Annotated in this window: 46 protein-coding genes and 3 tRNA genes (1 of these 49 only partly in view); 18 read left to right on the top strand and 31 right to left on the bottom strand. The window is 34.5% G+C overall.

What is annotated here, in order from left to right:
* Positions 1-186: 186 nt before the first annotated feature.
* From tpiA to ACM55K_RS16960, 4 genes are all read right to left on the bottom strand, one after another.
* Positions 187-939, bottom strand: a complete 753-nt coding sequence (tpiA, locus tag ACM55K_RS16975) for a triose-phosphate isomerase (protein WP_416851493.1) — start codon at positions 937-939, stop codon at positions 187-189.
* A 51-nt stretch (positions 940-990) separates the two neighbouring features.
* On the bottom strand, positions 991-1,485 hold the full coding sequence (locus tag ACM55K_RS16970; protein WP_416851491.1) for a TlpA family protein disulfide reductase: 495 nt from the start codon (positions 1,483-1,485) through the stop codon (positions 991-993).
* Between the two features lie 302 nt (positions 1,486-1,787).
* Entirely contained in the window at positions 1,788-2,888 is a 1,101-nt protein-coding gene (locus tag ACM55K_RS16965; protein ID WP_416851489.1) for a BT_3928 family protein, read from the bottom strand.
* A 9-nt stretch (positions 2,889-2,897) separates the two neighbouring features.
* Entirely contained in the window at positions 2,898-3,446 is a 549-nt protein-coding gene (locus ACM55K_RS16960; protein WP_416851487.1) for a DUF1599 domain-containing protein, read from the bottom strand.
* Between the two features lie 87 nt (positions 3,447-3,533).
* On the opposite strand from ACM55K_RS16960, the gene folP reads away from it, so the two are divergent.
* Entirely contained in the window at positions 3,534-4,358 is an 825-nt protein-coding gene (gene folP, locus ACM55K_RS16955; protein ID WP_416851486.1) for a dihydropteroate synthase, read from the top strand.
* A 1-nt stretch (position 4,359) separates the two neighbouring features.
* A complete protein-coding gene (locus tag ACM55K_RS16950; protein WP_416851484.1) occupies positions 4,360-4,998 on the top strand; it encodes a hypothetical protein in 639 nt (212 codons plus the stop codon).
* Between the two features lie 151 nt (positions 4,999-5,149).
* On the opposite strand, the gene ACM55K_RS16945 is transcribed toward ACM55K_RS16950, so the two are convergent.
* The 8 genes from ACM55K_RS16945 to ACM55K_RS16910 form a co-directional block, all read right to left on the bottom strand.
* Positions 5,150-5,656, bottom strand: a complete 507-nt coding sequence (locus tag ACM55K_RS16945) for a CHRD domain-containing protein (RefSeq protein WP_416851482.1) — start codon at positions 5,654-5,656, stop codon at positions 5,150-5,152.
* 443 nt (positions 5,657-6,099) lie between these two features.
* Positions 6,100-6,588 (bottom strand): CHRD domain-containing protein, encoded by a 489-nt coding sequence (locus ACM55K_RS16940; RefSeq protein ID WP_416851480.1) that lies wholly within the window; start codon positions 6,586-6,588, stop codon positions 6,100-6,102.
* A 322-nt stretch (positions 6,589-6,910) separates the two neighbouring features.
* Complete coding sequence (rlmH, locus tag ACM55K_RS16935; RefSeq protein WP_416851478.1) at positions 6,911-7,384, bottom strand: 23S rRNA (pseudouridine(1915)-N(3))-methyltransferase RlmH; 474 nt, start codon at positions 7,382-7,384, stop codon at positions 6,911-6,913.
* A 102-nt stretch (positions 7,385-7,486) separates the two neighbouring features.
* On the bottom strand, positions 7,487-7,915 hold the full coding sequence (locus ACM55K_RS16930; RefSeq protein ID WP_416851477.1) for an SRPBCC family protein: 429 nt from the start codon (positions 7,913-7,915) through the stop codon (positions 7,487-7,489).
* Positions 7,916-7,923: 8 nt separating this feature from the next.
* Positions 7,924-8,367 (bottom strand): VOC family protein, encoded by a 444-nt coding sequence (locus ACM55K_RS16925; RefSeq protein WP_416851475.1) that lies wholly within the window; start codon positions 8,365-8,367, stop codon positions 7,924-7,926.
* A gap of 68 nt (positions 8,368-8,435) precedes the next feature.
* Complete coding sequence (locus tag ACM55K_RS16920; protein ID WP_416851474.1) at positions 8,436-8,927, bottom strand: VOC family protein; 492 nt, start codon at positions 8,925-8,927, stop codon at positions 8,436-8,438.
* A 306-nt stretch (positions 8,928-9,233) separates the two neighbouring features.
* Positions 9,234-9,704, bottom strand: coding sequence for an SRPBCC family protein (locus ACM55K_RS16915; protein WP_416851473.1), 471 nt, complete (start codon positions 9,702-9,704; stop codon positions 9,234-9,236).
* Between the two features lie 28 nt (positions 9,705-9,732).
* Positions 9,733-10,215 carry a hypothetical protein gene (locus ACM55K_RS16910; protein ID WP_416851472.1) on the bottom strand — a complete coding sequence of 161 codons (483 nt, stop codon included), beginning with the start codon at positions 10,213-10,215 and terminating at the stop codon, positions 9,733-9,735.
* A gap of 274 nt (positions 10,216-10,489) precedes the next feature.
* On the opposite strand from ACM55K_RS16910, the gene nadC reads away from it, so the two are divergent.
* The 5 genes from nadC (at position 10,490) to ACM55K_RS16885 (ending at position 14,561) form a co-directional block, all read left to right on the top strand.
* A complete protein-coding gene (gene nadC / locus ACM55K_RS16905; RefSeq protein ID WP_416851471.1) occupies positions 10,490-11,347 on the top strand; it encodes a carboxylating nicotinate-nucleotide diphosphorylase in 858 nt (285 codons plus the stop codon).
* Positions 11,344-12,255 (top strand): YihY/virulence factor BrkB family protein, encoded by a 912-nt coding sequence (locus ACM55K_RS16900; RefSeq protein ID WP_416851470.1) that lies wholly within the window; start codon positions 11,344-11,346, stop codon positions 12,253-12,255. The genes nadC and ACM55K_RS16900 overlap by 4 nt, the downstream gene beginning before the upstream one ends.
* A 219-nt stretch (positions 12,256-12,474) precedes the next feature.
* Positions 12,475-13,332, top strand: a complete 858-nt coding sequence (locus tag ACM55K_RS16895) for an NAD(P)H-hydrate dehydratase (protein WP_416851469.1) — start codon at positions 12,475-12,477, stop codon at positions 13,330-13,332.
* 73 nt (positions 13,333-13,405) lie between these two features.
* A complete protein-coding gene (locus ACM55K_RS16890; RefSeq protein WP_416851468.1) occupies positions 13,406-14,200 on the top strand; it encodes a HipA family kinase in 795 nt (264 codons plus the stop codon).
* Complete coding sequence (locus ACM55K_RS16885) at positions 14,178-14,561, top strand: DUF3037 domain-containing protein (protein WP_416851467.1); 384 nt, start codon at positions 14,178-14,180, stop codon at positions 14,559-14,561. Before ACM55K_RS16890 ends, ACM55K_RS16885 begins: the two co-directional genes overlap by 23 nt.
* Before the next feature lie 62 nt (positions 14,562-14,623).
* Here the strand turns inward: ACM55K_RS16885 and ACM55K_RS16880 are convergent, their stop codons facing one another.
* Positions 14,624-15,814: a BaiN/RdsA family NAD(P)/FAD-dependent oxidoreductase gene (locus ACM55K_RS16880; RefSeq protein WP_416851466.1), complete on the bottom strand. Its 1,191-nt coding sequence runs from the start codon at positions 15,812-15,814 to the stop codon at positions 14,624-14,626.
* Between the two features lie 347 nt (positions 15,815-16,161).
* Entirely contained in the window at positions 16,162-16,671 is a 510-nt protein-coding gene (locus ACM55K_RS16875; protein WP_416851464.1) for a GNAT family N-acetyltransferase, read from the bottom strand.
* Between the two features lie 256 nt (positions 16,672-16,927).
* On the opposite strand from ACM55K_RS16875, the gene ACM55K_RS16870 reads away from it, so the two are divergent.
* Positions 16,928-17,467, top strand: coding sequence for a lipid-binding SYLF domain-containing protein (locus ACM55K_RS16870; protein WP_416851463.1), 540 nt, complete (start codon positions 16,928-16,930; stop codon positions 17,465-17,467).
* A 69-nt stretch (positions 17,468-17,536) separates the two neighbouring features.
* Here ACM55K_RS16870 and ACM55K_RS16865 read toward each other — a convergent pair whose 3' ends face one another.
* The 5 genes from ACM55K_RS16865 to thrA form a co-directional block, all read right to left on the bottom strand.
* Positions 17,537-18,022 (bottom strand): hypothetical protein, encoded by a 486-nt coding sequence (locus tag ACM55K_RS16865; RefSeq protein WP_416851462.1) that lies wholly within the window; start codon positions 18,020-18,022, stop codon positions 17,537-17,539.
* A 229-nt stretch (positions 18,023-18,251) separates the two neighbouring features.
* Positions 18,252-19,676 carry a P-loop NTPase family protein gene (locus ACM55K_RS16860; protein WP_416851461.1) on the bottom strand — a complete coding sequence of 475 codons (1,425 nt, stop codon included), beginning with the start codon at positions 19,674-19,676 and terminating at the stop codon, positions 18,252-18,254.
* Positions 19,677-19,793: 117 nt separating this feature from the next.
* A complete protein-coding gene (thrC, locus tag ACM55K_RS16855; protein WP_416851460.1) occupies positions 19,794-21,083 on the bottom strand; it encodes a threonine synthase in 1,290 nt (429 codons plus the stop codon).
* A gap of 122 nt (positions 21,084-21,205) precedes the next feature.
* Entirely contained in the window at positions 21,206-22,132 is a 927-nt protein-coding gene (locus ACM55K_RS16850; protein WP_416851498.1) for a homoserine kinase, read from the bottom strand.
* Positions 22,133-22,226: 94 nt separating this feature from the next.
* Positions 22,227-24,674, bottom strand: a complete 2,448-nt coding sequence (gene thrA, locus ACM55K_RS16845) for a bifunctional aspartate kinase/homoserine dehydrogenase I (protein ID WP_416851459.1) — start codon at positions 24,672-24,674, stop codon at positions 22,227-22,229.
* 652 nt (positions 24,675-25,326) lie between these two features.
* Here thrA and hutH point away from each other — a divergent pair.
* Genes hutH through ACM55K_RS16830 form a run of 3 tightly spaced genes read left to right on the top strand, consistent with a single transcriptional unit; the run spans position 25,327 to position 28,904 of the window.
* Entirely contained in the window at positions 25,327-26,841 is a 1,515-nt protein-coding gene (gene hutH, locus ACM55K_RS16840) for a histidine ammonia-lyase (protein WP_416851458.1), read from the top strand.
* A gap of 49 nt (positions 26,842-26,890) precedes the next feature.
* The gene (locus ACM55K_RS16835) at positions 26,891-27,535 is read left to right on the top strand and encodes a DUF47 domain-containing protein (protein ID WP_416851456.1); all 645 of its coding nucleotides are present in this window, start codon (positions 26,891-26,893) and stop codon (positions 27,533-27,535) included.
* A 28-nt stretch (positions 27,536-27,563) separates the two neighbouring features.
* A complete protein-coding gene (locus ACM55K_RS16830) occupies positions 27,564-28,904 on the top strand; it encodes an inorganic phosphate transporter (protein ID WP_416851455.1) in 1,341 nt (446 codons plus the stop codon).
* A gap of 71 nt (positions 28,905-28,975) precedes the next feature.
* Here ACM55K_RS16830 and ACM55K_RS16825 read toward each other — a convergent pair whose 3' ends face one another.
* The 9 genes from ACM55K_RS16825 to ACM55K_RS16785 form a co-directional block, all read right to left on the bottom strand.
* The gene (locus ACM55K_RS16825; RefSeq protein ID WP_416851454.1) at positions 28,976-29,257 is read right to left on the bottom strand and encodes a GNAT family N-acetyltransferase; all 282 of its coding nucleotides are present in this window, start codon (positions 29,255-29,257) and stop codon (positions 28,976-28,978) included.
* 5 nt (positions 29,258-29,262) lie between these two features.
* A complete protein-coding gene (locus ACM55K_RS16820) occupies positions 29,263-29,655 on the bottom strand; it encodes an OsmC family protein (RefSeq protein ID WP_416851452.1) in 393 nt (130 codons plus the stop codon).
* 5 nt (positions 29,656-29,660) lie between these two features.
* Positions 29,661-30,542: a pirin family protein gene (locus tag ACM55K_RS16815; RefSeq protein WP_416851451.1), complete on the bottom strand. Its 882-nt coding sequence runs from the start codon at positions 30,540-30,542 to the stop codon at positions 29,661-29,663.
* A 32-nt stretch (positions 30,543-30,574) separates the two neighbouring features.
* Complete coding sequence (locus ACM55K_RS16810) at positions 30,575-31,453, bottom strand: pirin family protein (protein WP_416851449.1); 879 nt, start codon at positions 31,451-31,453, stop codon at positions 30,575-30,577.
* A gap of 106 nt (positions 31,454-31,559) precedes the next feature.
* Positions 31,560-32,156: a Crp/Fnr family transcriptional regulator gene (locus ACM55K_RS16805; RefSeq protein ID WP_416851497.1), complete on the bottom strand. Its 597-nt coding sequence runs from the start codon at positions 32,154-32,156 to the stop codon at positions 31,560-31,562.
* A 162-nt stretch (positions 32,157-32,318) separates the two neighbouring features.
* The gene (locus tag ACM55K_RS16800; protein WP_416851448.1) at positions 32,319-32,714 is read right to left on the bottom strand and encodes a DUF2251 domain-containing protein; all 396 of its coding nucleotides are present in this window, start codon (positions 32,712-32,714) and stop codon (positions 32,319-32,321) included.
* A 100-nt stretch (positions 32,715-32,814) separates the two neighbouring features.
* Positions 32,815-33,330, bottom strand: a complete 516-nt coding sequence (locus tag ACM55K_RS16795; RefSeq protein ID WP_416851447.1) for a DUF421 domain-containing protein — start codon at positions 33,328-33,330, stop codon at positions 32,815-32,817.
* A gap of 83 nt (positions 33,331-33,413) precedes the next feature.
* A complete protein-coding gene (rimK, locus tag ACM55K_RS16790; protein ID WP_416851445.1) occupies positions 33,414-34,784 on the bottom strand; it encodes a 30S ribosomal protein S6--L-glutamate ligase in 1,371 nt (456 codons plus the stop codon).
* A 137-nt stretch (positions 34,785-34,921) separates the two neighbouring features.
* Entirely contained in the window at positions 34,922-37,468 is a 2,547-nt protein-coding gene (locus ACM55K_RS16785) for an ATP-dependent Clp protease ATP-binding subunit (protein ID WP_416851443.1), read from the bottom strand.
* Positions 37,469-37,724: 256 nt separating this feature from the next.
* Here ACM55K_RS16785 and gyrA point away from each other — a divergent pair, with 256 nt between their 5' ends.
* Both gyrA and ACM55K_RS16775 read left to right on the top strand, forming a co-directional pair.
* On the top strand, positions 37,725-40,349 hold the full coding sequence (gyrA, locus tag ACM55K_RS16780; RefSeq protein ID WP_416851442.1) for a DNA gyrase subunit A: 2,625 nt from the start codon (positions 37,725-37,727) through the stop codon (positions 40,347-40,349).
* A 47-nt stretch (positions 40,350-40,396) separates the two neighbouring features.
* Complete coding sequence (locus ACM55K_RS16775; protein WP_416851440.1) at positions 40,397-41,665, top strand: tetratricopeptide repeat protein; 1,269 nt, start codon at positions 40,397-40,399, stop codon at positions 41,663-41,665.
* Between the two features lie 61 nt (positions 41,666-41,726).
* On the opposite strand, the gene ACM55K_RS16770 is transcribed toward ACM55K_RS16775, so the two are convergent.
* Together ACM55K_RS16770 and ACM55K_RS16765 are read right to left on the bottom strand one after the other, a co-directional pair.
* On the bottom strand, positions 41,727-42,488 hold the full coding sequence (locus ACM55K_RS16770) for a C40 family peptidase (protein WP_416851438.1): 762 nt from the start codon (positions 42,486-42,488) through the stop codon (positions 41,727-41,729).
* Between the two features lie 72 nt (positions 42,489-42,560).
* Positions 42,561-43,739 carry an acetyl-CoA C-acyltransferase gene (locus tag ACM55K_RS16765; RefSeq protein WP_416851437.1) on the bottom strand — a complete coding sequence of 393 codons (1,179 nt, stop codon included), beginning with the start codon at positions 43,737-43,739 and terminating at the stop codon, positions 42,561-42,563.
* 229 nt (positions 43,740-43,968) lie between these two features.
* On the opposite strand from ACM55K_RS16765, the gene ACM55K_RS16760 reads away from it, so the two are divergent.
* From ACM55K_RS16760 to ACM55K_RS16750, 3 genes are all read left to right on the top strand, one after another.
* Positions 43,969-44,052 (top strand) — tRNA-Ser (locus ACM55K_RS16760).
* Between the two features lie 18 nt (positions 44,053-44,070).
* Positions 44,071-44,145, top strand: a tRNA-Pro gene (locus ACM55K_RS16755).
* Between the two features lie 22 nt (positions 44,146-44,167).
* Positions 44,168-44,241 (top strand) — tRNA-Arg (locus ACM55K_RS16750).
* Positions 44,242-44,391: 150 nt separating this feature from the next.
* On the opposite strand, the gene ACM55K_RS16745 is transcribed toward ACM55K_RS16750, so the two are convergent.
* Positions 44,392-45,303 carry a helix-turn-helix domain-containing protein gene (locus ACM55K_RS16745; RefSeq protein WP_416851436.1) on the bottom strand — a complete coding sequence of 304 codons (912 nt, stop codon included), beginning with the start codon at positions 45,301-45,303 and terminating at the stop codon, positions 44,392-44,394.
* Positions 45,304-45,500: 197 nt separating this feature from the next.
* Between ACM55K_RS16745 and ACM55K_RS16740 the strand changes: the two genes are divergently transcribed.
* Both ACM55K_RS16740 and ACM55K_RS16735 read left to right on the top strand, forming a co-directional pair.
* Positions 45,501-46,352 (top strand): aldo/keto reductase, encoded by an 852-nt coding sequence (locus tag ACM55K_RS16740; RefSeq protein ID WP_416851435.1) that lies wholly within the window; start codon positions 45,501-45,503, stop codon positions 46,350-46,352.
* Between the two features lie 28 nt (positions 46,353-46,380).
* On the top strand, positions 46,381-47,339 hold the 5' portion of the coding sequence (locus ACM55K_RS16735; protein ID WP_416851434.1) for an aldo/keto reductase. Its footprint extends 193 nt past the window's final position; 959 of the gene's 1,152 nt are visible here — the first part of the coding sequence; its start codon is at positions 46,381-46,383; its stop codon lies beyond the right edge, outside the window.

Raw genomic sequence — 47,339 nt, 5'->3', positions numbered from 1 at the left:
AACAAATTAAAATGAGAACCTATAAAATAAAAAACAGTAGTAAACTGTTGCTTACTACTGTTTAAAAATTGTATTTTTATTTTTATTAATCCTGTATCACTATTTCAGGACTAGACAATTGGATAAAAAGAATCCCCAACTACATTTGTAATTGAGGATTCTATTTGTAAAGTGTAATATGAGTTATTAAATAGCGTTTACAATTGCTACAAAATCATCTGCTTTTAGGGCAGCTCCACCAATAAGACCACCGTCTACGTCAGGTTTAGAGAAAATTTCTTTTGCATTTTCTGGTTTTACACTTCCTCCGTAAAGAATTGAAACATCATCAGCGATGTCGCTTCCAAAAGCTTTACGTACAGTTTCTCTGATGAATTCGTGCATTTCCTGTGCTTGTTCAGGAGAAGCTGTTTCTCCAGTTCCAATTGCCCAAACTGGCTCGTATGCTAAAACAACATTTGCCCAGTCTTTTGCTTCAATCTGAAACAAACCATCACGCAATTGATTTTCAACAATATTGAAATGGTTTTTAGATTGACGGTCTTTCAATTCTTCACCAAAACAGAAAATAACAGTCATGTCATGTTCTAAAGCTGTATTTACTTTACTTGCAATTAAAGCATCAGTCTCATTAAAAATTGCTCTACGCTCTGAATGTCCAAGAATTACGATATTTACACCAACACTTTTAAGCATATCAGCAGAAATTTCGCCTGTAAAAGCACCACTTTCAGCTTGATGTACATTTTGAGCAGCCACATCAATATTTGTAAACTCTAAATGATCAACTGCAGAAGCCAAGTTTACGAAAGTTGGAGCTACAATTACTTGTGCTTTAGTTTCTGTTGGGATTTTTGCAATTAATTCATTCAATAAATCTTCAGTCTGTTCTGCGTTTTTATGCATTTTCCAGTTTCCTGCTACAATCTTCTTTCTCATTTTGTTGTTTTTTATTTTAGTTAGGTAGTTTTTTTGAAATGAATACGGCTATTATTTCAGTTTTTTTAAAGTTTCATTTATTAAGTCAAAATCAGTTTCTATCGCACGATATAAAACTATTTTTCCTGTTTTGTCAATGATAATGTATCTTGGAATCCAATCCAAATCAATTGCTTTTCCAAAAACACCTTTCATTTGGTCATTTGCCATGAAATGGTTTCCTTTTAATTCGTGTTTTTCAATCCCAACTTTCCATTTATCGGCAGCTTTGTCCATAGAAATAAAGACATAGGCCACATCAGGATTAGTAGCCTGTAATTCTTTAATTTTCGGCATTGCTTTTACACAATCTCCGCACCATGAAGCCCAAACTTCAATTACCAAAGTTTTGCCTTTGTATTTTTTTAAAATATTCTTAAAAGCAACTTGGCTTCCATCAGTTGACAATAATGTTTCTGATAACGCTTCTTTTGAAAATGCTGTTTTTTGAGCTTGCGTACAAGAAAATGTAACGAAAGCGATGAATAAAACGAATATTTTTTTCATTTTTAATAATTTGGAACAAAGTTAAACAAACAATTTGATTGGGGAATAGAGATTGACGAATTTTGAATAGTTAACGGTTATGTCACAAAAAATGATTTTTTTATAATGTTAAAAGTAGTGAAATCGTAATAGTTCGCTGTTAAATAGAGTGTTTGTTGAAATAAATTAAAAGTAGGAAATTCAAAACGAACCAATTTATTAGTTTTGAGACCAGATTTATATGGATATTTAAAATAGTTAAAGGTTTAAAATTACCTTTTTCAGTAACTTTAAACCTTTAAAATAAAATATTAAACTTTTATTTAGAGCTTCAAATTTGCAATATCATTATAATGTACTTTTTGTAAAATGGTTCCTTTTTCAAGGATTACAATGCTAGGATTAGCTCTTTCGATCGTTTTTAAAGCTGTAGCATCGCAGAAATAAAAATCGAATGTCATTCCGAATTCCTTTTTTGATTTGGCAATTTCTTCCGGTGAAGAAGCTGTCATTCCTATTACTTTATATCCTTTTGCTTTAGCTTCCTGATTCAATTTTTCCAATTTAATTAAACCTGCTTTATCTGCATGAACTAAATCATAAGCAACAATCATGACTAATTTTGGCTCATTTAAGAACTCCTCTTTATAATCAGATCCTTCTTTTTCCATAGCAAAATCATGAATAGGAGGGACGTAACCTTCTGTAATTACTTTGTCTTTTCTGTCTACAAAAGTGGCTCCTTCAGGTAGCGCCATTAAATCTTTTTCACTAAATTCTTTGTCGACACCATTTACTTTATAAATGAAAACCATTTCGACTACACTTTTTGGTGCATTATCAGGAATTCTCATTCCTTTTTGGATATTGGTTCCTACTTTATACGGACGAAAATCGATTATAGGTAAATGATTGATAACCCAATAGCCCATAAAAGCACATAGAGCGATACTTGCAAAAGCCAATATATTTTGAACTGTATTTCCAAATAAAGGTTTCACCAATTTTCTATTGAAAAACAGAATCAGAATAAAAAATAATAAAACGACATCTTTAGTAAAGGATTGCCACGGAGTAATATGCAAGGCATCGCCAAAACAACCACAGTCTCTGACAACATCAAAATAGGCAGAATAAAAGGTAAGGAAAGTGAAAAACACAATCAATAACAACAAACTGTTAATCGTAAATTTTGATTTGTAGCCAATGAGCAACATAACACCCAGAACAACTTCAAGAATAACCAAAAACAAAGCAATCGCTAATGCAAATGGCACTAAAAAAGGCATGTTGAAAACGGGCTCGCCAAAATACTCCGCCAGTTTATAAGAAAAACCAATTGGGTCGTTCAGCTTTATTAATCCCGAAATGATAAATAATATTCCAACGAAAATTCGGGAGAATTGAGTAATTATATTTTTCATAGTTATATTTTAATTTTTATTTCCAAAACCCATTAAAATCAATGCAAAAATCGAATAATTAATCATATCCTGATAATTGGCATCAATGCCTTCAGAAACCAATGTTTTTCCTTTATTGTCTTCTATCTGCTTGACACGAAGCAGTTTTTGCAAAATCAAGTCCGTTAGTGAACTCACACGCATGTCGCGCCAAGCTTCCCCGTAATCATGATTTTTAGCTTCCATTAAATCTTTGGTCAGTTTAACTTTGGCATCGTATAATTCGGTTGCTCTTGAAACCTCTAAATCGGGTTGCTCAACAACGCCTAATTCCAATTGGATTAGTGCCATGATGGAATAATTGATAATCCCGATGAATTCACCCGTTTCATCTTCGTCAATTTTACGAACTTCATTTTCTTGTAAACTTCTTATTCTTTGGGCTTTAATGTAGATTTGGTCAGTCAATGATGGCAATCTTAAAATACGCCATGCACATCCATAATCTTTCATTTTGTTGATAAACAGCGAACGACAAAGCGCAATCACAGTATCATATTCCTTTGAAGTATTCTTCATTATTGGTGTATATTTGTCTAAAATTTTTTCAAAAATAGCATATTTTTTTTGAATGTAGAATTTTGAAGTCTTTAAAACTGTAAACAAATGACTATTAACTGCAAAGGGCAACTCATCGACTTATCAACTCCCAAAGTAATGGGTATTTTGAATGTTACACCCAACTCTTTTTTTGATGGTGGAAAGTACAAAAATGATAACGAAATACTTTCTCGGGTTGAAAAAATGCTTATTGACGGAGCTACTTTCATTGATTTAGGCGCTTATTCCAGTAAGCCCAGTGCCGAATTTGTTTCGGAACAAGAAGAAATTTCAAGAATTGTCCCTGCCATTAATTTGATTCTAAAAAGTTTTCCGGAAACGTTTATTTCGATTGACACTTTTAGAAGCGAAGTGGCAAAGGTTTCCATCGAAAGCGGCGCAGCCATCATCAACGATATTGCTGCAGGAAATCTGGATAAAAAAATGTTTGAGATAATTGCAAAATACAATGTTCCTTATATTATGATGCACATGCGAGGAAATCCTCAGACGATGCAAACACTCACAATTTATGACGATATTGTAAAAGAAATGGTATTCTATTTTTCGGAACGAATTGCCAAAGCAAGAAGTTTTGGAATCAATGATTTAATTATTGATCCTGGTTTTGGCTTTGCCAAAACACTGGAACAAAATTACGAAGTCTTTCAAAAAATGGAATTATTTAGCCTATTAGAATTACCGATGCTGATAGGAATTTCCAGAAAGTCAATGATTTATAAAACGCTGAACTCTAATGCAGAACAGGCTTTAAACGGAACCACGGTTTTAAATACTTTAGCATTGACTAAAGGAGCAAAAATCCTTCGTGTTCATGATGTAAAAGAAGCGATGGAATGTGTTTCCCTATTTAATAAAATCAATCTGTAACATGAAATATTTTAGTCTGATTATCCTTTGTTTCTTTTTTTCTTGCGGGAATAAAGAAGATATTTTATTGCCAAAAGCCAATGTAACTATTGTGAAAAATGTAGAAGATCATTCGCCAATCTATATTTTTTTTAGAATAAAAGGAAAAGATACTTTGGCAGAGGTAAATAGAAAAAACAGTATAATTTCTACCAATTGGATTTTCAATATTGACAAGCGTTTGCCTTTGCGATTGGTAATTCCTGGAGTAATGAAACTGCAGCAAAAAAAGCGTGAAGAAAAGGCTCATAAAAATGAATTAGCACAAAATTATTATTCGTATGCCGATACTATTGGTAAAAACTTAGCCTTTGTTCCTTTTACAAATGTGTATTACAAATTAGAAAAACCGAAGTCAGGAATTGTTGTCTTTTTTACCAAAAACAATGAGATTTTAGTTGATAATGTAGCTGTAAAAAGAGAAGAATTAGAAGAGTATTTAAATAAATTACCAAGCCATAAACCTAATAAATATGTATTTTGTTTTGGCAAAGACTTAAATTTTGGAAATTACCTACAACATAAAATTTTCATTCAAAGTTTAAAACTTATAAAATCAAAACTGGAATTAGTTATGGTTAATACGGAGTTTATTTACTAGAAGAAAACAATATTATTTGGTCCTTAAAAAAGGCTAAAAGAACAACAAAAGCTCATTTTACTGATTTTATTGTTGGTTGAATATTTTAAAAACTAAAGGCTTTCTTTTGCAAAAAGAAAGCCTTTAGTTTTATAAGTTAAAAAATTACGGTTTAATAATCCCAACATCCTTCGCATGCAAGATTGTCAAATTGGCCTCTTATCTCTCCACCGGGAAATGCCGTAGTATGTAAGTTTACATAATAACGACCTTCTTTAAGATCTGCTTCCTGTGCCGTAGTTAATGGAGGACTTGTGTAAGTTATTGGTGAGGTTAAACCAGTAAGAGCAAAGACAATCGGTCCAGCAACTCCTGTAGTCCCTACATGAATATGTCCTTCAGTGGGAGTCAGACCATTGTATGTTACTGTTAATGAAAATATTTTTGTAGTTGTATTAAACGCAAGCACTGCACTGCCAGTGGCTGTAGAAGTATTAGAAGGTACTTCGCTTGCACCATTTAAAGTAGCATTAAAGATTGCTGTAAATGGAACAGGAACAGGATCAAGAACTTTGACAGGATCAAGAACAAGTAGAGGAGCAGGAGTATCAACATTATCGCATGAAACTAAACCTGATAAAATGATGAAAATAGCTAAAAATCGAATAGAACGTTTCATGATAAAATATTTAAAAGGTTAAAAAATTGAAACACATACTATTAAAAAAGCTATGTAATTTCGTAACGTTTTTATATTTAATTAGGTTTAGAAGAAAACCTTGCGATTAGAAACTATAAAATTAAATTTTTAAAACCAAAAACTCATCAATTATAAGTTAAAAACTTGATTTTCAATATTTTATTTGTTAAAAAAAAAATAATTAGGTAAAAAGTATTTAAATAAATTACCAACTTCAAAAATCAGAACTGGAACTAGTTATGGTTAATTCAGATTTTGTCCACTGGCAGAAAACAATTTTATCTGATACTTAAAAAAGATTAAAAGAATCATTAAAAGCATAATTCTACTGATTTTATTGTTGATACTATGATTTTAAAAATGAAGAAGGCTTTCTTTTTACGAAAGAAAGCCTTTAGTTTTATAAGGTGAGAAATTGTTATTTAATAACCGCCTCCACCGCCACCTCCGCCACCGGTACCTGCTGGATTAGTTGTGATAAGTTGTCCTCTTATTTCTCCAGTAGGAAATGCAGTAGTATGTAAGTTTACATAATAAAGATTGGCAATAAGATCCGCTTCTTGAGTTGTATTCAAAACTGGACTTGTGTAAGTTATTGGAGAGACTAAACTAGTAAGAGGAAAGATTATATTATTGGCTGGAGCTGCTCCTACTGCACCTCTATGAATATGTCCAGCAGTGGGAGTTAAACCGCTATATGTCACTGTTAATGTGAATATTTTTGTAGTTTTATTAAATTTAAGCACGGCAGCTCCAGTAGCTGTAGAAGCATTAGGAGGTACTTCGCTTGTACCATTTAAAGTCGCATTAAAAGTTACTATAACTGGTGATGGAGTAGAATCATTATCATCGCAAGAAAATAAACCTGATAAAATGATAATAGTGACTAAAAATCTAATGGAACGTTTCATAGTAAAATTTTTTAAAGATTAGTAAAATAAAATAATGCATTTAAAAAAAATATGTAATTCTAGTAAAGTTTCTATTTAATAGGCTTTTAGTGTAGCACACTGTAATGCAATTATAAAATTAACCTTTTAAGATTAAAACGCAAATAAATATATGTTAAAATATTTATTTACAATTGTTTATGTTTATTTACAAAAAAAAATAGATTAATATTTTATCTTTAATTTTTTTAGATAGGATGATATATTTACCTGTTTTTGGAAAAGGTAAATACAAAAAATGTTGTTTTTAAATTGAAAACGGCGATTGAAAACATAAAGCTTTTTACTGATGATGATAGGGTTCATTCCTCAAAATTGTAAAACCGCGATACAATTGCTCTATAAAAAATAACCGAACCATTTGGTGTGAAAAAGTCATTAGCGAAAGCGAAATTTTCCCTTGTGCTTTTTCATACACCGTTTCCGAAAATCCATAAGGACCACCAATTACAAAAACCAAAGTCTTAACGCCTGAGTTCATTTTTTTTTGTAGTTCTTCTGAAAAACCAACACTGGAAAAGTTTTTTCCATTTTCGTCCAATAAAATGAGTTGGTCAGTTGGTGTTATTTTTGCCAAAATCAATTCGCCTTCTTTCTCTTTCTGCTGACTTTCGGACAGGTTTTTTACGTTTTTGATATCAGGGATAATATCCAGATCAAATTTGATATAAAAAGACAAACGCTTGGTGTAATCGTCTATCAAAGATTGTAAAGCTTTGTTATCAGTTTTGCCAATAGCAATAAGTTTAATGTTCATTTTGTGGAATTTCAGAGGCGCAAAGATAGAAAATTGATATTGCATTTGATGAACAAAAAAAGCCCATGTAAATGGACTTTCTAGCGCTAGTTCTTGATTTTTTTACAATTTTGATTCGGTGTATTCTTTGAAATTATTCAATATAGATTGCCAACCCGATTCTTGCATGGCTATTGGGTTTTCATTTTCGGCTTCAAAGACTTCAATAATTTTGGTCTTATCATCAGCATCAGAAAAACTAATTTTTACTTTTCTATTGTCATCAGCGGTATATTCAATCAGTTCATTTCGTTTTATAGTGTCATAAGTTCCACTGAAGTCAAACCCCATACTGCCGTCTTTAGCTTCCATTCTTGAAACAAATTTACCTCCAACTTTCAAATCATTTTCAGCTCTGGTTGTGTGCCAGTCATCAGAAGCATTGTTCCATTTTACAATATCTTCAGGATTTGTCCACTTATCCCAAACGGTTTCTATTGGTGCATTAACTACAGTTTCTACTGTTATCAATGTTTTATCATTATTTTCCATTTCTTAAATTATTCTGTTTTTTCAACACAGTTAAACATCCATTGAACACCAAATTTATCGGTGCAGCTTCCGTAATAGGCACCCCAGAACATGATTTGAAGTTCCATAGTTATTGTTCCTTCAGCGGCTAATGCAACAAATAATCTTTTCGTTTCAGCTTTTGTGTCTGGTTCCAAATTGATATAAAAGTTATTTCCGAAATTTACTTTAAATCCCATTGATTCAGGAGCGTCAGTTGCCATCAAAATATGTCCGCCAACAATTGGCAATTCGATGTGCATGATTAGATTTTTATCATTTTCATCAATTGGAGGCATTCCTTCTGTTGGTGGAATGTCTTTGAATCGCGCTATTCCGCCACCGCTAAATTCTCCTCCAAATACAGATTTATAAAAATTAAACGCTTCCTCCGTGTTGCGAGGGAAATTGAGATACGTGCTTACTCGTGCCATTTTATTTGTTTTTAAATTATATGATAATTTCTTTGTTTTACTTTTTATTAAGGTTTCATTCTAATGTTCTAGCCATTATAGGCTGTTTCTAGCTTTTCAATATCAATTTTTACCATTTGCATGATCGCCTGCATCACTCGGTTTGATTTTTCATTATCATCGCTTTGCATCATTTCGGCTAATGCAACAGGCACGATTTGCCAAGAAACTCCAAATTTATCTTTTAGCCAACCACATTGTTGAATTTGTCCGCCTTCAGAAAGTTTTTCCCAAAACGTATCAATCTCTGGTTGGTTTTCACAATTAACAATGAATGAAATGGCTTCTGAAAAAGTAAATAACGGTCCGCCATTCAAAGCGAGGAAATCTTCTCCGTCTAATTGAAAGGGAATCGTTAAAACAGTTCCTTCTGGCAAGGGTGCATTTTTCCCGTAATGTGTTGCTTTTCCAATTGTTGAATTTTTAAAAATGGAAGCATAAAAAGTTACTGCTTCATCTGCATTATCATTAAACCATAAACAGGGTGTAATTTTTTGGGTAATTATTTTTTTATTTTCCATAAAATAGTTTTTATTTATATTGGACTTAAAATTACAAAATAGGAAAAAAAATGAGATTAAATCATTTGAAATTAAGCAAATATTTTGGGATATTAAAAGTACAAAATTAGTTGAAAATAAAAAGTTAATCTAAAAGTGATTTGTGTTAATTAATTGTAAATCAGTTGTTTTGTGATTGTATGTTAATAAAAAAAAGCTACTCGACATCCGTTTATCAGAATGTTTGAGGAGCTTTTTTTAAGATTTTCTTCGTGTTTTGTTAGAAGATAGCGGTAGTTATTCTTTGTGCTATGCACCATTTATTATTTATTCATTAAGTTCCTTTGGGAATCGGTCTGAAATTAAATTTAGCTCAATATTGTGTTCCAAATAGGCTTTTAATCCCGCTAAAACTAATGTAAATCCTTCTGTTGAATCGCGTAGTTGTGCAATGATTTTTTCTGTATCACCCTGAAATCCTGTATTGACAATGCTTACAAAAGTTCCCGCTTCGCCTAGATTTTTAAATATCCATTCCACAGTAGTGATTTTATCATAGTTTCCCCATTCCATTACTATTTTTTTATTCAGTTCTATCGTTTTGGTCCTAACCGAAATAGAGTGGTTGTACATTTCCCAAGTCCACTGTGTTTCTTTTCCTTCTTCAAGTTTTCCTGAACTTTTAGTAAACCAAAATTTAGTCGTAATTTCTGGATTTATAAATGCCTGAAAAACGTCTTCGATGGGTTTTCTAATTAGCATTTCTGCTTTTGCATAGTACTTAGTTTTTTCAGTCATCTTTCATGTTTTTTGGCCTTATTTTAAATTATGATTTTGGCAACGGTGCTCCAACAGCAATATCACATCTGTGGTTTGTTTGACCGTGTGGTGGGTTCATTCCCTCAGGAGTAGGCGTTGTTACTGTTGGTGTTGTAGCAGCTGGACTAGTAGAAACCGACTGATTTTGTGGGGAAGTTATTTGCTGTGTTTCGGGAGTATTTTTAGCTGAAGCTACAGGAGAATTTAATGGAGCTCCAACAGGAATATCGCAACGATGACCAGGTTGACCGTGTGCTGGATTTATTCCTTTGGCAACAGGAATAGGAGTTGTCGAAGCTTGATTTTGATCGACCGCATTAGTATTTTGCTGTTCTTGAGAAGGTATTGAAGCTTGACTACGCATTTGTTTACCAACTTCAGTAAAGGGAACTATGTTTGCTGGACTAGTACTATTTTGAAGTTCGATTTCTTTTTTGCAAGAAATCAATAGTATTGAGGATACAAAAAGAAGGCTTAAAAAAGATTTCATAGTCAGTTTTTTTTTGTTACTAAACTCAAATATAGGATTTTAATACTATAAACCAAAATAAAATATCTGATTTAAATGGTTTCAATCTCTTGATAGTTAAATGTTAATGTTCAGAATTTCTAGCTCAACATTCTATTACAGTCTCAGTCTTTCAGACTACACAATACTTTATTGAAAACAGATTAATTTGTTTCTTTTCTTAAGAACAAAGCGCACATATTTTTAAATCCACAAAATAAATCTTACTTTAGCATTCCAATAAATTTCCTATAAAATGATTAGCGAAGCACAGTTCAAAAACGAGTTACAAATACTGATAAAAAACGCCATTCGGGAAGATATTGGCCCTGGTGATTACAGCTCTTTGGCTTGTATTCCTACAACGGCAACCGGAAAAGCGAAGTTGCTTGTAAAAGAAGATGGTATTATTGCCGGTGTAGCTTTCGCCAAAATGGTTTTCGAGTATGTAGATTTTAATTTGCAAATAGATACATTTATTCAGGACGGAACTCCAGTAAAAAAGGGGGATGTTGTTTTTCATGTTTCGGGAAGTTCACAATCCATCTTAAAATCGGAACGGGTAGTTTTAAATTCGATGCAAAGAATGTCTGCAATTGCTACTAAAACCAAAGAATATGTTCAGCTTCTGGAAGGAACGGGAACTAAAATCCTTGACACGCGTAAAACAACACCCGGTTTCAGAGCTTGTGAGAAATGGGCAGTGAAAATTGGCGGAGGCGAAAACCACCGTTTTGCTTTGTATGACATGATTATGCTCAAGGACAATCACAATGATTTTGCAGGCGGAATTACTTTGGCCATAGCCAAAACTAAAACCTATCTCAAAGAAAATAATCTGGATCTAAAAATCATTGTCGAAGCTAGGAACTTGGATGAAATCAAAGAAATATTAGAAAGCGAAGGCGTTTATAGAATTTTGATAGACAACTTCAATTATGAAGATACCCGAAAAGCAGTCGCTTTGATAGGAGATAAATGCCAAACCGAATCTTCAGGGAATATCAATGAAGAAACAATTGGTCTTTATGCGGAATGTGGTGTAGATTATATTTCGTCCGGAGCCTTAACGCATTCTGTCTATAATATGGATTTGAGCTTAAAAGCAATATGAGTAAAGAAATAGAACAGAGACTAGAAAAAATTCCCGTAATACGGAATCTTGCCCGTGGGTTAAAAAAGATAAAACTCCCATGGTTACAGGGATTATCGTTGTATGATCTTTTGGAATTGTACGGATTAGGAATTGTCGAAAGCGCCTTGACTTATCATGCAAGTGCGATTGCATTTAGTTTCTTTATGGCATTATTTCCCTTTGCGCTGTTCATATTAAATCTTATTCCATACATTCCAATTTTAGGTTTTCAAGATGATTTTCTTCAATTTGTGAGGGAAGGAGTACCTCCAAATACCTATGAAGCTATTTATAAAATCATCAATGATATTCTCAATAACAGTCATTCCGGATTATTGTCTTCGGGTTTTATATTGTCTATTTTCTTGATGGCAAATGGACTGAATGGAATTTTGGGCGGCTTTGAATCCTCGCGTCATGTCCTCATCAAAAGAGGATTTGTGCACCAATACATTGTCGCTTTAGGCATGTCATTATTACTGTCATTACTTTTGATAGTAACCGTAGCAATAATAGTAATTTTTGAGGTATTTATTCAAAAAACCGTATTTAACGATCAGGTTCAATTGATCATTTTAGGAAGATATGTATTTATAATTTTAATGCTTTTGATGACAACCTCGATACTTTTCAAGTTTGGCACAAAACACGACAAAAACAGGGCTTTTATCTCGATAGGCTCCGTATTTACTACAATATTGATTCTTTTGGATTCGTATGTTTTTGGTATTTGGGTAGTACGATTCTCAAAATACAATGAATTATATGGCTCTATTGGAACCTTATTAATACTGATGTTTTACATTTGGATCAACTGTATGATATTACTGCTGGGTTTTGAATTGAATGCTTCAGTAAATAAATTAAAAATAAAAAAAGAAGCCTAGTTTTCAGGAGCTATTTACTTAGTCAGTTCGCTTCGCTCGTGTCCTAACTTTAATCTTTTATCAGCCGAAAAGGCGTGTAAAAGGATTTCCGTTGCAAACCAAGTTCACTGAACTCCAATTAAAATAAAAGAAAAGTGAAGTAATCAGGGCTAGGGAATTTGGGTTACAATTAACGAATCTGTTTCATTTTAAATATGTATTTTTAGACAAACAAATTCCATGATGAATCCAATTTACATCCACCAAAAAGAAATTCTAAAACGGTATAAACAACCTGATCAGTACACCCACAAAGGAATTCAGGGGCATGCGATTATAATTGGTGGAAGTTATGGAAAAATGGGAGCCGTTTGTCTTTCCTCCAAAGCTTGCTTGAAAACCGGCTGTGGATTAGTCACGGTTTTTATACCAAAATGTGGCTACGATATTCTTCAAATCGCCATTCCAGAAGTCATGGTTATAACAGACAATCAGGAAAAATTCATCTCCAATATCATTTTTGATATCACACCACAAGCCATAGGAATAGGACCGGGTTTAGGTCTGGAAATCGAAACGCAACAAGCTGTTTATAAATTGCTACAAACGAATAAAATCCCTTTGGTAATCGATGCAGATGCGTTGAATATTTTATCCAAAAACAAAGAATGGCTTCCTTTATTACAACCCAAAACCATCATCTCGCCACATCCCAAAGAATTGGAACGCTTAATAGGAAAATGGAATTCCGATGCTGAAAAACTCGAAAAATCAATCACTTTTTCGAAAGAGTATAACCTGATTATTGTGATGAAAGGCGCACCAACCCGAATCATCGATGGAGATACAATCTACGGAAACACTACAGGAAATGCAGCTTTGGCTACTGCAGGAACCGGAGATGTTTTGACGGGAATGATTACCAGTTTATTGGCACAATCCTATGAACCAATAAACGCTGCAATACTTGGCGTTTATCTGCACGGACTAACTGCTGATATTGCGCTACCCGAAACCGGTTATCAATCCTTTATTGCTTCTGATGTTATTACAAATATTGGAAAAGCCTTTTTGAGTCTGGAAAATTTGAGTAAATAGTGCTTATAAATGAATTTTATCCCACTTATTTGTAAGTTTGTACCTAAGCAAAATAGCTTTATCCAATTTGATTATGGAAAAAATACCCCATCTTAGAACCGTAAATGTTACGCGATACATCACTCCGTTGCGGGAAGGCGGTTCTTTACCTGCGCTTGCTGAAGCCGATGATGATTTTAAATATGTATTGAAATTCAAAGGTGCCGGTCATGGCGTAAAAGCCTTAATTGCCGAATTAATAGGCGGAGAAATAGCCCGTGTTTTAAATCTAAAAATGCCGGAACTCGTTTATGCAAATCTCGACGAAGCTTTTGGTCGCTCAGAAGGCGATGAAGAAATTCAGGATTTGCTTCAAGGAAGTCAGGGACTTAATTTGGCTTTGCATTATTTATCGGGAGCTATAAATTTTGATCCTGTTGTGACGGTGGTTGATGCAAAATTAGCTTCCCAAATTGTTTGGCTGGATGCTTTTATTACCAATGTAGACCGAACCTTCAGAAACACCAACATGTTGATTTGGCACAAAGAATTATGGCTGATTGATCACGGTGCAAGTCTTTATTTTCACCATTCGTGGACCAATTGGAAAACGTATGTACAAAGTCCTTTTGCACTAATAAAAGACCATGTATTGTTGCCGCAAGCTTCTCTGTTGAAAGAAACAGACGTGATATTCAAAAAAATACTAAGTAACGAAGTGCTGCAATCCATTGTCAATCTTATTCCAACGGAGTGGCTGCAATGGGAAGATTCGGATGAAACTCCCGAAGCGATTCGGGAAGTCTATTTCCAGTTTTTATCCATACGCTTAAACCATTCTGAAATTTTTATAAATGAAGCCCAAAATGCACGAGAAACACTTATATGAGTATGCCGTAATCCGGGTTGTACCAAGGGTAGAACGCGAAGAATTCCTCAATGTGGGTATTATTCTATTTTGTAAAAAAGCCAAGTTTATAAAAGTACTCTGTTCGTTTAACGAAGTGAAGCTTCAATTGTTTTCAGCCGATTTAGATTTAGAACAATTGCATTTAAACTTACAGGCATTCGAGAAAGTGGGACATGGGGAAAAATCGGGTGGACCAATAGCACAATTCGACATTCCATCCCGTTTTCGTTGGTTGACAGCTCTTCGGAGTTCGGCGATTCAGACTTCAAGACCGCATCCGGGATTGTGTGATGATTTGGAACAAACCGCCCAACGCTTGTTTGAGGAAATGGTATTGTAGTGAATTTATTGTGCTTTGATAAAAATATTTTTTTGAATTCAGCTAATTAAGTTTCAAAAAAATTAAGGAATACTATTCAGATGGCGCGCAAGATGCATGCCCATGCTAAAGCAAGCTTGAAGGAGATAGCCACCTGTGGGTGCGTCCCAGTCCAACATTTCACCAATGCAATAGTGATGTTTCATCTCTTTCAATTGGAAGTTTTTATCCACGGCATTCAATTGAATACCTCCAGTTGTGGATATTGCATCGTTCAATAAGGAAGAACCTGTAATTTCGATATGCAGTTTTTTGATGTTTTGTGCCAATAGTTCTGGATTCAGGTAGGTTTCTTTTGACAGGTATTTTTTCAAAAGCCCAATCTGCGCAGGACTCAATTTAACCTCTTTTTGTAATTTTTCGCTCGTCTTTTTTAAGGTTGATTTATTGATCTTTTGATGCAAATCCTCATAACTTAATGCTGGTTTTAGGTCCAGAAAAATAATGGCCTTTTGTTGGCTTTCAAGCTGCTCCCGAATTTGTGGACTGAGCGCATAAATAGCATTGCCTTCTAAACCGAAACGCGTGATTACCGCTTCGCCTTTTTGAGTTTTATTCAAGCAGCTAATGGCTATATTTTTAAGCGGACTGCCTTCATGTTCCATAATAAAATCTTCCGGCCAGGGAATACGATACGCACAATTAGAAGATTGAAATGGAACGACAGCTATACCTTGTGTTTTGAATAAATCAAGCCAAGTACCATCAGAACCGGTTACTTTCCAACTGCCTCCGCCGAGTGCAAAAATGGTATAATCAGATTGTATTTCTGTATCAGTATTGAAAACAAGAGTATCGTTGTTAGTCCAACCCGTCCAGTTGTGTTCGTATTGTATGCCAACCCCTTGTTTATCGAGAACTTTTAGGATTGCGTTGAGTACTGTTATAGGTTTAATGCCGCTTTCAGGATAGACGCGTTTGCTACTGCCTATGTATGTTGGAATGCCAATGCTATCAATCCAATTTCGGAAATCGTGATTGTCAAAATCAAGGAGTGCTTTTTCTAGAAAATGGGATGGCGTATACCGCGCTATGAGTTCATCAACAGGTTCCGAATGGGTGAGGTTAAATCCTCCTTTTCCGGCCACCAGAAATTTTCTCCCCAGCGTTTTGTTTTTCTCGTAGATGGTAACGGTAAATTTCTTGCAATCGAGTAATGCAGCGAGCAAAAGTGCTGCAGGTCCTCCTCCAATAATTGAAACTGATTTCTTCACGCTACAAAAATACGGTTTGTTTTACCGATTAACCCTGATATGGATTTTTATATTAGCTATTGTTTGGGCGTAACCCCAAAGCAGAAAATCCCGGTTTCAATTTACATACCTGCAGCTTTGGGGTCGGGCTTTTGGCTCTATCTTTATTTTTTTAAAGAAAAAAAATAAAGGATGCCGCCGCAATCCCTTACGCGGGCAATTCTTGAATCGAGAGAGCTTATCAGTTTACTTCATTGATAACAGTCGTTTTGTTTTTAAACATCATCGTAATATTAAAGATTTTCAGAAATCTGCAATCAATCCCGACGCTTCGGGACGTTACTCTTCATTCAAAAATCATTTCAAGCTTATCCAATCTTTTTCTCCATTACAATGAACTCCAAAGGTTGATTAGCAATTGGAATATGAACGTCACTTGCCGGAAAAGGTTCTTTTGCTCCCGTTTCTGCATAACCATTGCGTTTGTACCAAGCTATCAATTCTTCCCGAACTGAAATCACGGTCATTACAATTTTGGGCAAACCCAATTCCGAAGCATGAATTTCAGCCTTTTGCAGTAATTTTTTTCCAACACCACTATTTTGTAAATCAGGCGAAACCGTCAGCATTCCTAAATACAATTGCTGTTCTTTTTCAACTAGCAATACGCAACCTATAATCTGTTCATTCTCTGTAAATTTTAGAATGGTATTTTTAGTGTTCTGAATGGTTTCAGTCAGTTCCTCTTCAGTGGTTCGGAGTCCTTCTAACAGGTTGGCTTCCGTGGTCCATCCTTTTTTAGAGGATTCCCCACGATAGGCTGAATTGATTAATGTATTTAATGCAGAAACGTCTGCTACAGTTGCTTTTGTAATCATACGTAATATTTATTCTGGGGTTATGGATTTGTGTTTTTCAAAGGTAGAAAAAAGGATTGCATTATAGAATTTCATCACCAGGTCTTGTTACTGTTTTAATGTGGTGAAGAACCAAAAATCATTTACTTTTCAAAAGTCCGCTAAATAGAGATGAATTGAATTTATTTTACTGGCAATCAGTATTTTATATTTAATATGGGGATTTTTTTTTACCTTTGAATAAAGAAAGTTTACAACAATTTTAATAGCTATAATTATGAAAAATTTAAATATTATTTGGGTAATAGTGATGGCTTGTGTATTAAACATAACTCCTATATTGGGACAATCGACCGCTAGAAAAAATAAAATTATTGCCGACAGTAAAACAGCAAAAACAGAGTTCATTAAAAGTGATCCTCTTATGAAAGGACTTTTTGATAAAGCGTCTGGCTATGTCATTTTTCCCAATGTAGGCAAAGCAGGACTCGGTATAGGAGGAGCGGCTGGTAACGGAGTTGTCTATGAACATAGCAAGATGGTAGGCATGGCTAAGTTATCGCAATTGAGCATAGGATTTCAGGCAGGCGGACAAGCGTATCGAGAGGTAATATTTTTTGAGACAAAAAAGGAATTGGAACGCTTTAAACAGAGCCGATTCGAGTTTTCCGCACAAGCTTCAGCAGTAGCTGTAACAGAAGGTGCCTCAGCAAATGTAAAATATACTAACGGCGTTATGGTGTTCACCATGCAGAAAGGCGGACTCATGTACGAGGCTTCGATTGGCGGTCAGAAGTTTAAGTTTAATAAATTGTGATAAAAACAAAACGGCTGAGAAATTTTCTCAGCCGTTTTGTTTTTTACTAGGTATATTGAAATGCTATAATCATTTCTTTTTTGTCTCGAATAAAATGTATTTTTTGAATACATATTTCCAAGGCATGAAAAGTATTGGTATGATAATTCCAGAGAACATATAGGCCATTTCCTCGGCAGGTGAACCTTTGAGCGTACCCGCTGACCACAAAGGATAAGCGACAACAATAAGCCAAAGTCCTTTATAGAAAATCATAAAAAGCATAATAGGTAACATTCTGAGCGTATGGAATACACCTAAAAGCGCCAGTGTTGAGTAAGCAGCCCAAGTGCACCAAGCAACAGCTCTTGTAGGATCCCAAGCACCTTCATGAGTAAGAATAACGGTCCAGGAATCTGTGGCAACAAAAACAAACATTAAAGCGAAGAACAACCGCATCACATAAATATTAATTCTGCGTACCCCTTCGTAGTTTTCGTAGTCAGGAACAAAAATGTTTTTGATACTGAACTTGGATTGCTTCTGTTGTTGTGACGCTTGCTCTGTTGTGTTCATCGTTTTTCTGTTTGGTTTTTATTTAGAGCCAAGGTATAAAAAAAGCTACATTCTTTTAAGTCAGTAGCTTATTTTGTTTTTTATCTTCTTTTTGTGTTTCAGTATTGTTTGATAATTTAATTTGCTAGCGAGAGCGTCCCGCTCGTGCCTATTATAATTTTGAATGATAATGGTTTATTTCCTCTTGTTAGTTTCAAGAGCGGGACGCTCGCACTAGCTGGGGAATAATTCATAAATCGTCAAATGTTCCAAAATCTCCATCACCAAAATCTTCAATGAAAGCTTGTCTGGCACTTAAGAATTCTTGTTTTAATATTACTTTAAATTCTTTTAGAAAACTTTCTGATTTAAAGCTTTTATTTATAATGAATTCGTCTTTTTTAAGAACACATTGAATATAAGCCTTAATGAATGGATTTGAAAAATAATAGGTATTATAGTTTTCATTAAATCTTAAAATTTCTGATCTAAATGGTTCGCAAAATTCATCCAAGTACTTTTTTAAATTATTTCCTAAATAATCTTTATGTGATTTTTGTATAACTTCTTTTACTTCAGATAGAGTGAAATTTTCCTTATTTACCTCAAGGATAGCATTTAATAAATCTAGAGGATTTTCATTTTTTCTTTTATGAATTACCCTGGTAGAATATTCGAAAACAGATTTAAAAGAATCCGAATTTTCTTCTAAATATTCTTCCATTGCTTCATTAAATTGGGTAGAAAGGATTTTTACTTTTTTTGATTGAGTCTCTTGAATATTATTAAGTTCACACATTAATAAACATAATTGGTGTGTTACAGCAGGTAGGCCACTTGAATAAGTTGCAATTCTATTTTTTACTGTTTCGCTAAATTCTATATTAAGTAGTTTTTCACCAGTTTCAATAATTCTTTTTAAATTATCAACATCCATTATTGGAACTTCAATTTCTGAAATACGACTTCTCATTTCTGGATCAAATTGAACTACTTCTCTTGCGGAGTTTACAGCTCCTAATGCAATTATTTTTAGATTTCCATATTCTTTTGAAGAATCCATAAAAACTTTCATTATTTGAGCCATCTGAGTTTTATGTGATTCTTCGATTTTATGAAAATCTTCTATTATCCAACATAATTCAGCTGAGCCAATATATTTTGCTAAATTTTGTGGTGTTATAGGAAGTTCAACAGCTCTCCTATGACTAACTTTGGTATCTCCTTTAGTTTCAGCTTTTATTCCAGCTTTTAAAAGCCAAAATGAAGCATTTAATTCTCCACCAACAGTATTTGTTTCTGTAGAATTTTTTTCATTGGTATAAAATATATCTAATTGGTTAAAAGCATCAATAATTATATCTTGGATAGTCATTCCAGTGATACAACTTGTTTTGATGAATTTAATATCGTGATGTTTTAATTTGTTGAATAACAAAGTTGTTTTACCCACTCCAGAATATCCATAAATGATAATTTGTTTTCCTGGTGTTCTTAAAGCTCTTTGTAATCTTTTATTTATGTTAATTCTGTCGACAAAGGTAGCTTCAGCAGGTTGACTAGGAGTGAAGACTTCTTCTAACTTATTATTTATCCATTTTTTTAAATTATTGACTATTTGTTTAAATACGCTATTATTTTCTTTTAATTTGACTGGCTTTATATCATAAATCAAGCAATTTTTGTTTCATCAAACTTAATGATTTTACTTACAAGAAACTAATTCCCATAAAAAAACCGACTGAAAATCACTTCTCAGTCGGTTTGTATTTTTAAAATGTGTATTTAATTTTTATGCCAAAAACGCTTTCAATTCCTCATACGTTTTAATTTTCACGCTCACTTTTTCCTTTCCTAACACACTTTCAATTTGTGTAGGAATTGGTAGTTTTACGTTTAATGTTGGTTCTACCGTGTCCAAAAATTTAATCGGGTGGGCAGTTTCTAAGAAAATACCAATCGCATTTGGGTGGTTTTGCAATTCTTTTTTCAATCCGAGATATCCAACTGCTCCGTGCGGTTCAGCAATGTAACCGTCGGTATTGTAAATGGTTTTCATGGCTTCAATCGTTTCTACATCAGAGAATGTAAACGAAGAAAAATCTTTTTTGAATTGCTCTAAATCATTGTGGTACATTTCCTGAATTCGGATGAAATTACTTGGATTCCCCACATCCATCGCATTCGAAATTGTCGCTTTGGAAGGTTTTGGATCGTAAATTCCGTTTTCTAGAAATCGTGGTACGGTATCATTCACATTCGTGGAAGCTACAAAATGTTCAATAGGCAATCCCATTTTTTTAGCTATGATACCCGCACAAATATTTCCAAAATTACCACTTGGGCAAGAGAAAACCAATGGTTTATTCTGTTTTTTTAATGCTTTATACGCAAAGAAGAAATAAAACATTTGTGGCAACCAGCGTGCAATATTTATAGAATTCGCCGAAGTCAAGTTTTTATGTTTTAAACTTTCGTCCAAGAACGCTTTTTTGACCATATCCTGACAATCATCAAAAACACCATCAACTTCAAGCGCTTTAATATTCTGTCCTAAAGTTGTCAATTGTCGTTCCTGAATATCGCTCACTTTTCCGGATGGATACAGGATAATCACTTCCACACCGGTTACGCCAAGAAAACCACTGGCTACAGCACCACCGGTATCACCAGAAGTCGCGACAAGAACAGTGTTTTTACTGTCTTTGTTGTCTTTATTGAAATAACCCAAACAACGTGACATGAAACGCGCGCCTACGTCCTTGAAAGCCATCGTTGGACCATGAAACAATTCAAGGGAATAAATGCCTTTTTCCACTTCAACCACAGGGAAATCAAAGCACAACGTTTCGGCAATGATTTGTTTTAAAGTGGCTTCCGGGATTTCGTCACCCACAAATTGTTGAATCGCTTCAAAAGCAATTTCTTCATTGCTTAAATTTTCGATAGTTTCAAAAAAAGCAGGTGTTAATGGGGTAATTGTTTCCGGAAAATACAACCCTTTATCAGTTGCTAATCCTTGTATTACGGCTTCTTGAAAAGAAACTTTTGGTGCGTTATGGTTTAAACTGTAATATTTCATTATGTATACTAATTTTAGAATCCCCATCCCAACCGTCCCCAAAGGGAAGAGAGACGAAACTGGATTCAGTATGTGTTATTGTAATTTTAAAATCACTATTTTTTTATTCCCCCTTCAGGGGGTTAGGGGGCTATTATTTTCATTCCTTCATCATTCACTTTAGAAACGTGAATTTCATACGGTAAATTCATGGCATCGTATACGGCGCTCATGGCTTTGGCGATTTTATCAGCGGTTTCCTTTCCTTTGCTTAAAGCAAAAATAGAAGGACCTGAACCTGATATTCCGGAACCTAAAGCTCCGTTTTCGTAAGCTGTTTTTTTGATTAAATCAAATCCCGGAATCAAGACACTTCGCAACGGTTCGACGATTTCATCATGCAACGAACGTCCGATTAAATCGTAATCTTTGGTGTACAATCCGGCTACTAATCCGCCCACATTTCCCCATTGTGTAATAGCACTTTTCAAGGAAACAGTTTGTTTTAATACGGAACGCGCATCAGATGTTTTCAACTCAATTTGAGGATGAACCACAGTGGCGTATAATTCAGAAGGACTTTCTATTTTGATAATGTCCAAAGGATTTGAACTTCTTACCAACGTAAAGCCACCCAAAAGGGCAGGAGCAACGTTATCGGCATGGGCATTTCCACTGGCTAATTTTTCGCCTTGCATAGCGAATAAAACCAGTTCTTTTCGGGTAAATGGACGCCCCAATAATTCATTGATGCCAAAAACAGCACCGGCTGAACTTGCGGCACTACTGCCAATTCCGCTTCCGGCTTTGATGTGTTTGTAGATTTCGATCTCAAATCCAAATTCCGTTTCAATGGCTTCCAACATCGCCAAAGCAGATACTCCAGCAACATTTTTTTCAGTTTCCAAAGGCAAGTCGGCACCCACAATTTTAGTGATACGAATCCCTTTTATGTCTGATTTTCGAATAATCATTTCGTCACCGGCAGTTTCTAAACAAAGACCAAGGACATCAAATCCACAGGATAGATTGGCGATTGTGGCGGGGCAAAATATTTTTATTTCATTCATAGTTAATTGTTTCATGTTTAAAGTTTAAAGTTTCAGGTAAAAAGGAAGTGTTCTAATAACTTCTTAACTTGAAACCTTAAACTTGAAACTAAATTTATATGTTTCCAATTCTAATTACATCCGCAAATATTCCTGAAGCTGTAACTGCAGCTCCGGCACCGGCACCTTTTATCAATAAAGGTTGGTCCACATAACGATCCGTGAAAAACAATACGATATTGTCTTTTCCTTCCAGATTGTAAAAAGGGTGATCTTTAGGAATGAATCGCAACCCAACATTTGCTTTTCCATTTTCGAATTGCGCTACATATTTCAAACGAGATTCTTTGCTCAACGCTTCCTTATAAATAGTTTCAAAATGAGAGGCGTGTTTCAATAAAGATTCAAAAAACGCTTCATTTGAAGTTGTTTCGAGACATTCAGCAGGCATAAAAGATTCATTCGCAATCTCGTCAATTTCCATTTTATAACCACTTTCTCTAATCAGGATTAATATCTTTCTGGCAACATCAATTCCGCTTAAATCAATCTTAGGGTCCGGTTCTGTAAATCCTTGTACGCCAGCTTCTTTAACAACATCATGAAAAGTATTATTTTCATCAAAATTATTAAAAATAAAGTTCAAACTTCCTGATAAAACAGCCTGAATTTTATTTACTTTATCACCTGAGGCAATCAAGTTTTTTACGGTATCAATAATTGGTAATCCAGCTCCAACGTTGGTTTCAAATAGAAAAGGAGCATTGAATTGTCTGGATAGTTTTTTTAGTTTTTTATAATTGTCGTACTCAGAAGCACAGGCAATTTTATTACAAGTTACAACGGCAATATTGCGTTTTAAATATTGTTCGTAGGTTTTTGATACGCTTTCATTTGCAGTAATATCAACAAAAATACTGTTGCGTAAATTGAGTTCTTTTACATTCGAAATGAACTTTTCTTTGTCAGCAGGTTCTCCAGTTTCTAGTAGAAATTGCCATTCTTTTAAAGAGATTCCGTCCTCATCAAAATACATTTTTCGTGAATTTGACAAAGCGATAACACGTAAGTTTATTTTCAGGTTGTCTTTTAAGAATTTTTTTTGTTGGTGAATTTGTTCGATGAATTTCTCTCCTACATTTCCAACACCCATTACAAACAGGTTTAATTGTTTGGTGTTTTCTTCAAAAAAGTTTTCGTGCAACGTGTTCAATGCTTTCTTTACATCTCTTTCGTTGATAACCGCCGAGATATTTCTTTCGGAAGCACCTTGAGCAATCGCTCTGATGTTTACGTTATTTTTACCCAAAGTGCTAAACATTCGTCCGCTCAAACCTTGGTGATTTTTCATGTTTTCGCCAACCAAAGCTATTATGCATAGGTTTTTTTCAACGATACAGGGATCAATTTTGTTTTGTAAAATCTCAATTTCAAAAGCTTTATTGATGGCTTCTTCAGCAATATCAGCATCCGAATTTAAAATTCCAATACAAATAGAATGCTCTGATGAGGCTTGAGTAATAAAAATTACATTGATGCTTTCATGCGATAATACTTCAAAAAGCCTTTTAGATGAACCTGTAACACCAATCATTCCTGGTCCTTCAAGTGTAATCAAAGTAATATTATCGATATGGCTAATTCCTTTTACAGGATTAGTGTGAACCATTTCTTGATTTGAAATATAAGTTCCTTCGGCTTCTGGTTCAAAAGTATTTTTGATATGAATTGGAATATTCTTTCTCAATACCGGTTGAATCGTTGGAGGATATAGAACTTTGGCACCAAAATGCGATAACTCCATCGCTTCCTGATAGGAAATGAAGGCGATAGGTTGTGCTTGTTTTACAATTTTTGGATTAGCAGTAAACATTCCATTTACGTCGGTCCAAATTTCCAAATCAGATGCATTCACTGCTCCAGCTATAATTGCGGCAGTATAATCGGAACCACCACGACCTAAAGTAGTGTTGATACCATCAAGTGATGCGGCAATAAATCCGGGCATTACAACTATTTGATTCTCATTCGAAGCAAAGAAATCAGCAATTAGTTGATTTGAAACTTCAAAATTTACGATAGCTTTTCCGAAATGATGATCCGTTTTTATTACTTCGCGGCTGTCTTTATAACCGCTGTTTATTAAATTTTGTTTTAATGCTTCAGAAATGATGTAAGAAGACAATAATTCACCAAAACTTAAAATGGTGTCAGAAGTTCTTGCGGATAATTCCCCCAAAAGAAAACAACCGTCCAATAACGTTTCAAGATGATTGATAATTCTTTTTATATGGCTTAACAGGCTGCTTTGTTCGCTTACAGGAATAAATTCTTTTAAGGCATCTAAATGTTTTTTCTCTATTTCGGCAAGAATATCTTTGAAACTTTCATCTCCGGCAGCCGCTTTTTGGGAAGCAAGCTGAAGCATGTCAGTAACTTTACTAAAAGCAGAAACCACTACTACTAATTTTTCTTCTTTTGCTTTATTGATGACGATATCTAGTACCAGTTTTATATTTTGTGCATTGGCAACCGAAGTTCCGCCAAATTTTAATACTTTCATTGTATATGTTTTATTTTAAAAATGCAATGTTTTTTATACATCCAAAATCTTTCTCCTTTCAGGAAAAAGTATAATAAATAGGATTATATGTAAAATGAATACCCCTAAGGGGTAGTTGTAGTTGTTGTAGCAGTAAATGTAACAGAAATTGCAACCCAGTTTTGAGTTGTTATCGAAGATTGATATGTTGATCTGTTGTTTACCATTTTGATACCCCAAAAGTACAGTTTTTTATAAAAACCAAAACATTAAATTCAGTTTTTGCGAATATTTTAAAAATTCAATCGCATTTGGATTAAAAATAAATATTTTTCAATAAATAACCTTTTCGTTGATGCGATTCTTATAATTGTCGCGATTTTATAACGCTGTTGAGTTGTTGCGGCTCGCTTTTGATTAAACTTAAATTCTAAATTCATTCCTATTTGTATTCAATACGATCTGAATTTCTTTAATTTTATGCCAATAAATTAGTTCATAGTATAAATCCAATCGGTATTCTAAACTAAGAATTTTAATAACCTTAAATATAGGATAATTTGCATGAAATCTATTATTTGGTTTTTTTAGGGTATAAATTTTAAATTATTATTAAAAAATGTTGCTTTTTAATATTGATTTATTCAATTTTGGGCACTTAAATACAATTGGGATGGAAAACACACATTATATAAGCACTGAAGTACTTTCATTAGAGGTTTTAAACGAGATTATCGCGCATCAAAAAACAATAGCATTATCTGACGAGGCAAAAATAAATATCCAGAAATGCAGGGATTATTTGGATAAAAAAATGGCCACGCATTCCGCACCTATCTATGGAATTAATACTGGTTTTGGTTCCCTTTGTAATGTGAAAATTTCGAATGAAAACTTATCGAAATTGCAAGAAAATCTAGTGAAATCGCATTCTTGCGGAACAGGTGAGGAAGTTCCGAATGAAGTTGTCAAATTGATGTTGTTGCTTAAAATTCAATCCTTGAGTTATGGTCATTCCGGAATTCAATTGCAAACAGTGGAGCGTTTGATTGCATTTTATAATAATGATATTTTACCTGTAATTTATACACAAGGTTCTCTTGGTGCTTCTGGTGATTTAGCTCCATTGGCACATTTATCATTACCATTATTGGGTGAAGGTGATGTGAATTTTGAAGGTAAAAAAGTGCATTCCAGTGAAGTTTTGAAGCGTTTTAATTGGGAACCGATTGTTTTACAGTCCAAAGAAGGTTTAGCTTTATTGAATGGTACTCAATTCATGAGTGCTTATGGCGCACATATTTTGATGAAAGCGAATAAGTTTTCTTATTTGGCTGATTTGATAGGAACTATTTCTCTTGAAGGATTTGATGGCAGAATCGAACCTTTTCATGAATTAATTCATTTTATTCGCCCTCACAAAGGACAAATTGTAACGGCTAATCGTATAAAAGGTTTTCTGGAAGGAAGCGAAATCATTGAGCAAGAAAAAACGCATGTTCAAGATCCGTATTCTTTTAGATGTATGCCACAAGTCCACGGTGCTTCAAAAGATGCTTTTGATTATGTGAAAAGAGTGTTCAAAACGGAGATTAATTCGGTGACGGATAATCCTAATATATTTATAGAAAGTGACCAAATCATTTCTGGAGGTAATTTTCATGGACAACCATTGGCTTTGGCTTTGGATTTTATGGCAATTGCTTTAGCTGAATTAGGAAGTATTTCGGAGCGCAGAACGTATCAATTGATATCAGGTTTGCGAAATCTTCCTGCATTTTTAGTGGATAATCCAGGTTTAAACTCTGGTTTGATGATTCCGCAATATACCGCTGCCAGTATTGCAAGCCAAAACAAGCAACTGGCAACCCCTGCCAGTATTGATAGCATCGTGTCCAGTAACGGACAGGAAGACCACGTAAGTATGGGGGCAAATGGTGCTACAAAAGCGTTACGTGTTATGGATAATCTGGAACGAATTTTAGCGATAGAATTGATGAATGCCTCGCAAGCCATAGAATATAGGAGACCGCTGCAATCGAGTGATTTTATCGAAATGTTTTTAAATGCGTATCGTGAGGAAGTTCCTTTGGTAAAAGAAGACCGAATTTTGCATTACGATATTGAAAAAACGGTTTCTTTTCTGAATAGTTTTCAAATAGAAGATGATTTGTTAACGATAGCTTAACGTTATCTTAAAATAATGAGCTAATTTTGCAGTTCAAAAATCCAATAAAATGTCAATAAATAGTATTTTCCAGTTTTTAGTTCCAAAAGACAAAAAATTCTTTCCTCTTTTTGAAGAAGCATCCAGTAATTTAATTGAATTAGCTTCAAACTTACACGAAGCAGTAAATCTTCCTTTGAAAGAAAGAGAAGTTCTTTTTCAAAAAATTGATGCTTTGGAGCAAAAAGGAGAAGATATTACACGTCAGACAAATTTGGAATTGAGCAGAAACTTTATCACTCCTTTTGATAGAGAAGACATTCACTCCTTGATTACTTCAATTGATAATGTTGCTGATAATCTTCACGGTGCTGCCAGTAGAATGAGATTGTATCAGGTGGATAAGATTACAAAATCGATCAGAAAATTGACAGAAATAAATCTTGAAGCGTGCCAAAATATTGATGTAGCGGTAAAAGAATTAAGGAATTTCAAAAAAATCAAGAATATTACGGATGCTTGCGCACGAATCAGCAAGTTGGAAAATAAATCCGATACTGTTTATAATAAAGCAGTATTCGAAATATTTGAAAATGAAACCGATGCAAAAAACATTATTAAATATAAAGAGGTCTTATCTGTTTTGGAATCAGCTACAGACAAATGTAAAAGTGTAGCAAGTGTTTTAGAATCTATTTCTGTAAAACATTCTTAATTCGATCAGTTTAGACTGAAATATATTTATGGAATTTACTCTACTTATAGTTATTATAGTTTTGGCTCTAATCTTTGATTATATCAATGGTTTTCATGATGCTGCCAATGCTATTGCTACAGTTGTGGCAACAAAAGTTTTGACTCCCTTTCAAGCAGTGCTTTGGGCTGCTTTCTTTAACTTTCTGGCCTATTGGGTTTTCGGTTTTGGAGTAGCAGATACTGTTGCAAAAACGGCCCATACCATGGAAATTAACCTCGTGGTTATTCTCGCTGGGGTTATAGCAGCAATTATCTGGAATCTATTGACTTGGTGGCAAGGAATTCCTTCCAGTTCATCTCATACTTTAATTGGAGGTTTTGCTGGAGCGGCTATCGCACATGCCATAGCAGTTCATGGCTTTTCAGGTTATATGGTAGATGGGACAACCCAACATTGGTACAATATAGTAAGTTGGTATAAAGCAGGAAAAGACGGCGGAATGCCTTCAGGAGTACTGATTATTATTGCTTTTATTGTATTGGCTCCATTATTGGGTGCTTTAATCTCTTACTTAATCTCTATTTGGCTTTTGAATGCTTCTAAAAAAAGTATTTTTCCAAAACTATTTACAGTTGCATTAATGGTTTTAACAATTTGGTTTGTAGAAAGTCAAATGTTATATTATGATGCTATCGAAAAACCGCGTTTCGATTCTCATTTTTGGAGTGTTGCTTTTGAGGCCCATAACATAAAATGGTTTTTGGTTGCCTTTATCGTTTTATCGGTTAGTTGTTTTTGTTTGGTGTTTAGTAGTTTAAACTTACATCAAGCTACTGCTTCGTTAAAAAAAATGCAATTACTATCTTCTGCAGCTTTTAGTTTAGGACATGGAGGAAATGATTCTCAAAAAGTAATGGGTATTATCGCTGCGGCAGTTGCTGTTTACATACATACAAGTGGAGTTGCACAAATAAGTTTGCCAGACTGGTTACAGGTAATACTTCCCAATGATGATTTAAAAATAAAAGGCGTTATGCCGGCATGGATTCCTTTAGCTTGTTATTCTGCTATTGCAGCGGGAACCTTAAGCGGTGGTTGGAAAATTGTAAAAACAATGGGTTCTAAAATAACAAAAGTAACTTCTTTTGAAGGTGTTGCTGCCGAAACTGCAGGAGCTTTAACCTTATATTTTACAGAACATTTAAAAATTCCGGTAAGTACTACACATACTATTACGGGTTCTATAATTGGTGTTGGTTTAACGAAACGTATTTCAGCAGTTCGTTGGGGTGTGACAGTAAGTTTAGTTTGGGCTTGGGTATTGACTATTCCTATTTCAGCTATTTTAGCGTCATTAGTTTACTACTTTCTTAGTTTATTTTTATAATTCATTTTAGATATATAAAAAACCATTCGTAACTGCGAATGGTTTTTTTATGCCTTTTAAGTTTTTATTTTTTAAAATAAAAGATCTTGAATTTCTTCCGTTTTGTCAAATACGCTTTTTGCGAAAGGACACAAAGGCAAGATTTTAAAATTATTCAACCTTGCATATTGTACTGCTTCCATTACCAGTTTTTTGCCCACGCTTTGGCCTGCAAATTCATCATTTACTTCGGTATGGTCAATAATGAATTTATCTGTACCAGCCCAAGTATAGGTCATTCTTCCTGCTTCTATTTCGTTGTCTGATGCTCTAAAATAACCTTTTTTAATTTCGTTTATTTGTTCAATTATCATAATTTTTAATTTAATTCGGTTGTAATTTCGATAGGATTAGTTAGTATTTGGTGCATTGGGCATCTATCGGCAATGTTTAATAATCGTGCTTTTTGTGCTTCGTCTAAATTTCCAAATAATTGAATGTTGCGCATTATTTTGGACTTATTTTCCGTTGCATCTTTTTCAAAAGTGACTTCAACTTTTACATCTGTTAAATCCCATGCTTTTCGGTTCGCATACATGCGTAAAGTGATGCAGGTACAAGCTGCTAATGAGGAAGCCAGTAATTCCTTTGGAGCAAAGCCTAAATCTTTTCCTCCTGCACTTTCAGGCTCATCTGAAATAATTTTATTATTGGCGGATTCAATTTCTGTTTTATAAAGTTCTGTGCCAATGTGCGCTTTTATTTTAATCATAATTGCTATTTTTTATTTTGCTCTGGAAGTGGAACAAATTCGCTTTCGCCTGGAACTTTATCAAAAGTCTGTGCCAACCATTTTTCTTTTGCTTTTTCAATCAGTTCTTTGGTTGAAGCGACAAAATTCCAATAAATAATCCGCTCTTCGGGAAAAGGTTCTCCTCCAAAAATATAAATAGTTGTGTTTTCTGCAATATCAAAGGTGCAGAGTTTGCTGTCTTTGGCAATCAAAATTTGCTTTGGTCCGAAAGTATTGCCTTCACTTTCGATACTACCTTCTAATATGTATAAAGCGCTTTCGCCAAATAAGTCTTTGCCAATAGTAACCGTTTGACGCGTGGTACTTTTTAGTTCCAGAAGATAAAGCGGACTGTAAACTGGAACAGGTGATTTTTTACCGAGTATTTCTCCGGCTATAAGTTTGAAAGCAATATTATCTGCTTTCCATTCTGGAATTTCATTTTCGGGTACGTGGAAAAATGAAGGTTCCATTTCTTCCAATTCTTTGGGTAAAGCCACCCAAATTTGAAGTCCATGTAGCATTTTATTAGAACTACGCAAATACTCAGGTGTTCGTTCGGAATGGACAATCCCTTTTCCTGCCGTCATCCAATTGATTTGCCCGGGTTTGATTTCCATTTCTGTTCCCAAGCTGTCTTTGTGCATAATGCTCCCTTCAAACAAATAAGTCAAAGTCGAAAGCCCTATATGTGGATGCGGCGGAACATCTAAATTTTCATAATCGCTCATGCAGGTTGGTCCCATATGATCGATGAATGCAAATGGCCCAACCATTCTTTTTTCTCGAAAGGGAAGCAATCGCCCAACCATAAAGTTTCCAATATTGCTCGGACGTTCTTCTATTATTAATTTGATATTTGACATTTTTTATGTTTTAAACTATAAAAATAAGGAAATTATTCTTCCAAATAACCGAATTTTCCCATATTCACATCGTTGAATGCTTGCATAATTTCGGCTTGGGTGTTCATCACAAACGGGCCGTGTGCGGCAATTGGTTCATTGATAGGTTCACCACTTAAGATTAAAACAATTGTATTTTCAGTTGCTTCAATGGTAAATGTTTCTCCGTCGTTTTGAAACAATGTAAAATGGTTGGTTGGGACATTTTCAGCATCATTAACTTTTATGCTTCCTTCAATTACTAATAAACCAGTGTTGTAATTTGCAGGGAAATTGAAGGATGCTTTTGCTCCTTTATTCAATTTGGCATTTAGTAAATGAACTGGAGTGAAAGTCGAAGCAGTACCTTTTACATTTTCGTATTGTCCCGCTATAACTTCAATCACGCCGCCATTTTCAGAAAGTTCGAATTTGTTGATCTGGTCATTGGTAATTCCTTGGTATTTTGGTGTTGACATTTTATCCTTTGCAGGAAGGTTGACCCAGAGTTGCACCATTTGAAAATCACCACCATTTTTACTGAACTCTTCTTCGTGGTATTCTTTATGTAAAATTCCTGAAGCTGCAGTCATCCATTGTACATCACCTTCGCCAATGACACCGCTATTTCCTGAACTATCGTGATGCGCTACTTTTCCCTTATAGGCAACAGTAACGGTTTCAAAACCTCTATGTGGATGTACACTTACGCCTCTGGGTTGATCCGTTGGCGGAAAATAAAATTTAGAATTGTAATCCATCATAATAAACGGACTCATTCTTTTCATGTCTAAATTATGACCACTCGGAATAAAATTATGCACTCTAAATCCGTCACCTACCATGTGTGGTGTAGGTGGAGCCAATACTAATTCAATATTTTTAGTTTTCATTTCTTTATTTTATTTAAATTATAGTACAAATTTACTATAGATTAAAACCAGATGCATTGATATAGGATAAGAAATGAATTTGTAAACAGATGAATTTGAAAAGAAATTAATAGGGTTTGAAATTTCTTTTGGCTAATTCTTTGCGAACTCTACTTAGGGTTTCAGGTGTAATTCCTAAATAAGAGGCAATCATCCATTGTGGAATACGTAAAGTAAGACTCGGATAAATAGTTATAAAATCCAAATAACGCTGTTCAGCTGTTGCTCCCAGTAAGAGGTTAACACGTTTTTGAAGTTGGCGAATGTGATTGTGCAAAGCAATATTGTCCTGTTGTCGGAAAGAAATACTAATTTCAGCTGCGGCATCGATGAAATTTTTATCAATTAAAACAATTTCCGTTTCTTCAATAGCATCAATAAATAATTCGGAAGGTTCGTTAAAATAAGAACTGCTTCTGTCCGAAATAATCCAATTCTCCGGTGCAAATTGAATGATGTGTTCCTTGCCAGTTTCGTCAATGGTATAGGAACGCAACAATCCTTTGGATACAAAAAAAGAATGGTGGCAAATATCACCCTGATGGAGTAGGACAGTTCCTTTTTCTACTTTTTTGGATTGTAATGTACCCGTAATCGAACGAAATTGTTCGTCCGTCAGATTGGTTTTGGATTGAAAGTATGTTTTGAATGAATCAAGCATAATTATTTCAGTGTTAATACTTTTGTTCTTATCGTTTCGCGGTTAGGCGAGCTTGGGGAATTTGCAGCAGGATATTTTCTGCTAAACGAAAATACGAATTAAAACGATAATTCAACAATAGCCACAATCTTGCGAAACTACATTTGTTAGAGGCTGCCGTTATGGTTAACCTAATAGTTTTGTTATTAAATCATCTGTAAGATTCCTGTTAAAATCAATTGCCCAGCCCTTACTATCAGGAAAACCATTTCTACAGTAACCAGCTTTATTTTTAAAGTCAAAAATTGCATGACAATAATCATTTATTAAAAATGCAGCGATGTCACCTTCATTATTCCATGCAATCTGTATTATACTTGGCTTATTTTTATCAGATATATTTTCAACATCATAAATATGTAGTGCGTCAAGAATTATAATTTCTTTTTGATTTTCAAGTGCATAAAAATATCCAGTTCTTAAATCATCCTCAAAGGCTACTGCAAATGAATTTTGAATAGAAAAGCTTTCAATAAAGGTTTCCTCTCCAATAATTAATGTTTCTTCAACGTCTAATATCATGAGTTTTTGATTTATTTTAAGGAGGTTTTATACTCAAACTGAGACGGTAGCTGCTAAGTTATTTATAACACTATAAAAATATTTTTGAGTTGGTTTATATTTAGTTTATGCTGCCCAAATGTTTATGAATGCGTTTTCTTTTGAAATGTGTTTGTTTTAAGGTTTTATCGCCAGATATAATACTAATATTACCATCAATCTCAAGCATAGCTAGTTTTACGTCTTTAAAATACTCGATTCCATGTTCGCGCATCGCTTCTTTTAATTCATCAGAAGAAATGTTTAATTTACTTAATGCTTTAAAATCCAGATTTCCATCGTGAATTAAAATCTCCGGTTTTTCCTGCATAAAATCACTAAACTTGGGGTATCTGAACATCAATTTCTTCAAGATAAAATTAATAGTAAAAAGTACTGTTGCCGCAGCCATACCACCATAAAGTGACGTGTTATTCCCAACCATTGCGTTTTGAACAGAGTTGCTTATCAATAATATTAAAATGACATCGGCAGTATTGAGTTGGGATAATTCTTTTTTTCCAAAAAACCGCAAAGCAATAACCATAAAGAAATAAACAGCGGCACTGCGAATGATAATATCTAGATATGGATTCATTGTTTTTAGTTTTTCAGTTTTCAGTCTCAGTTTTCAGTTACATAGCAGACTGTAAACTGCTACTACGACTGAACCTCTTAAAACTATTTCAGTTTAAAATTTTTCTCAATAGCTTTTATCATTTCGCCCGCAATATCTTTATTAGTAGCTCCTTCAATTCCTTCTAGCCCTGGCGATGAATTTACTTCTAATAATAATGGTCCTTTTGAAGAACGAATAATATCAACACCGGCTACTTTCAAATCCATTGCTTTTGCAGCTTTTATGGCAATACGTTTTTCTTCAGCTGTCACTTTTATGACTGAAGCTGTTCCTCCAAGATGTATGTTAGCTCTAAATTCGCCTGGCATTGCTTCCCGTTGAATAGCAGCTACTACTTTTCCGTCAATTACAAAACAACGAATGTCTTTACCATTGGCTTCTTTGATAAATTCCTGAACTAATATATTGGCATTTAAGCTTTTAAAGGCGTTAATCACACTTTCTGCTGCTTTTTTTGTTTCAGCTAATACAACACCTTTCCCTTGCGTTCCTTCAAGTAATTTAACAATTAAAGGAGAGCCTCCAACCATTTTTATTAAATCATCCGTGTCCAAAGGTGAATTTGCAAATCCTGTTGTAGGTATATCAATTCCACTGTGTAAGAGTAATTGTAAGGAATATAATTTATCGCGTGATTGGGTAATTGCATTAGAAGAATTTAAACAAAACACATTCAAGGCTTCAAACTGTCTCGTTAAAGCACAGCCATAAAAGGTGATGCTAGGTCTAATTCTAGGGATAACGGCGTCAAATTGATTTAATATTTTCCCTCCGCGATAATGAATTTCTGGGTTTTTTGCATCCAGCTTCATATAACATTCTTTAATGTTCAAAAAATGCATTTCGTGGCCACGCATTTCACCCGCCTCCATAATACGCTTGTTACTGTATAATTCGGGGTTGCTGGCTAAAAGACCAATTCGTAAACCAGAACTTGCTTTTTCGGAATTTTTATAGAGTTCTTTTAAACTATCTGAGGTAGGCTGTCCTAAAAGATATTTCTGTTCCGGGTCTACAAGAACCCTTCCGCTCATTGCTTCCCGACCTAAAAGCATTCTAAAACCCATGGAATCTCTATTGGTTAATGTCATTTCAATAGGCCACATCGAATCACCAATTTTCAAGTTGGTTTGGATAACATACCGTTGTTCTCTAAATCCGCTGGAACTTTTTACAAAACGTTTATCCACTAAAGGTGCCTCGCAATGAATCACCGTTTTTAGATTGTTTTGAATCGGATTGATATCAAACTTTACCCAGTTTGCTTCATTCTTTATAAAAGGGGCAATGTTTATAGCGTGTAAAGCGGATGTTTTTGCGCCTGAATCAACACGTGCTTTAATCGTTGGAATTCCTAATTCAGGAAATGAACACCATTCTTCGCTACCTAGGATAACTTTGTTTTGAGACATAAATTGATTTTATTTAACCTATTTTTTAAAAACCAAATGTAAATATTTGTTTTCAAAAAATGTTGAATTTGTATAAAGAATAAACCCGCTATGTTATAAAAACGTAACGGGTTTATTTTGTGCAATTCCAGAAGAATTTATGGATTCGTTGGTTCGCCAGCTTTATGAACTTGTACGGTCAGTTCTTGTGCTCCGTCTTCAATATCCATGAAAATTTCGTCTCCTGATGCAATTTTTGAAGTAATAATTTCTTCAGCAAGTGCATCTTCAACGTATTTTTGAATAGCTCTTTTTAATGGTCTTGCACCAAATTGTCTATCAAATCCTTTTTCAGCGATAAAAGCTTTGGCTTTATCAGAAAGATTTAATTGGTAACCTAATTCTGCAACACGAGCATATAATTTTTTCAATTCGATTTCGATAATCAAATCAATATCATGTTTTTCTAAAGCATTGAACACAATTACGTCATCAATTCTATTTAGGAATTCAGGGGCAAAAGTTTTTTTCAATGCATTTTCAATGATACTTTTCGAATTATCATCGGCTTGAGCCACTTTAGCAGCGGTACCAAAACCAACTCCTTGACCAAAATCTTTTAATTGTCTGGCTCCAACATTTGAAGTCATGATAATTATAGTGTTTTTGAAATCAATTTTTCGACCTAAACTATCCGTTAAATAGCCATCGTCAAGAACTTGTAATAACATGTTGAAAACATCAGGATGCGCTTTTTCGATCTCATCTAATAAGACAACACAATATGGTTTTCTTCTTACTTTCTCGGTTAATTGTCCACCTTCTTCGTAGCCTACGTATCCCGGAGGCGCACCAACTAAACGGGAGATTGCAAATTTTTCCATGTATTCGCTCATGTCAATACGAATCAACGCATCTTCTGAATCGAATAATTCTTTTGCCAAAACTTTTGCCAATTGAGTTTTACCAACACCAGTTTGTCCCAAGAAAATAAAGGAACCAATTGGTCGGTTCGGATCTTTTAATCCGGCACGATTTCTTTGGATAGAACGAGAAATTTTCATTACCGCTTCTCTTTGTCCAATAACTTTTCCTTCGATAAGTTCTGGTAGTTTAGCTAGTTTGTTGCTTTCAGTTTGAGCGATACGATTTACCGGGATTCCAGTCATCATGGAAACCACATCAGCTACATTGTCTTCGGTAACTTCAATTCGATTGTTTTTAGCGTCTTCTTCCCATTGTTCCTGAGCAATTGCTAAATCTTTTTCGATCTTTTTTTCGTCATCACGAAGCTTGGCAGCCTCTTCGTATTTTTGTTTTTTAACAACAACATTTTTCAATTCTCGAACATCTTCTAATTGACGTTCCAGATCCAAAATCTGTTTTGGAACTTCAATATTGGTTATGTGAACTCTTGAACCTGCTTCATCTAATGCATCAATAGCCTTGTCTGGCAAGAAACGTTCGGACATATATCTGTCCGTTAATTTCACACAAGCTTCAATTGCTTCTTGAGAATAAGTAACATTGTGATGGTCTTCGTATTTGTTTTTGATATTATTCAAAATTGTGATCGTTTCCGCAACAGATGTTGGTTCCACAATTATTTTTTGAAAACGTCTTTCCAGTGCACCATCTTTCTCAATATATTGACGGTATTCATCTAGTGTTGTAGCACCAATACATTGAATTTCGCCCCTTGCTAATGCAGGTTTGAACATATTAGAAGCATCTAATGAACCCGTTGCGCCACCAGCTCCAACAATTGTATGGATTTCATCTATAAAAAGAATAATGTCATCATTCTTTTCTAATTCGTTCATAACTGCTTTCATGCGCTCTTCGAACTGTCCACGGTATTTTGTCCCAGCGACAAGGCTCGCCAAATCTAATGTTACAACGCGTTTGTTGAAAAGGATTCGTGATACTTTCTTTTGAATAATTCGCAACGCTAATCCTTCAGCAATAGCTGATTTTCCCACCCCAGGTTCCCCTATAAGTAGTGGATTGTTCTTTTTGCGACGGCTCAAAATTTGAGAAACACGTTCAATTTCTTTTTCACGTCCTACAACAGGATCTAACTTTCCTTCTTCGGCCATTTCAGTTAAATCCCTTCCAAAATTATCTAAAACAGGTGTTTTAGATTTTTTGTTTGATTTATTGGCAGGATTGTTAAAATTGCCTTCCTTAAGACTGTCATCTTGTCCTGAATCGTCATTATACGATTCGTTTCTTGGCAAGTTTTCTAAAAATTCTTCTTCGCTTGGAGTCATATTTAAATATTGTTCTTTAGCTACGTCATAATCAATTTTAAGTTTATTCAATAGCTTGGTTGTTGGATCGTTTTCATTTCTTAAAATACATAACAATAAATGTGCTGTACTAATGGACGAACTATGAAATACTTTTGCTTCAAGAAAAGTGGTTTTCAACGCTCGTTCTGCCTGGCGTGTCAAGTGTAAATTTTTCTTTTCAATATTAACTTCTACGCTTGGACTTGCGGGGCTTAGGATTTCTACCTTTCTGCGTAAATGATCTAAATCGACAGATAAGTTATTCAATATTTGTATTGCTTTCCCATTTCCATCTCTTAAAATACCCAGCATCAAGTGTTCAGTTCCTATAAAGTCATGACCCAATCGCAAAGCTTCTTCTTTGCTGTAGGTAATAACATCTTTTACTCTTGGTGAAAAATTATCATCCATAATATATATTTGATATAGTAAATTTAGTGAATTAGTAATTGAAAAACAAAAATCGTTCCCTTAACAAGTACTGTCAGCTAATAGACAAAAATAATAATAATATTAAAGTTAAATTTCCCTTAATTTATTAACTAAAAGTGAAGATTAATTTGTTAATAAATCATTGAAATAAGAACGTTAAAATAGGTTCAAAAATTTCAAAAAGCCGTATATTGGCACGTTTTGAAACTAATATAATTTTTTAATATAACAACTTATGTCTGAAGGAGAAAAGTTAATTCCTATTAACATTGAAGATGAAATGAAAACTGCTTACATCGATTATTCGATGTCCGTAATTGTATCCAGAGCACTTCCAGATGTTAGAGATGGCTTGAAACCAGTACATCGAAGAGTATTATTTGGAATGCATGATTTAGGGGTTAACTCCAGATCTGCCCATAAAAAGTCCGCAAGAATTGTCGGGGAAGTTCTTGGAAAGTATCACCCACACGGTGATACCTCTGTTTATGATGCCATGGTTCGTATGGCACAAGAATGGAGTATGCGTTATTTATTGATTGACGGTCAGGGTAATTTTGGTTCTGTAGATGGCGATAGTCCTGCAGCGATGCGTTATACGGAGGCTAGAATGCGTAAGATTTCGGAAGAAATTTTGGCGGATATCGATAAAGAAACGGTAGATTTTAAATTGAATTTTGATGACACACTAGAAGAGCCAACAGTTATGCCAACTCGTGTTCCTACCTTATTAATAAATGGGGCAACAGGAATCGCAGTAGGTATGGCGACAAATATGCCACCTCACAACTTAACAGAGGTAATCAACGGTACATTGGCTTTCATGGACAATAATGATATTGAGATTGACGAGCTGATGACGCATATTAAAGCCCCAGATTTTCCTACTGGTGGTATCATATATGGGTATGAAGGCGTTCGTGAAGCATTTAAAACTGGAAGAGGACGTATTGTAATGCGTGCTAAAGTAGGCTTTGAAGAAGTTGACGGAAGAGAGTGCATTATCGTTACCGAAATTCCATACCAAGTGAATAAAGCGGATATGATTAAACGTACCGCCGACTTAGTAAATGATAAAAAAATAGATGGAATTGCTAATATCCGTGATGAATCGGATAGAAACGGGATGCGTATCGTTTATATTTTAAAACGTGATGCTACACCAAACGTGGTTTTGAACACACTTTATAAGTTTACACAATTACAATCTTCGTTTAGTGTAAACAATATTGCAATTGTAAAAGGGCGTCCGCAAATGTTGAATCTGAAAGATCTGATTCATTATTTTATCGAACACCGTCATGATGTGGTGACTCGTAGAACGCAATTTGAATTGAAAAAAGCGGAAGCTAGAGCGCATATTTTAGAAGGTTTGATTATCGCTTCGGATAATATTGATGAAGTAATTGCTTTAATCAAAGCTTCAAAAAGTACCGAAGAGGCAAGAGAGAAATTAATTGAAAGATTCAATTTATCAGATATTCAATCTCGTGCCATTGTTGAAATGCGTTTGCGTCAATTAACAGGTCTGGAACAAGATAAGTTAAGAACGGAATACGATGAAATTATGAAGTTAATAGAGCATTTGAAAGCTTTATTAGCCGACGTAAACTTGAGAATTGCTTTGATTAAAGAAGAATTGACTGAAATTCGTGATAAATATGGAGATGAGCGTCGTTCTATAATTGAATATTCTGGTGGAGATGTAAGTATTGAGGATTTAATTGCCGATGAAAATGTGGTAATTACAATTTCTCATGCAGGTTATATTAAACGTACTAATCTTACGGAATACAAAACTCAGAATAGAGGAGGAGTTGGTCAAAAAAGTGCTGGAACAAGAGATCAAGATTTCTTAGAACACATGTTTGTGGCAACGAATCACCAATATATGATGTTCTTTACGCAAAAAGGGAAATGTTTCTGGATGCGTGTTTATGAAATACCGGAAGGAAGTAAAACTGCTAAAGGTAGAGCAATCCAAAACTTGGTAAATATTGAAAGTGACGATAAAGTAAAAGCATTTATTTGTACCCAAGATTTAAAAGACCAGGAATACATCAAAAGTCATAATTTGATTATGGTGACTAAAAAAGGTCAGGTTAAGAAAACATCTTTAGAGAAATATTCTAAGCCTAGAGTTAATGGTGTTGCTGCAATTACTATCAAAGAAGGTGATGAATTATTGGAAGCAAAATTAACCAATGGAGAAAGTCAAATTATTTTGGCTGTGAAATCTGGTAAATTAGTTCGTTTTGAAGAAACTAAAACCCGTCCAATGGGAAGAACAGCTTCTGGAGTTCGAGGAATCACCCTTAAAGATGATACTGATGAAGTGATTGGCATGGTTACTGTTAATGATATGAGCAGCGAAATTTTAGTTGTTGCCGAAAATGGATACGGAAAACGTTCTAGTCTTGACGAATACAGAATTACAAACCGTGGTGGTAAAGGAGTTAAAACCTTAAATATTACCGAGAAAACAGGTAAGCTGATTTCGATAAATGCAGTTACTGATGCTGATGATTTAATGATTATCAACAAATCTGGATTGACTATCAGAATGGCTGTCGAAGATTTAAGGGTTATGGGACGTGCTACGCAAGGAGTGAAGTTGATCAACATTAAAGGAAACGATTCTATTGCAGCAGTTACAAAAGTAATGAAAGATGATGTAGCAGAAGTTGTTGTTGATGAAGAAGGGAATATCATCGAAACTGAAACAATCGAAAGAGTAAAACCAGTTTTAGAAGTACTTGAAGACGAGGGAGCAGAGGAAGAAGATGATGAGGATGAGTCTGAAGAGGACGAAGATTCTGAAGATGATGCCGAAGACGAAGATTCTGATGATGAAGCTTAAAATAAAAATGTGAAAAAGAATAATTATTAAACAAAAACAAGAATATTATGAAAAGTAAATATGTAATACTTGCATCAGCATTATTGATATCAGTAGCTACTTTTGCTCAAAAAGATCAAATTAAAGCTGCAGAAAAAGCAATGAAAGGCGGAAATTCTCAAGAAGCTGCAACGATTTTACAAGGTGCTGAATCTTTGATTACTAATGCCACTGATGTTGAGAAAGCACAATTTTTCTTTATAAAAGGAAATGCTTTGCTAGACTTAGCAAATAAGAATGTTGACACCAATACGAATCTTTCACTTGCTGCAAAAGCATATCAAGATTTAATTGCTGTTGAAAAAGCTTCTGGAAAAGTTAAATTTTCTACTCAAGCAGCTACGTCAATTACGCAGATAAAATTTAAATTAATTAATAATGCGATTGCAGATTCTAAAATTGAAAAACACGCAGATAGTGCTAAAAAATTATATGATGCTTATTTGTTAGATAAAAATGATACTATCAATTTATATTATGCAGCTTCTACTTATGTAAATGCTAAAGAATATGATACAGCACTTAAGTTATATGATGAGTTGAAGAATTTAAACTATTCTGGAAAAGGAACGAGTTATTTTGCAGTGAATAAATTGTCTGGTGAAGAGGATGTTTATGCTACAGCTCAAGAAAGAGACAGAATGGTGAAACTGGGAACTCATGAAAAACCAAGAACTGAAGCTGTTCCTTCAAAAAGAGGAGAAATATATAAAAATATGGCTTTAATTTTAGTTCAAAATGGAAAAACTGAAGAAGCTAAAAAAGCTATGGCTGAGGCTAGAGTTGCAAATCCGGATGATACTTCATTGATTTTGACAGAAGCTAATTTATATTTAGAAACGAAAGATTATGTTACTTATAAGAAATTAATCTCTGAAGTATTAGAAAAAAATCCTAATGATGCTGATTTGATTTTTAATTTAGGAGTAATAAGTACTACTGCCAATAATACCGTTGAAGCTGAGAAATATTATAAGAGAGCTATTGAAATAAAACCAGATTATGTAAATGCGTATCTTAATTTAGCAATTTTAAAACTGGATGCTGACAAAAAACTTTTTGAGGAAATGAATAAATTAGGAAACTCAGAAAAAGATAATAAGCGTTATTTGGTTCTTAAAAAACAAAGAGAAGCAGTATTTTTGGATGCCTTACCGTTTTTGGAAAAAGCAAGTGAATTGGATCCATCAAATAAAGAAGTTAAAGCTACTTTGTTGAATGTTTATGGAGCATTAGAAATGACTGAAAAGAAAAAAGCATTGAAAGCTAAAATGTAATAATTCTTTTTAAGAAGATTAAAAAAACCTATCTCGAATATAAATTCTTGATAGGTTTTTTTTATATAATTTTTTTGATGACCCGAAGTTTGTGTGTATGCTTGTTTGTTTCGGGATTATAAATACCGAGATGATCTAATCTGTCAATCCGTACTTTTCCACTGGCGTGAATGATATAGTTGTCTTCCATGATGATTCCAACATGAATGATTTTGCCTTCGTCGTTGTCAAAGAAAGCTAAATCACCGGGTTCGCTTTCTTCTATAAAACTCAAAGGCTCTCCTTGAGTTGCTTGTTGTGATGCATCACGTAATAATTTATATCCGTTGAGTTTGTAAACCATTTGTGTAAAACCGGAACAATCAATACCAAATGGTGTTTTACCTCCCCATAGATAAGGAGCATTTAGATACAAAAAGGCAGTATTGATCAAACCTTCTTTAGGCTTTATACCACTAATTTTAGTTCCTTCAAAATCAAAATTTGAAGTGTTGATTTCATTATGATTTAAAAATGATACCGATGAAGCTAACGGAATTGGGATTAATACATTATTTGGCGCCGTAATGTATTCTATTAAATCAGCATTCAAAATAATTGCGTCTTCAGACAATTGATTGAAACTGGTTTCGGAAATCAGTTGGTATTGTTTAGAATCTACCCAGCCTTCATAATCATCATATTGCATTTTGATTCGGGACCATTGTTTCAATTGTTCCAGAATTTCAAAATGTTCGCCAAATAAAACTTGAGAAACAATTTCGCTTCTGTCACTGGGTTCAAAGCGAAGTGGGATTATGGCTAGATTACAAATTCCGAACATTTAGGTCAATTTATGAGTTAATAATTATGGGTTATAAGTTTCAGAACTCATAACCCATAACTTATAATTATTTTAGGCTTTTTCAATAACAATTGCCGAAGCACCGCCACCGCCATTACAAATTGCTGCAGCTCCGAATTTACCGTTATTTTGTTCTAAAACATTTATTAAAGTAACAATGATTCTTGCTCCGGAACAACCTAATGGATGTCCTAGAGATACAGCACCACCATTTATATTTACTTTGCTGTCGTCTAATCCCAAAATTTTAGTATTAGCCAGACCTACAACGGCAAAAGCTTCATTGAATTCAAAATAATCAACATCGCCAATTGCTATTCCTGCTTTTTCTAGAGCTTTTGGAATTGCTTTAGATGGTGTAGTTGTGAACCATTTTGGTTCTTGTGCTGCATCGGCATACCCATTAATGTAGGCTAGCGGTTTTAAACCTAAAGCGATTGCTTTTTCTTCACTCATTAATATTACTGCTGCTGCGCCATCATTTATTGTAGATGCATTGGCTGCGGTTACGGTTCCGTCTTTGGTAAAAACAGGACTTAATGATGGTATTTTATCTAATTTTACATTAGTGTATTCTTCGTCTTTAGAAACTATAATAGGATCTCCCTTTCTTTGTGGAACGGGAACCGGAACAACTTCATTGTCAAATTTTCCAGAATCCCAAGCTTTTGTACTACGCTCATACGATTGAATTGCGAAGTTATCTTGATCTTCACGGGTAAACTTGTATTCTGCGGCACATAAGTCAGCACACACTCCCATAGCGCTGTTATCGTATGCGTCAGTCAGTCCATCCTTCTGCATTCCGTCAATCATGGTTGCGGGACCAAATTTAGTTCCGTTTCTCAAATGCATATAATGTGGAATTAAACTCATGTTTTCCATTCCACCAGCAACTACAATTTCGGCATCACCGCATTGGATTGCTTGCGCACCCAACATAATAGCTTTCATTCCAGAAGCGCAAACTTTATTTATTGTGGTGCAGGCAACAGTATTTGGTAAACCAGCAAATAGCGCTGCTTGACGAGCAGGAGCTTGTCCTGTGCCAGCTTGAACTACATTGCCCATAAATACTTCGTCAATTAAATTTGGATCTAAATTTATTTTTTCCAAAGCACCTTTTATAGCGACTGCACCTAATCTTGGAGCAGTAACTGTAGATAATCCCCCCATAAAACTTCCGATAGGTGTCCTAACGGCAGAAACGATAACAACTCTTTTGTTCATAACTTATAAAATGTTGGTTTATGAAGCAAATTTAATCTTTTTTGAACAATTTCAAATTTAGATTAAGGCATTATCTTTTTTTAAATTTATTTTCATTCTATATGTTTGATTGTGAAGTGTTTTTGTAAAAACGACAAAAAATATTAAAAAAAAGACCTAAAATAGTTGTGAGAAGTCTAAAGATGTCTTAAATTTGCAACCGCAAAACAGGACACGTTTCTTTGAGCTTGGAGGGGTGCCAGAGTGGTAATGGAGCAGTTTGCTAAACTGTCATCGAGTAATTGGTGCCAGGGTTCGAGTCCCTGTCCCTCCGCTTAATTTTTTTGCACTTCGGGGTGTAGCGTAGCTCGGTTATCGCGCCTGCTTTGGGAGCAGGAGGCCGCAGGTTCGAATCCTGCCACCCCGACTAGATTTTTTACATGAGCAATGGAGGCATAGCTCAGCTGGATAGAGCACCTGCCTTCTAAGCAGGCGGTCGAAGGTTCGAATCCTTCTGCCTTCACTTAAACCGACAAAATATATTAAAATATATATTGTCGGTTTTTTATTTGTAAAAATAATAATTTTTAGCTACTTGTATAATTTATAGGTAATAATTGATTTTTTTTAATACATGTAAATGAATCTTGTTAACTCATTATAAATAAGATTTTTAATTCAAACTCCGATATTCATTAGGAGTGTATCCTACCCGTTGTTTAAACAATCTAGAAAAATGCTGAGGGTATTTAAAGCCCAGCTCATAAGCAATTTCGTTTACAGTCAAATGGTCTACCAGAATTTTGTCTTTTGCCACATCAATTATTTTATTTTGGATATATTCTTGAGCCGATTTACCTGTTTCCTTTTTTATTAAATCCCCAAAGTAGTTAGCTGATAAATGTAGTTCGTCAGCACAATAAGCAACTGATGGTAAACCTATAGTATTGGGCTTATCAGAGGTGAAATAGGCATTTAATACCTCTTCAAATCTCTCTAGAATTCCTTTATTAACACTTTCTCTTGTGATAAATTGTCTATCATAAAAACGCTCACAATAGCCTAAAAACAATTCAATATTTGAAGCAATAAGTTTCTTACTATGCTTATCAACTCCAAGTTGTAATTCTGAGTGGATTTTTGAAAAAGAGTCTAAAACAATTTGTCTTTCGCGTTCTGACAAATGCAATGCTTCATTGGCATTGTAACTGAAAAAATTATAATCATTTATACTTTTAAACAGAGAAGTGCCGTGTATTAAATCAGGATGAAACACTAAGGCATATCCTTTTGGTTGATATACTTTACCATCAGTCTCTACTTCCATTACTTGCCCTGGTGCAACAAAAACCAATGTGCCTTCTTGATAGTCATAGTAATCACAACCATAACGCAGATCACCACATTTTATATCTTTCAAAAAGATGCAATAAAAGCCGTAATAAATTCTAACATTCTTTTCACCTCCCCAAGATCTTTCGTTTGCTTTTGAAAAATCAATAACACTTATTAATGGATGTAAAGTTTTGCAATTGTTAAATGCATTATATTCACTAATTGTATTAAACTTGACTACTTTGTTCATGATAATTTTCATTTTATAATACAAATTTATGTATTTAGATATATCAATTACCATGTAGTAAGCACAATAAGTAATATTGGTAGAACAATCAGTAATCTATATACCAACAACCTCATTTTCAGGTCGGAAATTTGCTGAGTAGTATAAGTTATCCTAATTGCTTGGGGAATTTATAGTAACCTTAAAATTACAGAATCATGCAAAACATAAAATTAAACAACGGGGTAGAAATGCCAATTTTAGGATTCGGTGTTTTCCAAATTCCAGATGCTACCGAATGTGAAAAAGCAGTATTAGAAGCTATCGATTGTGGTTATCGTTTAATCGACACAGCTGCTTCGTATATGAATGAAGCTGCCGTAGGTAATGCCATTAAGAAAAGTGGTGTTCCTAGAGAAGAATTGTTTATAACTACAAAAGTATGGGTTCAAGATGCTGGCTATGAAAAAACGAAAGCTGCTTTCCAAAAATCATTAGACCTGTTGCAACTATACTATCTGGATTTATATCTTATTCATCAACCCTATGGAGATATTTTTGGATCTTGGAGAGCTATGCAAGAATTATATACTGAAGGTAAGGTCAGAGCTATTGGTGTTGCAAATTTTCATCCGGACAGAGTAATGGATTTAATTGCTAATAGTGGTTTTACACCTGCAATAAATCAGATAGAAACGCATCCATTTCATCAACAAATTAGGAACCAAGAATTCCTTCAGAAAAACAATGTCCAAATACAATCTTGGGGGCCATTTGCAGAAGGAAAAAACAACATTTTCCAAAATGAAATTTTAATTGCTATTGGCGCTAAATATAATAAATCCGTTGCGCAAGTTATCCTTCGTTGGTTGACTCAAAGAGGTGTGGTTGCTATTCCAAAATCAGTACGAAAAGAAAGAATGCTTGAGAATTTCATCATTTTTGATTTTGAATTATCAACAGATGATATGCAGATGATTCAGACTCTGGATACTAAAGGGAGTTTGTTTTTTGACCTTAGAGATCCTAATATGGTAAAATGGTTAAGCGAGTATAAAGTAGCGTTATAAAATAACAGTAGTTCTAAAAAATATAATTATGAATCGTAGAAATCTATTAAAAACCGCAGGATTAGTATTGGCTGGAAGCGCTATACTACCTTTTGATTCATTAGCAAAAACTATAAAATCAGAAGAAGATCATTTAAAAAATGATTATCTTCAACCCTTGTCTAACAAGCGAAAACTGGGTGCTTCTCTTGAAGTTTCCAGTATAGGACTGGGTGTTCAGAATATGAGCCGTACGTATCAAACTACAATTCCCTCTCGTCCAGAAATGTTCAATATCATTCGAACAGCCTTTGATAAAGGAGTTACCCTATTTGATACAGCTGAGGCTTATGGCCCTTTTGAAGTGGAACGAATTCTTGGAGAAGGTGTGGCACCTTTCCGTGATAAAATAGTCATCGAAACGAAGTTTGGCTGGAATATTGACCAGGAAACAGGCAAGCGATTACCTGGTTTAAACAGTCGCCCTGAACACATCAAAATGGTTGTGGAAGGAATGCTTAAAAGACTTCGCACTGATAGAATAGATTTATTGTATCAACACCGTGTAGATCCGCAAGTTCCCATTGAAGATGTAGTTGGAGCTATTCAGGATTTGATAAAAGAAGGTAAAATATTGCATTACGGATTGTCAGAGCCGGGATCTCAAACCGTAAGACGAGCACACAAAATCCATCCCATTGCGGCCATTCAAAATGAATATTCTTTGTTATGGCGTGGTCCGGAAAAGGAAATCATACCGCTTTGCGAAGAATTAGATATAGGATTCGTTCCATGGAGTCCGCTTGGAGTGGGTTTTCTAACTGGAGCCATTGATGCTGATACACGCTTCGCTCAAGGTGATATACGTGGAAATGAGTCTCGTTTCTCGCCAGAGAATATGCCCCGTAACTTGATACTTGTAGATTTATTAAAAAACTGGGGTGCACAAAAACAGGCCACTCCTGCCCAAATTTCGCTGGCTTGGCTATTGGCACAAAAGCCTTGGAT

The sequence above is a fragment of the Flavobacterium arabinosi genome, assembly GCF_048158725.1.
GTDB classification, from domain to species: Bacteria; Bacteroidota; Bacteroidia; order Flavobacteriales; family Flavobacteriaceae; genus Flavobacterium; species Flavobacterium arabinosi.
The sequence above is the reverse complement of the archived record's forward strand: the minus strand, read 5'-3'. Positions and strand labels throughout refer to the sequence as shown.

Coding starts and splice junctions, on each gene's coding strand:
- ACM55K_RS16800 (WP_416851448.1), bottom strand. CDS start 32,714: ATGATATTAGACGTTGAAGAAACATTAATTATTGGAGAGGAAACCTTT.
- ACM55K_RS16850 (WP_416851498.1), bottom strand. CDS start 22,132: ATGAATGAAATAAAAATATTTTGCCCCGCCACAATCGCCAATCTATCC.
- hutH (WP_416851458.1), top strand. CDS start 25,327: ATGGAAAACACACATTATATAAGCACTGAAGTACTTTCATTAGAGGTT.
- ACM55K_RS16915 (WP_416851473.1), bottom strand. CDS start 9,704: ATGACTGAAAAAACTAAGTACTATGCAAAAGCAGAAATGCTAATTAGA.
- ACM55K_RS16950 (WP_416851484.1), top strand. CDS start 4,360: ATGAAATATTTTAGTCTGATTATCCTTTGTTTCTTTTTTTCTTGCGGG.
- ACM55K_RS16820 (WP_416851452.1), bottom strand. CDS start 29,655: ATGATTAAAATAAAAGCGCACATTGGCACAGAACTTTATAAAACAGAA.
- ACM55K_RS16945 (WP_416851482.1), bottom strand. CDS start 5,656: ATGAAACGTTCTATTCGATTTTTAGCTATTTTCATCATTTTATCAGGT.
- thrC (WP_416851460.1), bottom strand. CDS start 21,083: ATGAAATATTACAGTTTAAACCATAACGCACCAAAAGTTTCTTTTCAA.
- ACM55K_RS16835 (WP_416851456.1), top strand. CDS start 26,891: ATGTCAATAAATAGTATTTTCCAGTTTTTAGTTCCAAAAGACAAAAAA.
- ACM55K_RS16940 (WP_416851480.1), bottom strand. CDS start 6,588: ATGAAACGTTCCATTAGATTTTTAGTCACTATTATCATTTTATCAGGT.
- ACM55K_RS16785 (WP_416851443.1), bottom strand. CDS start 37,468: ATGGATGATAATTTTTCACCAAGAGTAAAAGATGTTATTACCTACAGC.
- rimK (WP_416851445.1), bottom strand. CDS start 34,784: ATGTCTCAAAACAAAGTTATCCTAGGTAGCGAAGAATGGTGTTCATTT.
- ACM55K_RS16815 (WP_416851451.1), bottom strand. CDS start 30,542: ATGTCAAATATCAAATTAATAATAGAAGAACGTCCGAGCAATATTGGA.
- ACM55K_RS16890 (WP_416851468.1), top strand. CDS start 13,406: ATGGAAAAAATACCCCATCTTAGAACCGTAAATGTTACGCGATACATC.
- ACM55K_RS16965 (WP_416851489.1), bottom strand. CDS start 2,888: ATGAAAAATATAATTACTCAATTCTCCCGAATTTTCGTTGGAATATTA.
- nadC (WP_416851471.1), top strand. CDS start 10,490: ATGATTAGCGAAGCACAGTTCAAAAACGAGTTACAAATACTGATAAAA.
- tpiA (WP_416851493.1), bottom strand. CDS start 939: ATGAGAAAGAAGATTGTAGCAGGAAACTGGAAAATGCATAAAAACGCA.
- ACM55K_RS16885 (WP_416851467.1), top strand. CDS start 14,178: ATGCACGAGAAACACTTATATGAGTATGCCGTAATCCGGGTTGTACCA.
- ACM55K_RS16765 (WP_416851437.1), bottom strand. CDS start 43,739: ATGAACAAAAGAGTTGTTATCGTTTCTGCCGTTAGGACACCTATCGGA.
- ACM55K_RS16810 (WP_416851449.1), bottom strand. CDS start 31,453: ATGAAAACTAAAAATATTGAATTAGTATTGGCTCCACCTACACCACAC.
- ACM55K_RS16900 (WP_416851470.1), top strand. CDS start 11,344: ATGAGTAAAGAAATAGAACAGAGACTAGAAAAAATTCCCGTAATACGG.
- ACM55K_RS16775 (WP_416851440.1), top strand. CDS start 40,397: ATGAAAAGTAAATATGTAATACTTGCATCAGCATTATTGATATCAGTA.
- ACM55K_RS16825 (WP_416851454.1), bottom strand. CDS start 29,257: ATGATAATTGAACAAATAAACGAAATTAAAAAAGGTTATTTTAGAGCA.
- ACM55K_RS16745 (WP_416851436.1), bottom strand. CDS start 45,303: ATGAACAAAGTAGTCAAGTTTAATACAATTAGTGAATATAATGCATTT.
- ACM55K_RS16925 (WP_416851475.1), bottom strand. CDS start 8,367: ATGGCACGAGTAAGCACGTATCTCAATTTCCCTCGCAACACGGAGGAA.
- ACM55K_RS16895 (WP_416851469.1), top strand. CDS start 12,475: ATGATGAATCCAATTTACATCCACCAAAAAGAAATTCTAAAACGGTAT.
- ACM55K_RS16910 (WP_416851472.1), bottom strand. CDS start 10,215: ATGAAATCTTTTTTAAGCCTTCTTTTTGTATCCTCAATACTATTGATT.
- ACM55K_RS16795 (WP_416851447.1), bottom strand. CDS start 33,330: ATGAATCCATATCTAGATATTATCATTCGCAGTGCCGCTGTTTATTTC.
- ACM55K_RS16875 (WP_416851464.1), bottom strand. CDS start 16,671: ATGATTACAAAAGCAACTGTAGCAGACGTTTCTGCATTAAATACATTA.
- ACM55K_RS16960 (WP_416851487.1), bottom strand. CDS start 3,446: ATGAAGAATACTTCAAAGGAATATGATACTGTGATTGCGCTTTGTCGT.
- rlmH (WP_416851478.1), bottom strand. CDS start 7,384: ATGAACATTAAACTTATTGCTATTGGCAAAACTGATAACAAAGCTTTA.
- ACM55K_RS16830 (WP_416851455.1), top strand. CDS start 27,564: ATGGAATTTACTCTACTTATAGTTATTATAGTTTTGGCTCTAATCTTT.
- ACM55K_RS16930 (WP_416851477.1), bottom strand. CDS start 7,915: ATGGAAAATAATGATAAAACATTGATAACAGTAGAAACTGTAGTTAAT.
- ACM55K_RS16920 (WP_416851474.1), bottom strand. CDS start 8,927: ATGGAAAATAAAAAAATAATTACCCAAAAAATTACACCCTGTTTATGG.
- ACM55K_RS16865 (WP_416851462.1), bottom strand. CDS start 18,022: ATGAACACAACAGAGCAAGCGTCACAACAACAGAAGCAATCCAAGTTC.
- thrA (WP_416851459.1), bottom strand. CDS start 24,674: ATGAAAGTATTAAAATTTGGCGGAACTTCGGTTGCCAATGCACAAAAT.
- folP (WP_416851486.1), top strand. CDS start 3,534: ATGACTATTAACTGCAAAGGGCAACTCATCGACTTATCAACTCCCAAA.
- gyrA (WP_416851442.1), top strand. CDS start 37,725: ATGTCTGAAGGAGAAAAGTTAATTCCTATTAACATTGAAGATGAAATG.
- ACM55K_RS16770 (WP_416851438.1), bottom strand. CDS start 42,488: ATGTTCGGAATTTGTAATCTAGCCATAATCCCACTTCGCTTTGAACCC.
- ACM55K_RS16870 (WP_416851463.1), top strand. CDS start 16,928: ATGAAAAATTTAAATATTATTTGGGTAATAGTGATGGCTTGTGTATTA.
- ACM55K_RS16740 (WP_416851435.1), top strand. CDS start 45,501: ATGCAAAACATAAAATTAAACAACGGGGTAGAAATGCCAATTTTAGGA.
- ACM55K_RS16970 (WP_416851491.1), bottom strand. CDS start 1,485: ATGAAAAAAATATTCGTTTTATTCATCGCTTTCGTTACATTTTCTTGT.